Annotated in this window: 49 protein-coding genes, 3 tRNA genes, 2 rRNA genes, 1 pseudogene and 1 riboswitch (2 of these 56 only partly in view); of the genes and pseudogenes, 29 read left to right on the top strand and 26 right to left on the bottom strand. The window is 64.5% G+C overall.

Annotation, left to right across the window (positions count from 1 at the left end):
* From IEW58_RS01970 to IEW58_RS01980, 3 genes are all read left to right on the top strand, one after another.
* Window positions 1-2,473, top strand: a 23S ribosomal RNA gene (locus IEW58_RS01970); it begins 320 nt to the left of the window's first position.
* Window positions 2,474-2,586: 113 nt separating this feature from the next.
* Window positions 2,587-2,701, top strand: a 5S ribosomal RNA gene (gene rrf, locus IEW58_RS01975).
* A 111-nt stretch (window positions 2,702-2,812) separates the two neighbouring features.
* Window positions 2,813-2,889 (top strand) — tRNA-Met (locus tag IEW58_RS01980).
* Window positions 2,890-3,206: 317 nt separating this feature from the next.
* Here the strand turns inward: IEW58_RS01980 and IEW58_RS01985 are convergent.
* Window positions 3,207-4,970 carry a DEAD/DEAH box helicase gene (locus IEW58_RS01985; RefSeq protein WP_188643588.1) on the bottom strand — a complete coding sequence of 588 codons (1,764 nt, stop codon included), beginning with the start codon at window positions 4,968-4,970 and terminating at the stop codon, window positions 3,207-3,209.
* A 180-nt stretch (window positions 4,971-5,150) separates the two neighbouring features.
* Between IEW58_RS01985 and IEW58_RS01990 the strand changes: the two genes are divergently transcribed.
* A complete protein-coding gene (locus IEW58_RS01990) occupies window positions 5,151-5,504 on the top strand; it encodes a response regulator (RefSeq protein WP_229658389.1) in 354 nt (117 codons plus the stop codon).
* Window positions 5,505-5,546: 42 nt separating this feature from the next.
* On the opposite strand, the gene IEW58_RS01995 is transcribed toward IEW58_RS01990, so the two are convergent.
* Both IEW58_RS01995 and IEW58_RS02000 read right to left on the bottom strand, forming a co-directional pair.
* On the bottom strand, window positions 5,547-6,746 hold the full coding sequence (locus tag IEW58_RS01995) for a CaiB/BaiF CoA transferase family protein (protein WP_188643590.1): 1,200 nt from the start codon (window positions 6,744-6,746) through the stop codon (window positions 5,547-5,549).
* Complete coding sequence (locus IEW58_RS02000) at window positions 6,743-7,543, bottom strand: crotonase/enoyl-CoA hydratase family protein (protein ID WP_188643591.1); 801 nt, start codon at window positions 7,541-7,543, stop codon at window positions 6,743-6,745. The genes IEW58_RS01995 and IEW58_RS02000 overlap by 4 nt, the downstream gene beginning before the upstream one ends.
* A gap of 109 nt (window positions 7,544-7,652) precedes the next feature.
* Here IEW58_RS02000 and IEW58_RS02005 point away from each other — a divergent pair, with 109 nt between their 5' ends.
* Genes IEW58_RS02005 through IEW58_RS02015 form a run of 3 tightly spaced genes read left to right on the top strand, consistent with a single transcriptional unit; the run spans window position 7,653 to window position 10,432 of the window.
* Window positions 7,653-8,801, top strand: a complete 1,149-nt coding sequence (locus IEW58_RS02005) for an acyl-CoA dehydrogenase family protein (RefSeq protein WP_229658390.1) — start codon at window positions 7,653-7,655, stop codon at window positions 8,799-8,801.
* Window positions 8,802-8,817: 16 nt separating this feature from the next.
* On the top strand, window positions 8,818-9,573 hold the full coding sequence (locus tag IEW58_RS02010; protein ID WP_188643592.1) for an acyl-CoA dehydrogenase family protein: 756 nt from the start codon (window positions 8,818-8,820) through the stop codon (window positions 9,571-9,573).
* A gap of 55 nt (window positions 9,574-9,628) precedes the next feature.
* Window positions 9,629-10,432, top strand: a complete 804-nt coding sequence (locus IEW58_RS02015; protein WP_188643593.1) for a crotonase/enoyl-CoA hydratase family protein — start codon at window positions 9,629-9,631, stop codon at window positions 10,430-10,432.
* Here IEW58_RS02015 and IEW58_RS02020 read toward each other — a convergent pair whose 3' ends face one another.
* Window positions 10,433-11,209 carry an acyl-CoA thioesterase gene (locus IEW58_RS02020; RefSeq protein WP_188643594.1) on the bottom strand — a complete coding sequence of 259 codons (777 nt, stop codon included), beginning with the start codon at window positions 11,207-11,209 and terminating at the stop codon, window positions 10,433-10,435.
* A 132-nt stretch (window positions 11,210-11,341) separates the two neighbouring features.
* Here IEW58_RS02020 and IEW58_RS02025 point away from each other — a divergent pair.
* Together IEW58_RS02025 and IEW58_RS02030 are read left to right on the top strand one after the other, a co-directional pair.
* A tRNA-Cys gene (locus IEW58_RS02025) sits at window positions 11,342-11,415 on the top strand.
* A gap of 62 nt (window positions 11,416-11,477) precedes the next feature.
* Window positions 11,478-11,553, top strand: a tRNA-Thr gene (locus IEW58_RS02030).
* 197 nt (window positions 11,554-11,750) lie between these two features.
* Here the strand turns inward: IEW58_RS02030 and IEW58_RS02035 are convergent.
* A complete protein-coding gene (locus IEW58_RS02035) occupies window positions 11,751-13,040 on the bottom strand; it encodes a recombinase family protein (protein WP_188643595.1) in 1,290 nt (429 codons plus the stop codon).
* Window positions 13,041-13,050: 10 nt separating this feature from the next.
* On the opposite strand from IEW58_RS02035, the gene IEW58_RS02040 reads away from it, so the two are divergent.
* Window positions 13,051-13,392 carry a NifU family protein gene (locus IEW58_RS02040; protein WP_188643596.1) on the top strand — a complete coding sequence of 114 codons (342 nt, stop codon included), beginning with the start codon at window positions 13,051-13,053 and terminating at the stop codon, window positions 13,390-13,392.
* A 127-nt stretch (window positions 13,393-13,519) separates the two neighbouring features.
* Window positions 13,520-13,858 (top strand): hypothetical protein, encoded by a 339-nt coding sequence (locus IEW58_RS02045; RefSeq protein ID WP_188643597.1) that lies wholly within the window; start codon window positions 13,520-13,522, stop codon window positions 13,856-13,858.
* Between the two features lie 419 nt (window positions 13,859-14,277).
* Here the strand turns inward: IEW58_RS02045 and IEW58_RS02050 are convergent, their stop codons facing one another.
* The 4 genes from IEW58_RS02050 to IEW58_RS02065 are packed head-to-tail and all read right to left on the bottom strand — an operon-like array spanning window position 14,278 to window position 18,430.
* Window positions 14,278-14,568, bottom strand: a complete 291-nt coding sequence (locus tag IEW58_RS02050; protein WP_188643598.1) for a hypothetical protein — start codon at window positions 14,566-14,568, stop codon at window positions 14,278-14,280.
* The gene (locus IEW58_RS02055; RefSeq protein WP_188643599.1) at window positions 14,565-17,105 is read right to left on the bottom strand and encodes a cbb3-type cytochrome c oxidase subunit I; all 2,541 of its coding nucleotides are present in this window, start codon (window positions 17,103-17,105) and stop codon (window positions 14,565-14,567) included. Before IEW58_RS02055 ends, IEW58_RS02050 begins: the two co-directional genes overlap by 4 nt.
* Window positions 17,102-18,040, bottom strand: a complete 939-nt coding sequence (gene coxB / locus IEW58_RS02060; protein ID WP_188643600.1) for a cytochrome c oxidase subunit II — start codon at window positions 18,038-18,040, stop codon at window positions 17,102-17,104. Before coxB ends, IEW58_RS02055 begins: the two co-directional genes overlap by 4 nt.
* Complete coding sequence (locus IEW58_RS02065) at window positions 18,041-18,430, bottom strand: c-type cytochrome (protein ID WP_229658391.1); 390 nt, start codon at window positions 18,428-18,430, stop codon at window positions 18,041-18,043.
* A gap of 3 nt (window positions 18,431-18,433) precedes the next feature.
* Here IEW58_RS02065 and IEW58_RS14060 point away from each other — a divergent pair.
* Window positions 18,434-18,997: pseudogene (locus IEW58_RS14060) on the top strand (c-type cytochrome); the annotation flags it as partial.
* 13 nt (window positions 18,998-19,010) lie between these two features.
* Here IEW58_RS14060 and IEW58_RS13790 read toward each other — a convergent pair.
* The 6 genes from IEW58_RS13790 to IEW58_RS02095 all read right to left on the bottom strand — a co-directional run bounded on the left by IEW58_RS13790 (window position 19,011) and on the right by IEW58_RS02095 (window position 24,601).
* A complete protein-coding gene (locus tag IEW58_RS13790) occupies window positions 19,011-19,682 on the bottom strand; it encodes a cytochrome b (protein WP_229658392.1) in 672 nt (223 codons plus the stop codon).
* Window positions 19,679-20,416 (bottom strand): cytochrome c oxidase assembly protein, encoded by a 738-nt coding sequence (locus tag IEW58_RS02075; protein ID WP_229658393.1) that lies wholly within the window; start codon window positions 20,414-20,416, stop codon window positions 19,679-19,681. Before IEW58_RS02075 ends, IEW58_RS13790 begins: the two co-directional genes overlap by 4 nt.
* Window positions 20,417-20,997: 581 nt before the next feature.
* Window positions 20,998-21,630, bottom strand: coding sequence for a tyrosine-type recombinase/integrase (locus IEW58_RS02080; protein ID WP_188643602.1), 633 nt, complete (start codon window positions 21,628-21,630; stop codon window positions 20,998-21,000).
* Window positions 21,631-21,903: 273 nt separating this feature from the next.
* Window positions 21,904-22,488, bottom strand: coding sequence for an FMN-binding negative transcriptional regulator (locus IEW58_RS02085; protein ID WP_188643603.1), 585 nt, complete (start codon window positions 22,486-22,488; stop codon window positions 21,904-21,906).
* Entirely contained in the window at window positions 22,485-23,423 is a 939-nt protein-coding gene (locus IEW58_RS02090) for an alpha/beta hydrolase (RefSeq protein WP_229658394.1), read from the bottom strand. The genes IEW58_RS02085 and IEW58_RS02090 overlap by 4 nt, the downstream gene beginning before the upstream one ends.
* Window positions 23,420-24,601, bottom strand: coding sequence for a PepSY-associated TM helix domain-containing protein (locus IEW58_RS02095; protein ID WP_188643604.1), 1,182 nt, complete (start codon window positions 24,599-24,601; stop codon window positions 23,420-23,422). The genes IEW58_RS02090 and IEW58_RS02095 overlap by 4 nt, the downstream gene beginning before the upstream one ends.
* A 264-nt stretch (window positions 24,602-24,865) precedes the next feature.
* On the opposite strand from IEW58_RS02095, the gene IEW58_RS02100 reads away from it, so the two are divergent.
* Window positions 24,866-27,055, top strand: a complete 2,190-nt coding sequence (locus IEW58_RS02100) for a TonB-dependent siderophore receptor (RefSeq protein ID WP_229658395.1) — start codon at window positions 24,866-24,868, stop codon at window positions 27,053-27,055.
* A 14-nt stretch (window positions 27,056-27,069) separates the two neighbouring features.
* Entirely contained in the window at window positions 27,070-30,342 is a 3,273-nt protein-coding gene (locus IEW58_RS02105; protein WP_188643605.1) for an amidohydrolase family protein, read from the top strand.
* Here the strand turns inward: IEW58_RS02105 and IEW58_RS02110 are convergent.
* From IEW58_RS02110 to IEW58_RS02125, 4 genes are all read right to left on the bottom strand, one after another.
* Complete coding sequence (locus IEW58_RS02110) at window positions 30,308-31,087, bottom strand: AraC family transcriptional regulator (RefSeq protein ID WP_188643606.1); 780 nt, start codon at window positions 31,085-31,087, stop codon at window positions 30,308-30,310. The genes IEW58_RS02105 and IEW58_RS02110 overlap by 35 nt on opposite strands.
* Before the next feature lie 173 nt (window positions 31,088-31,260).
* A complete protein-coding gene (locus IEW58_RS02115; RefSeq protein ID WP_188643607.1) occupies window positions 31,261-31,581 on the bottom strand; it encodes a hypothetical protein in 321 nt (106 codons plus the stop codon).
* On the bottom strand, window positions 31,550-32,131 hold the full coding sequence (locus IEW58_RS02120; protein ID WP_188643608.1) for a DUF5681 domain-containing protein: 582 nt from the start codon (window positions 32,129-32,131) through the stop codon (window positions 31,550-31,552). The genes IEW58_RS02115 and IEW58_RS02120 overlap by 32 nt, the downstream gene beginning before the upstream one ends.
* Window positions 32,131-33,465: a site-specific DNA-methyltransferase gene (locus IEW58_RS02125; protein WP_188643609.1), complete on the bottom strand. Its 1,335-nt coding sequence runs from the start codon at window positions 33,463-33,465 to the stop codon at window positions 32,131-32,133. The genes IEW58_RS02120 and IEW58_RS02125 overlap by 1 nt, the downstream gene beginning before the upstream one ends.
* Before the next feature lie 833 nt (window positions 33,466-34,298).
* Between IEW58_RS02125 and IEW58_RS02130 the strand changes: the two genes are divergently transcribed.
* Window positions 34,299-37,292 carry a TonB-dependent receptor gene (locus tag IEW58_RS02130; protein ID WP_188643610.1) on the top strand — a complete coding sequence of 998 codons (2,994 nt, stop codon included), beginning with the start codon at window positions 34,299-34,301 and terminating at the stop codon, window positions 37,290-37,292.
* A gap of 104 nt (window positions 37,293-37,396) precedes the next feature.
* Here the strand turns inward: IEW58_RS02130 and IEW58_RS02135 are convergent, their stop codons facing one another.
* Window positions 37,397-38,206, bottom strand: coding sequence for a cysteine hydrolase family protein (locus tag IEW58_RS02135; protein ID WP_188643611.1), 810 nt, complete (start codon window positions 38,204-38,206; stop codon window positions 37,397-37,399).
* Between the two features lie 80 nt (window positions 38,207-38,286).
* On the bottom strand, window positions 38,287-38,544 hold the full coding sequence (locus IEW58_RS02140) for a hypothetical protein (RefSeq protein ID WP_188643612.1): 258 nt from the start codon (window positions 38,542-38,544) through the stop codon (window positions 38,287-38,289).
* A gap of 109 nt (window positions 38,545-38,653) precedes the next feature.
* Here IEW58_RS02140 and IEW58_RS02145 point away from each other — a divergent pair, with 109 nt between their 5' ends.
* On the top strand, window positions 38,654-39,850 hold the full coding sequence (locus IEW58_RS02145) for an MFS transporter (RefSeq protein ID WP_188643613.1): 1,197 nt from the start codon (window positions 38,654-38,656) through the stop codon (window positions 39,848-39,850).
* Window positions 39,851-40,074: 224 nt separating this feature from the next.
* Entirely contained in the window at window positions 40,075-40,509 is a 435-nt protein-coding gene (locus tag IEW58_RS02150; protein WP_188643614.1) for a hypothetical protein, read from the top strand.
* A 43-nt stretch (window positions 40,510-40,552) separates the two neighbouring features.
* On the opposite strand, the gene fixJ is transcribed toward IEW58_RS02150, so the two are convergent.
* Both fixJ and IEW58_RS02160 read right to left on the bottom strand, forming a co-directional pair.
* Complete coding sequence (gene fixJ, locus IEW58_RS02155; RefSeq protein WP_188643615.1) at window positions 40,553-41,176, bottom strand: response regulator FixJ; 624 nt, start codon at window positions 41,174-41,176, stop codon at window positions 40,553-40,555.
* The gene (locus tag IEW58_RS02160) at window positions 41,166-42,695 is read right to left on the bottom strand and encodes a sensor histidine kinase (RefSeq protein WP_229658396.1); all 1,530 of its coding nucleotides are present in this window, start codon (window positions 42,693-42,695) and stop codon (window positions 41,166-41,168) included. Before IEW58_RS02160 ends, fixJ begins: the two co-directional genes overlap by 11 nt.
* A gap of 170 nt (window positions 42,696-42,865) precedes the next feature.
* Here IEW58_RS02160 and IEW58_RS02165 point away from each other — a divergent pair, with 170 nt between their 5' ends.
* The 11 genes from IEW58_RS02165 to IEW58_RS02215 all read left to right on the top strand — a co-directional run bounded on the left by IEW58_RS02165 (window position 42,866) and on the right by IEW58_RS02215 (window position 54,649).
* Window positions 42,866-43,225 (top strand): response regulator transcription factor, encoded by a 360-nt coding sequence (locus IEW58_RS02165; protein ID WP_188643616.1) that lies wholly within the window; start codon window positions 42,866-42,868, stop codon window positions 43,223-43,225.
* Between the two features lie 4 nt (window positions 43,226-43,229).
* Complete coding sequence (locus IEW58_RS02170) at window positions 43,230-43,616, top strand: group III truncated hemoglobin (protein ID WP_188643617.1); 387 nt, start codon at window positions 43,230-43,232, stop codon at window positions 43,614-43,616.
* Between the two features lie 83 nt (window positions 43,617-43,699).
* Window positions 43,700-44,710, top strand: a complete 1,011-nt coding sequence (locus IEW58_RS02175) for an ArsR/SmtB family transcription factor (protein ID WP_188643618.1) — start codon at window positions 43,700-43,702, stop codon at window positions 44,708-44,710.
* Window positions 44,707-45,612: a methylenetetrahydrofolate reductase [NAD(P)H] gene (gene metF, locus IEW58_RS02180; protein ID WP_188643619.1), complete on the top strand. Its 906-nt coding sequence runs from the start codon at window positions 44,707-44,709 to the stop codon at window positions 45,610-45,612. The genes IEW58_RS02175 and metF overlap by 4 nt, the downstream gene beginning before the upstream one ends.
* On the top strand, window positions 45,609-46,658 hold the full coding sequence (locus IEW58_RS02185; protein WP_188643620.1) for a homocysteine S-methyltransferase family protein: 1,050 nt from the start codon (window positions 45,609-45,611) through the stop codon (window positions 46,656-46,658). The genes metF and IEW58_RS02185 overlap by 4 nt, the downstream gene beginning before the upstream one ends.
* A 25-nt stretch (window positions 46,659-46,683) precedes the next feature.
* Window positions 46,684-49,329 carry a methionine synthase gene (metH, locus tag IEW58_RS02190; RefSeq protein WP_188643621.1) on the top strand — a complete coding sequence of 882 codons (2,646 nt, stop codon included), beginning with the start codon at window positions 46,684-46,686 and terminating at the stop codon, window positions 49,327-49,329.
* Window positions 49,330-49,397: 68 nt separating this feature from the next.
* Window positions 49,398-49,490: riboswitch (glycine riboswitch) on the top strand.
* Window positions 49,491-49,657: 167 nt separating this feature from the next.
* Window positions 49,658-50,803 (top strand): glycine cleavage system aminomethyltransferase GcvT, encoded by a 1,146-nt coding sequence (gcvT, locus tag IEW58_RS02195; protein ID WP_373284698.1) that lies wholly within the window; start codon window positions 49,658-49,660, stop codon window positions 50,801-50,803.
* Window positions 50,800-51,171, top strand: coding sequence for a glycine cleavage system protein GcvH (gene gcvH / locus IEW58_RS02200; protein WP_188643623.1), 372 nt, complete (start codon window positions 50,800-50,802; stop codon window positions 51,169-51,171). The genes gcvT and gcvH overlap by 4 nt, the downstream gene beginning before the upstream one ends.
* A gap of 13 nt (window positions 51,172-51,184) precedes the next feature.
* Entirely contained in the window at window positions 51,185-52,546 is a 1,362-nt protein-coding gene (gcvPA, locus tag IEW58_RS02205; protein ID WP_188643624.1) for an aminomethyl-transferring glycine dehydrogenase subunit GcvPA, read from the top strand.
* A 32-nt stretch (window positions 52,547-52,578) separates the two neighbouring features.
* The gene (gene gcvPB / locus IEW58_RS02210) at window positions 52,579-54,150 is read left to right on the top strand and encodes an aminomethyl-transferring glycine dehydrogenase subunit GcvPB (protein ID WP_229658611.1); all 1,572 of its coding nucleotides are present in this window, start codon (window positions 52,579-52,581) and stop codon (window positions 54,148-54,150) included.
* Window positions 54,151-54,163: 13 nt separating this feature from the next.
* Entirely contained in the window at window positions 54,164-54,649 is a 486-nt protein-coding gene (locus IEW58_RS02215; RefSeq protein ID WP_188643626.1) for an ABA4-like family protein, read from the top strand.
* 57 nt (window positions 54,650-54,706) lie between these two features.
* On the opposite strand, the gene IEW58_RS02220 is transcribed toward IEW58_RS02215, so the two are convergent.
* Window positions 54,707-54,835, bottom strand: coding sequence for an entericidin A/B family lipoprotein (locus IEW58_RS02220; protein WP_188643627.1), 129 nt, complete (start codon window positions 54,833-54,835; stop codon window positions 54,707-54,709).
* A gap of 67 nt (window positions 54,836-54,902) precedes the next feature.
* Entirely contained in the window at window positions 54,903-55,811 is a 909-nt protein-coding gene (locus IEW58_RS02225) for a DMT family transporter (RefSeq protein WP_229658397.1), read from the bottom strand.
* Window positions 55,812-55,870: 59 nt separating this feature from the next.
* Here IEW58_RS02225 and IEW58_RS02230 point away from each other — a divergent pair, with 59 nt between their 5' ends.
* A complete protein-coding gene (locus IEW58_RS02230) occupies window positions 55,871-56,107 on the top strand; it encodes a hypothetical protein (RefSeq protein WP_188643629.1) in 237 nt (78 codons plus the stop codon).
* Window positions 56,108-56,119: 12 nt separating this feature from the next.
* Here the strand turns inward: IEW58_RS02230 and IEW58_RS02235 are convergent, their stop codons facing one another.
* Window positions 56,120-57,072: the 3' portion of a TadA family conjugal transfer-associated ATPase gene (locus tag IEW58_RS02235; RefSeq protein ID WP_188643630.1), read on the bottom strand. It continues 556 nt past the right edge of the window; only the last 953 of its 1,509 coding nucleotides appear in the window; its start codon lies off the right edge, out of view; the stop codon is at window positions 56,120-56,122.

Here is a 57,072-nt window from a genome sequence, read left to right on the forward strand (position 1 = left end):
TTTCAACTAGCAGAACACTTTGGAAAGAGTGGCCATAGCGGGTGACAGCCCCGTATGCGAAAGTGATGATGAAGGACTCGAGTAGGGCGGGACACGTGAAATCCTGTCTGAACATGGGGGGACCACCCTCCAAGCCTAAATACTCGTATGTGACCGATAGTGTACTAGTACCGTGAGGGAAAGGTGAAAAGCACCCCGATTAGGGGAGTGAAACAGTTCCTGAAACCGAATGCTTACAATCAGTGGGAGCTCCATCGGGAGTGACCGCGTACCTCTTGCATAATGGGTCAGTGACTTAGTGTATCATGCAAGCTTAAGCCGTTAGGTGTAGGCGCAGCGAAAGCGAGTCTGAATAGGGCGACAGAGTATGATGCATTAGACCCGAAACCCGGCGATCTAGGCATGACCAGGCTGAAGGTGCGGTAACACGCACTGGAGGGCCGAACCGTTGCATGTTGAAAAATGCTCGGATGAGTTGTGTTTAGGGGTGAAAGGCCAATCAAGCCGGGAAATAGCTGGTTCTCCGCGAAATCTATTGAGGTAGAGCGTCGGACGTATGCCGATGGGGGTAGAGCACTGGATGGGCTAGGGCTGCGCGAGCGGTACCAAACCTAACCAAACTCCGAATACCATCGAGTCTTATCCGGCAGACAGACGGCGGGTGCTAAGGTCCGTCGTCAAAAGGGAAACAGCCCTAACCTACAGCTAAGGTCCCCAAGTCATCACTAAGTGGGAAAGCATGTGGGATTTCCAAAACAACCAGGAGGTTGGCTTAGAAGCAGCCATCCTTTAAAGAAAGCGTAACAGCTCACTGGTCTAAATAAGAGATCCTGCGGCGAAGATGTAACGGGGCTAAAGTGATGCACCGAAGCTTAGGGTTCAGATCTTTGATCTGAGCGGTAGCGGAGCGTTCCGTAAGCGAGTGAAGCGGGAGGGTAACCGACCGTGGACGTATCGGAAGTGCGAATGCTGACATGAGTAGCGACAAAGAGGGTGAGATGCCCTCTCGCCGAAAGACCAAGGGTTCCTGCGCAACGCTAATCGGCGCAGGGTGAGCCGGCCCCTAAGACGAGCCCGAAGGGGGTAGTCGATGGGAACCACGTTAATATTCGTGGGCCTGGAGATGTGTGACGGATCGTGGACGTTGTTCTTCCTTATTGGATTGGAAGGGCGGCCAAGCGGTTCCAGGAAATAGCCTCTCCGTATAGACCGTACCCGAAACCGACACAGGTGGTCAGGTAGAGTATACCAAGGCGCTTGAGAGAAGTATCCTGAAGGAACTCGGCAAATTGCCTCCGTACCTTCGGAAGAAGGAGGCCCTCTTTCTGCGCAAGCAGTTGGAGGGGGCACAGGCCAGGGGGTAGCGACTGTTTAGCAAAAACACAGGACTCTGCTAAGTCGGCTTCAAGACGACGTATAGGGTCTGACGCCTGCCCGGTGCTGGAAGGTTAAGAGGAGGAGTGAAAGCTCCGAATTGAAGCCCCAGTAAACGGCGGCCGTAACTATAACGGTCCTAAGGTAGCGAAATTCCTTGTCGGGTAAGTTCCGACCTGCACGAATGGCGTAACGACTTCCCCACTGTCTCCAGGATATGCTCAGCGAAATTGAATTCTCCGTGAAGATGCGGAGTACCCGCGGTTAGACGGAAAGACCCCGTGCACCTTTACTGCAGCTTCAGAGTGGCTGTGGGAAACAACTGTGTAGAATAGGTGGGAGGCTTTGAAGCTCCGGCGCCAGCTGGAGTGGAGCCAACCTGTGAAATACCACCCTGTTGTTTTCTACAGTCTAACCACGCACCGTTAGCCGGTGTTGGGACCCTCTGTGGCGGGTAGTTTGACTGGGGCGGTCGCCTCCTAAAGAGTAACGGAGGCGCGCGATGGTAGGCTCAGGACGGTTGGAAACCGTCTGCAAGAGTGCAATGGCATAAGCCTGCCTGACTGCGAGACTGACGAGTCGAGCAGAGACGAAAGTCGGTCATAGTGATCCGGTGGTCCCTCGTGGAAGGGCCATCGCTCAACGGATAAAAGGTACGCCGGGGATAACAGGCTGATGATTCCCAAGAGCTCATATCGACGGAATCGTTTGGCACCTCGATGTCGGCTCATCACATCCTGGGGCTGGAGCAGGTCCCAAGGGTTTGGCTGTTCGCCAATTAAAGTGGTACGTGAGCTGGGTTCAGAACGTCGCGAGACAGTTTGGTCCCTATCTGCCGTGGGCGTCGATTGTTGAGAGGAGTTGCCCCTAGTACGAGAGGACCGGGGTGAACATACCTCTGGTGTACCTGTCATTCCGCCAGGAGTGCAGCAGGGTAGCTATGTATGGACGGGATAACCGCTGAAAGCATCTAAGCGGGAAGCCTCCCTCAAGATAAGCAATCATCGAACCGTCGTAGACCACGACGTTGATAGGCCGGGTGTGGAAGTGCAGTAATGCATGGAGCTAACCGGTCCTAATAGTTCTGTTCGCGCTTGATGAATCTGCACCATCAACGTCAGTCCTGTGACTAGCGTTGGAGGAAGATCGTCCGGCCAGACGCTCATCAAAGAATAACGCATCGATTAAAAACCCAATTCGCTGGCTCCATTGCTTGGTGGCCATAGCGTCCGTGACCCACCCGATCCCATCTCGAACTCGGCCGTGAAACCGGACAGCGCCGATGGTACTAACGCTCAAGCGTTGGAAGAGTAGGTCGTCGCCAGGCATTGCAGCCAGCGAGTTGGGGGTTAACCCATTCACATGTCAGAGGGCTTCGGCCCTTCAAGAGGGCCTTTCGAGGCCCTCTTCGCGTCTCCGGCAGGCGCGTAAACGGTGCCGCGGGGTGGAGCAGTCCGGTAGCTCGTCAGGCTCATAACCTGAAGGTCGTTGGTTCAAATCCAACCCCCGCAACCATCGAAGCATTTTGCAACCCGCCTGGCCACGCGCCGAGCGGGTTTTTTTGCGTGCTAGCCCGGGGGCTGTTCTGGAAGGTGGTCGCTTCACCGATCGCCGGGTTTCGTGCGCAATATGCACAACATGCGGATCGCTGCGGTGCCAAGGTACCGGTTTGCAGGTGGGCGTGCACCACCTGTGGTGTCTCTACATCGGAATGCGAATGATCGGCGGCACCGGCGTCCGGGTAACGCTGGGCGGTGTGGCTGCGACCAGCTCTTGTGCCTCACCCGAAGGGCAGGACAGTAGCCGAGTTCGAAAGCCAACTTTGGCCAAGGTTAGGTCGGCCGGCGCCCTTTGTCCGGGGTTCCCTTTCGGTGCGGCTTCCGTGGCCAGATTTTTTTCCCCGGCGCTCCGGTGTTGGACGGCCGAGCGCGTTTCGGCGCGGATCGGTCGGGCGATCCCGCCTTGCGATGATGGCGCGCGGCGTCGCGCGGACTTTCGGCAGCAAGTTCAATCTGAACTTCGCCCGCATCCGGAGAATCCGCCGTGCGCATCACTGCGCGGGCGAACTTGTCGGAAATCGCGCGCGGGACCTGGAAGTGCGTTTCGTTCGGCCCGATGCGAATGGCGCCGATCTCGTTGCGAGTGATATGCCCGCGCCGGCAGAGCAGCGGCAGGATCCACCGCGGGTCGGCGTTCTGCCGCCGCCCGATGTCCATACGAAACCAAACGATATCCTCGAAACCGTCGCGGTGGCGCTGTTCGCGGTCGGCCGTTTCGGATTCCCTGGTATGTTCCACCAACTCCTCGGCGCGGGGCAGAGCTGAGCGGTGCGATCGCACCAACGAAGCGGCGATGTCTTCGGCGCTCAGTTTTCCCATCAATTCCGCGGCAAGTTCCCGGTCTTCCTCGTCGATCTCCGCCGGTTCGAGCAGCGCCTGCAACAGTCGCTGGCGATCGTTTGCCCGGATCGCCTCCGCAGTCGGCGCGGGGATCCATTCGGCCTGAATCTTCGCGCCGCGGAGCATTGATTCCACGCGCTTGCGCCGCGGATAGGGGACAATAAGGACCGCAGTGCCTTTCTTGCCCGCCCGGCCCGTCCGGCCCGAGCGGTGCTGCAGCGTCTCGGCATCCCTTGGGATTTCCACGTGTATGACGAGGCTGAGCGTCGGCAGGTCGATCCCCCGCGCAGCCACGTCGGTAGCGACGCAAACGCGTGCCCGGCGATCACGCAGGGCCTGCAGCGCGTGATTGCGTTCCGATTGCGAATGCTCGCCCGACAGCGCGACAACCGCGAAGCCGCGCTCCTGCAGGGTGGCGTGAAGTCGGCGGACGTTCTCGCGGGTCGCGCAAAACAGCATCGCGGTCTCCGCCTCGTAGAAGCGCAACAGGTTGACTACCGCGCTCTCGATTTCGGCCGGACTCACGGTGACCGCCTGGTAAGTGATGTCGCCGTGACCACGGTCGTCGCCGACGGTCGAGATACGCAGCGCGTTATCCTGGTACCGGCGCGCCAGGTTGGTGATCGCGGAGGGCATGGTCGCCGAAAACAGCAGTGTCCGACGTCCATCGGGCGTTGCGTCGAGGATTTCTTCCAGATCCTCGCGGAATCCCATGTCGAGCATCTCGTCAGCCTCGTCGAGGACGACCGTGCGCAAGGCCGAAAGATCGAGCGCGCCGCGTTCGAGATGATCGCGCAGCCGGCCAGGCGTGCCGACGACGATTTGCGGGCCGTCTCTCAGCGCGCGCCGCTCCTTCGAAGGGTCCATTCCTCCGACGCAGGTTGCGACCCGGCCACCGGCCTTGCCATATAGCCACACAATCTCGCGGCTAACCTGCAGCGCCAGTTCCCGCGTCGGCGCGATCACCAGCGCCAGGGGGCGGTCCGATTTTTCGGCCCGGCCATCGGGGTCCAGAAGTTCAGGACCCATGGCAAGTCCGAAAGCGACGGTCTTGCCTGAACCGGTCTGGGCCGAGACGATCAGGTCTCTGCCAGCCGCCCCTGGTTCGAGCACTGCGGCCTGGACCGGGGTGGGTTCGGCGTATCCCCGCGCGGATAGGGCATCGGCAAGGACGGCAGGGAGGTTCTGGAAGGACATCGGGCGTAGATAGGCCTTTTCACGCTCCGCGCACCCCCTAGATCGCCACCGGCGAAAGGTTCGTCGTTATTGTCCGAAATGGGCGCCCGGTGGAGTCGTTCAGGTTGCCCGGGTCGCTGCGGCCTTGCCAACGGGCCCTCTTTTGCGCACCAGAGAGGGCGACCGGAAAAGGGGGTGGCAATGGCCAGAATTCTCTTGGCTGAGGATGAGCCGCTGCTGCGCGAGCTCGCCATCGAAGACCTCACCGATGCGGGGCACGAAGTTGTCGCTGCCCGGAACGGAGACAGCGCGCTCGAAGTGCTGCATGGCGACCGCGGCTTCGACATTCTTTTTACCGATATCCGCATGCCGGGGCAGCTGGATGGCTGGGCACTGGCAACCGAAGCGAGGCGACTCGTTCCCGCGCTGAAGGTGATTTACTCGAGCGGTCTCGACGAATCGAGCGAGGAGCTCGGCCCGGACGATCGGATAATCCAGAAGCCTTACCGGCTCGACGCGCTGCTGGCCTTGCTGGGCGAGTTCCAGGTGGGTTGAGGCGGTTCGCGTCAAGCGGACCGCGCCTGAGCATCGCCAGGCTCAGCCAATTGCGCCCGATGTGATCAACCGGTCAATCTCGTCCTCGGCCAGGCCAATGACATCGCGCAACACCTCGCGCGTGTCTTCTCCCGCGCGCGGCGGGGCGCGGCGGTAGCTCGCTGGAGTTGCGGAAAGCTGCGCTGGAAAACCGAGGAACCGCACCTCGCTGCCGTCGCGGCGCGCGATCGAGTTCACCATGCCCCGGGCGACGACTTGCGGATCGGCCAGCGCCTCGGGGACGGTGTTCGCACGCCCGCTCGGCACGCCGGCCTCATTGAGCGCTGCGACGAGATCCGCCGACTGCCAGCGGCGAACCGCCGGATCGAGCAGTGCCAGAAGCGCGTCCTTGTTGGCGCTCCGCCCACTCATCGTGGCGAAGCGAGGATCTTCGGCCAGATCGCCCAGGCCGAGCACCCGCACCAGCTTGCCATACTGGCGGTCGTTGGCCGTGGCGATGAGGATGTCCCCGTCGGCGCAGGCGAACACCTGATAGGGCACGATGTTGGGATGCTGGTTGCCGAGCCGACGCGGCGGACTCCCGCCATTGAGCCAATTGGCCGCCTGGTTGCTCATCACCGCGAGTTGAGCGTCGAGCAGCGACAGGTCGATCCGCTGGCCTTCGCCGGTGGCATCCCGGTGGCGCAGTGCGGCGAGGATCGAGATCGCTGCGTAAAGCCCGGTCGTCAGGTCGCTGATGGGCACGCCCACCTTCGTCGGCGGGCCATCGGCGCTGCCGGTGACGCTCATCAGCCCGGAGATACCCTGGATCAGGAAATCGTAGCCGCCCCGGTCCTTGTCTGGCCCGGTCTGCCCGAAGCCGGTGATCGAGCACCAGACGAGGTCGGGCTTGATCTTTCTAAGCGTCTCGTAGTCGAGACCGTACTTCGCCAGCCCGCCGACGCGGAAGTTCTCGACGACCACGTCGGCGGCTGCGGCCATCCGCCGGATCAATTCTGCACCCTCGGAAGACGCGATATCGACCGCGATCGATCGCTTGTTGCGGTTGGCGCACGAGAAATAGGCGGAATCCGATGAGCCAGGGAGATTGGGAGGACCCCACGCGCGCGTATCGTCGCCCGCTCCCGGCTGCTCGACCTTGATGACCTCGGCCCCCAGATCGCCGAGAATTTGCGTCGACCAAGGCCCCGCGAGCACGCGCGACAGGTCGAGCACGCGAATCCCGTCGAGCGCGCCCTTCATCGGTCGGAGTATTCCGGCGCTCGCTTGTCGAGGAATGCCTCGATCGCTTCGGCGTGATCGGCGGTGTGGTGCGAAAGAGCCTGGTACGCGGCTGCCATTTCCAGGTGAGTGGGAAGCTTCTGGTCCATGCCTTCGCGCATGAGCCGCTTGGCCATTCGCGTCGCATGTCCCGGACTGGCCGCGATCGAGTGGGCGATCTCCCGCGCCCGCTCCAGAAGGCGGTCGGCCGGGAGGACCTCGCTAACCAAGCCCCATTGCAGCGCGGTCGCGGCATCAACCGGATCGCCCGTCAGCGTCATCTGGCTCGCTCGCGCGTAGCCGACGACCCGGGGCAACAACCACGCGCCCCCGCCGCCGGGAATGATGCCTAGCTTGACGTAGCTTTCCGCCACGACCGCGTTTTCGGCCATCACCCGCAAGTCGCACATCAACGTGATGTCGAAGCCCAGCCCGATCGCATGCCCGTTGATCGCGGCGATGACCGGCACCTCCAGTTCCCACAGCGTCTTGCCGATCGTCTGTACCGTGGTGCGGTAGAAGGTGCGCTGGTCGTAGGGCGATCCGGCGAACATGCCTTGCTTCTCGCGCATCGACTTGACGTTGCCGCCAGAGCAGAACGATTTGCCGGCACCGGTCAGCACCAGCGCCCGCACGGAGCGGTCCCGGGCAAGCTGCTCGCCAAGTGCGACGAATTCCGCGCTCTGCGCTGGTTCGGTGATGGCGTTGCGGTCGTCCGGCCGGTCCATCGTGACCGTCATCACCGCCCCGTCGCGTTCGATCCGCAGGAAATCACCCATTTGCAGCTACCTTTTCGCTTTGCTGCGGCTCTAGGAGGCCAGGGGCGCACGCGCCAAGTGCAAATCTCCGGTTGCCGCGCGCCGCCCGCTCGCGCAGACATTGCTGCAAGTGTTCGACAACCTCACTCTCGCCGCGATCCCGCCCGAAGACGAGGCGCTGCGCCCGCAGGTCCGGGCGCTGGCACGCGAAGCGGTGGCTGGGATGTCGCTCGAGCAGCGCGCCCGTTCGTGGATGGGCAGCGACGCGGAATTCAGCCGGACGCTCGGGGCGGCGGGTCTCCTCGGCCTGACCCTGCCGAAGGAGTACGGAGGTGGCGGCCGGGGGCCGTTCGCGCGCTTCGTCGTGGTCGAGGAACTGCTCGCCGCCGGAGCACCCGTGGGTGCACACTGGATCGCCGACCGGCAGAGCGCGCCGCTCATCCTGAACTACGGCACGGAGGATCAGCGCCGCTTTTACATTCCGCGCATCTGCCGGGGAGAATCGCTGTTCTGCATCGGCATGAGCGAGCCCGGAGCGGGGAGCGACCTGGCCGCGGTCCGCACCCGGGCCGAGCGGACGGATAAGGGGTGGCGGCTCACCGGCCAGAAAATCTGGACCACCGGTGCGCAAGCCGCCGACTACATGATCGCGCTGGTGCGCACCTCGGGCGGGCCCGAAGACCGGCACGCGGGGCTCTCCCAGGTGATCGTCGACCTCAAACTCCCCGGCATCACCGTGCGCCCCATCGAAGACATTGCGGGCGACGAGCACTTCAACGAAGTGTTTTTCGACGGCGTCGAACTGGACGAGGACGCGCTGATCGGGGCGGAGGGGCAGGGCTGGAGCCAGGTCACCGCCGAGCTCGCCTTCGAGCGCAGCGGGCCCGAGCGGATTTATTCGAGCCTCGTCCTGCTCGATGGCTGGATCGCGCACTTGCGACGCACTGGCCGCGCCGATGACGCCGTCACGGCGCTGGTCGGAGATTTCGTCGCCCGGCTCGCCGCGCTCAGGGCGATGTCGCTGGCATGCACCGCGCGGCTCGCGGCCGGCGAGAGCCCGGTCGTCGAGGCTTCGCTGGTCAAGGACCTCGGCACCAGCTTCGAACAGGAACTGCCGATCGCGATAGCGGACGATCTTGCCTCGCACGATAATCCGGTCGACCCGGACCTGATGCGCGCGCTGCGTTATGTCACGCGCGTCGCCCCGAGCTTCTCGCTCCGCGGGGGAACCCGCGAGATCCTGCGGGGAATCATCGCCCGCGGCCTGGGCCTTCGGTGATGAGGAGGGCGCGCCGATGAGCGGGACCGAGTTTCTCGAACCGTTCGAACGGATGGTCGGCCAGCTCTTCCCGCCCGCAAGGGTCCGGGAGATCGATGGCGGATCGGCTTGGGATCGAGAGCGCCAGGAAATCGAGGAGTCCGGCTTCATCGATTCCATGGTCGCGGAACACGACGGCGGGGCGGGCCTTTCGCTGTCCGATACCGTTGCTCTGTGGCGAGTTCTGGGACGGCACGCCGCGCCGCTTGCCATCGGAGAGGCAATGATCGACCGCGCCTCGCCGTCCGCCGTCCAGCATGAGGCGGCGCGGCTGCTTTTGACATCGGCCGCGATATCGGGAGCAGCCGACCACGTGCTTGTCGCCACGGTCGACTACGCGGGCACCCGCGTGCAGTTCGGCAAGCCGATCGGCCGCCAACAGGCTTTGCAGCAGCAGTTGGCGCTCATGGCCGAGGACTGCCTCGCCGTGCGGCTGTCGGTCGAACTCGCGGCCATGGGAGAAGCGCGCTGGCCCGCCACGCTGAGGACAGCGGCCGCCAAGACGGTTGCCTCTAGCGCGGCGCCGCGTATCGCAAGCGTGGCCCATGCCATCCACGGGGCGATCGGGATCAGCGAGGAATACGATCTCCAGCTTCACACCGGCCGCCTGCATCAGTGGCGCCTGGCGCTCGGCTCGGAAGGGCGCTGGAGCCGCCAGCTCGGCAGCGCGGTGCTGGCGTCGAACCTGACCGCGCTCGACTGGACCCGCGCCGAGCTCTTCGGCGAGGTCTAGACAGCGCGTCCCCCTTGCGCGACGGTGCGCCAAACAGGCGAGAGGGAACTTGGCGATGGAATTTCGGGCAAACGACCGCGTGTCGATCGAGCTGGGTGACGACGGCGTAGCGCAAGTCCGCCTGACCCGCGCCGACAAGATGAACGCGCTCGACGGCGCGATGTTCGATCGGCTGATCGAAGCGGGCCAATTCCTGCAGAACCTGAAAGGCCTGCGCGCCGTGGTGCTCTCCGGGGAGGGGCGGGCATTCTGCGCCGGGCTCGACCTGTCGAGCTTCGGACGCGAACGGCGCGACGAGCCGCCCCTGACCGAACGCACCTTCGGCAATGCGAACCGGGCGCAGCAGGTCGCGATGCAGTGGCGCAAGCTGCCCGTGCCGGTGATCGCGGCCGTGCACGGGGTCTGCTTCGGCGGCGGTCTTCAAATCGCGAGCGGCGCCGATATCCGCGTGGTGGCGCCCGATACGCGGATGGCGATCATGGAGATGCGCTGGGGGCTGGTGCCCGACATGGGTGGAATCGCGCTGTGGCGCGGCCTGATCCGGGACGACGTGCTGCGCGAACTCACGTTCACGAATCGCGAATTCACCGGGGCCGAGGCGCAGGCGATCGGCCTTGCCACTTACGTCGAGGAAGACCCGCTCTCACGCGCCGCCCATATCGCCGCCACCATCGCGGACAGGAATCCCCATGCGATGCGTGGTGCCAAGCGGCTGATCAATTCGATGGCCGACAAGAACACTGCCGATCTCTTGATGGAAGAGAGCCTCGAGCAGCATCCCCTGCTCGGCTCGCGCAACCAGATGGAGGCGGTGATGGCCGGGATGGAGAAGCGCAAGGCGCGTTTCGAGGACGTTTGATCAGCCGAAGATCGCGGCAGCCTGCATCCCGGCGAGGATCTGCTCACCCTCCGCGTTCCACAGCCTGAGGCGCTCGCTCGAATACCCGTGATCGGCGTGGTCGCTGGCCGCTTCGGCAAGGAACCAGCCATCGCGGGTGCGCGCTTCGGGATCGAGCAGGTTGAAGCTCCAGTTGATCGACGAGAGCGGCCCCTGCCGTTGCATCGCCCGCATGGACCCCGGCGGAAGCGCGTCGCCCAGCACGATCGCCTGGATGACGGGATCGAGACCCTCGCGGTCCTTCAGCCGTACCCACCGGCGAACGAGTGGCGGACCTTTTCCACGCTCGTCCTGGGCACGGCGTATCTCGAGGTTCTGGGTAAAGAAATTCGTCGGGCCCTGGCCCACGTCTTCGCAGTCCTCCGGCGCGCCCGGCCAGGGATCGGCCTTGCCAGCCGGATGGAGCGCGTTGGGCTCGCGCTCCTCCCCGAACAGCATGAGCGCGGTAAGCGCGAGCTTGCCGTCGCTCGCGATATCGCTGCGCACCTGCGTGACGTTGCGGCCCTGGCGCACCATCTCCACGCTGAAGGCGAGATTCGCCCCGACAGGAGCGACGAACCCGACCTGCGCTGCGCGAAACGGCGGCAGATCGGGCATGGCCCTGCGCACCGCCTGCAGCGCCAGGGCGGCCGAGGCTCCACCGAACAGGGTGCGTCCCTGCATCCAGTTTTCCGCCCCCGGCAGCGTGACGGGGCGAGTGTCGGCGGGAACCGCGTCGATCAGGTTGGCAAATCTCATAGGGGCGTTGAATAGCGAAACGAAACGCATTCGCCAGCCCTCTCGCACACGCCTCCCACAGGCGATTGCGTTGTGCCCGCCAAGCCGCTAGGGCGCCGCTTCCTCCGCGAGAGCGGGGGCCGTTGTGGGTTGGGCCCGATGGCGGAGTGGTTACGCAGAGGACTGCAAATCCTTGCACGCCGGTTCGATTCCGGCTCGGGCCTCCAATCCTTGCGATCCCATCGTGCATTGCGGGCTTCCGCAGTCGTCGTTATGGGGCCGCCGAAGTGCCGCTTTAGCTCAGTTGGTAGAGCACATCATTCGTAATGATGGGGTCACAGGTTCGAGTCCTGTAAGCGGCACCACCCAGTCCACGGCATTCGGGCCCACGAGAGCTCCGCCTACCAAGGGCCGGATTACCTCCGCACTTTCGGCCACTTATCGCAGACGCCAAGAAACTGATTGGTCCCAGAGACGCTTCGGAAGCGGTGTCAACCCGCCTTTCCTGGCCGAGTTCTCTCCTCGCCATTTGCCGGATACCATTTTGGATGGTGGGGGAGGTTCAGGCGAACCCGAACATCGCGCGCTGACCGTTCCAGTCGAGAGGGATGGTGGATGCACGCATGAGCCGGCGAGCAGTCAGCTCGACGGGCTGCCGGCCCTCAACGATTGCGGTGATGATATCCGGCGCAAGCCAGCTGATGCGCATGAGCCGTTCAATGTGCCGCCTGCCGAAGTGAGCAACAGCAGGATGGGGCTCGCCGCTGAGCGCCATCTGTTGGGCAGCATTCGCGTGCGCTACGAGTCTCAAGAGGATAGGGTCGGGGTCGCCGCTGCTTTCAACATCGTCGGGAGGCAAGGCGAGGCGTAGCTCATAGCCGCGTCGCGTGAGCTGCGCATCGAGAGTAGCCTCCAAAGCAGCGCCCTTAGTGGATGCTACGGTGATCGAGGTTTCAGTCAGCCGAACCGCGAGTCCGACTTCGAGTGCAACCTGCCGCTGCTCGGGGACCGACATCGAAGGCAGGGCCGCCGCCAGGTCGATGGCAAGCTCAAGCGCATCAAGATCGCCGGCATCGGTCGTCACAATATGCTCGCCGCGCTTGCGCAGGAGCGTGGCCATCGCACCGACCACCAGCTTGTCGAGGTCGCCCGCCGGTAGCCGCCACGGCTTGGAGGACGTGTCTCCGGATGCTTCCCTGGTGATGTAGTAGCGGTAGCGCTTTGAGCCCTTGCAGGCGTGCGTGGGTGTCATCTCCCGTCCATCGGGATCGATAATCATGCCTGTGAGAAGGCTCGGTACCTTTAGCTTGTAGCCGAGCTTTCGCTCGCTGCCATTTGCCTGCATCACGCGCTGCGCCTCGGTCCACAGCGCCTCGTCGATGATTGCTTCGTGCTCGCCCTTGTAGAGCTCCGCGCGGTGCCGCACCTTGCCGAGATAGATCGGGTTCCTGAGCATGACCGCAAGTGGCCCGCGCCCGAAGTACGTCCCGCCGATCGGACCCGAGCGGGTCTGGCGGACCTTGGTCGTGAGGCCCCGCTCGCGTAGCTCCTCGACCAGCGCCCTGATGGACTGCAGGGCTACATAGCGCTCGAAGATGGTCCGCACGGTTGCCGCCTCGCCAGGCTCGATAAGCAGCCGCCGGTCCTCGAGCCGGTAGCCCAGCGGCACCGGTCCTCCCATCCACATGCCCTTCTTCTTCGAGGCGGCTATCTTGTCGCGGATGCGCTCACCTGTCACCTCGCGCTCGAACTGCGCGAACGACAGCAGCACGTTGAGAGTAAGCCTACCCATGCTGTTGGTGGTGTTGAATGCCTGGGTCACGCTTACGAACGAGGCATCGGCTTTGTCCATAATATCGACGATGCGCGCAAAGAGCGACCGGGAGGGTCCGCTCGGCGAGGTGGAGAGACATATCGAGGAGGTCCTCGACCGTTACGTCCGGCATCTCCTGGCAAAGGATGGGGGCGAGGCCGCCCTGGTCCGGTTCGACGCGGCCGAGGGCACCGCGTGGGTGCGGATGGGCGGCGCCTGCGGCGGCTGTCCTTCGGGCACCACAACCCTCAAGCGAACCATCGAGCAGACGGTCGTGCGCTGGGTCCCCGAGGTCAAACGAGTTCACGCTGTGGCCGATGCGGGCACTCCGATGGAAGATCCCAAGGCTCGCTTTCGCCGTTGGGTCGCGGCAAAGTGGGGCAAGTCATGAGCCGCCTGAACATGGCCCCCTGAGATCCGTTGAGGCCAGCAGCCGCGTTCGCCAGGCGAACAGGGCAAGCGCACCGTACCGACAAGGCCGTCAGTAGACCGGCCGCTACAAGAGAGAAGCGAGTTCCATGGTGAATCAACGCGAGAAGGCGAAAGCGGAATTTCGCAGGATGATGGTGGTGATCGTCATCATCGCCGTGGCGATGGTGATCGGCGCCTTGGCGTGGCTGCATTCGCAGAGCCAATTGACCCTGCACATGGTGATCGCCAGCGTTCTCGGGGTGTTCTTTTCCGTGGTGCTCGGCACGGGCTTGTTCGCGCTGGCGTTCTTCAGCGACAAGAGCGGTCACGATACCAACGTGACCAACGCTTCCCGGCGGCACAACGCCAGCGCTTCGCCGGATGCGGCAGGTCGGGCTCCCGATGGGCCTCGCTCAACCGAAGACCGGCACACACCTCCAGGGTGAGTTTCCCTTCATAGCGGCGCACCAAATAGCAGGACCATTGTCAGCGTCATTGCCGATGGACGGGTAGTCTCTGACGTCGTCTCAACCGAGGACTGTTCAACGGGAGGTCCTCAGAGGTTGTCTCAAGGACTTTAGAGCCGCTCTGTCGAGGAAACAGTCCGCCCTTCGATAGCTTGAAGACCATGCGCGCGAATGTCCGCATTGGGGTCGTTTGCTGAAGGTCCGCTTTGCGCATCCGGCCGCCTAAGAGCCGACAGTCCGGAACCGACCCCATTGCGGACATCGGCCCATGGCAGTCAGCGCCCCAATTTCCGGACGTTCAAGATGAGCTCTTCAGTCCCCTGAAGCGGTCGTACGGCGACGGGCATGAACGAGCGCTCTCATCTGGCATGACGATGAGGTATGCCAAGGGCTGCTCTTCAAGCGAGAAGTGCTGGCAAACCCTGATAGGTAATTGCCACGATCGCGAGCGCGCAACCTGAGCGAGAAAGCACCGACAACCAGCCACCCAACGCGTCGGGTGGAGCCTCTGTACGGCGCACGAGAAACAACAGGATCAATCCCACAACACCCACGCTGAGCAAGGTGATCCCAAGCACCAGCCAACGCGCCAGTTCAGTTCCTGGAAACAGGCTCCCGATGATGTAGACCCCGAAAAAGTGGGCAGCCCAGACGAGGAGGCCCGCCAGAAGAAACATCCAGTTTTTCAAGAGGCAACCGCCGGGAAAATGCGCATAAGAATCGCCGTGGCCGCTCCTTGCGCGGCGGTGTACCAGATGAAAAGGCACACCACGTCGAAGGTGGTGTTGGCCGGCCTGCTCACCAGATTACGGCTGGTTCTCGCTGCGAGGTAACCGGCCATCAGGATGACGACAAAGACGAGGAAGGCCTGAAGCGCTAAGAACGCATATGCGAACGCGGCTTGGGCGGTAAGTTCCGGGTCGAAACCCTGAGCCTGCCAGCTGAGCCAATCCATTGTTAGCCCGGCCGTGACCAACATCGCTGCGAACAGGACTGCTGCGGTAGGGCTCCATAGGGTCGTGCCCTCTCGCGGGAGCAGACGTCGGCCATAAAGCACGAGAATGGCTCCGGCCGCATACAGGCCCGCGATCGGCGCAGCCCACCACCGTTGCATGGGCGGCGACCAGAACGATGGGTGGATGCCATAGACGAATAGATAGCCGAAGACCGCCATCAAGAAGATCATAGCAGCGACCACCAGCACGCACATTGTGGCCCACCAGCCGTGGCTGCTTGACCCGGTCCGATACGTGGGCAGAATGATGCCAGCTCCCACATCGACTTCCTCTTGCTCGACCGGCCGATCGGTGTCCCACAACCACCGCAGGATGGAGAACGTCGCCAGCGGCAGGCAGATAAGCGCAGGAGTATAGGCCTGCACCGTCAGCAGCAGGAAAAAGCCGGCGGTGAATGCCGCGGCAGACAGGGGCCACACCGACGGTCCCATCATGATTTGGAGATACTGCGGCTCGGCGCGAATCGGACTGGTGATCAGCGTTTCACGGAGACCGGTCGCGGAGTTGGGGAGGAAATAGCGCCCCGCCCCGACGTCCTCGCAGAGCTTGGGATCGTCCCACAGTGGCGTGCGGCTCTTCACCACCGGGATGCTACGCGTGGAGTAAAGGCCAGTCGGTAGCCATTCGAGCGTACCGCCGCCATAGATATTGCCGGCATCGTCCTCGACCGTGAAGCGGAAGTTGCGGGCGAGATCGACGAGGAAGACGAGCACGCCCGCACCCAGAATGAATGCACCCGCAGTCGAAATGAGATTGGTCCACTCCCAGTCCATGCCGGGCAGATAGGTGTAGACCCGGCGCGGCATTCCCATCAGGCCGGTTAAATGCATGGGCAGGAAGGTGACCTGCATGCCGGTGAACATCAGCCAGAACACCCATTTGCCCAGTCGTTCCGACAGGGGGCGTTTGCTGGTCATCCCGAACCAGTAATAGAATGCGGCGAAGACGGGAAAGACCGCGCCTCCGATCAGAACATAATGAAGATGGGCGACGATGAAGTGAGTGTCGTGCGCCTGCCAGTCGAAAGGGACCATCGCCACCATCACCCCGGTTAGGCCGCCCATTACGAAGGTGATGATGCCGCCCACCAGGAAGAGGGTAGGGGTGTTGTGGACGGCACGGCCGATCGCCAGCGTCGCGATCCAGCTAAACACTTGAATGCCCGCCGGAAGGCTGACCGCCATGCTTGCGGCGGAGAAAAATCCGACCGAGAGGCTCGGCATGCCAGTCGCGAACATGTGGTGGGCCCACACGCCGAAGCTGATGAAGCCGGTCGACAGCAGCGCGAGAACGATAAGCTGATACCCCACCAGCTGGGTCTTGGCGAGATTGGCGACCATCATCGAGACGAGCCCCGCCGCGGGCAGGAAGATGATGTACACTTCGGGGTGGCCGAAGAACCAGAACAGGTGTTGCCACAGCATCGGATCGCCGCCGCGAGCCGCATCGAAGAACGGCCAGTTAAGTGCCCGTTCCATCTCCAGCAGCAGCGTGGCGAGGATGACCGCGGGAAACGCGATCAGGATCATGCCGGCGAAGACCAGCATCGCCCAGGCGAACAGCGGCATCCGCGCCAGCGTCATGCCCGGCGCGCGGGTTTTGAGCACACCGACCAAGATTTCGATCGCGCCCGCGATGGCCGAGATTTCGATAAACCCGATGCCCAGCAGCCAGAAATCCGCGTTGATGCCGGGCGAATAGGTCATGCTGGTGAGCGGCGGATACATGAACCAGCCGCCGTTCGGGGCGAGGCCGAAGAAGATCGAGGCGAAGAAGCACAGCCCGCCGATCAAATAAGCCCAGAAGGCGTAGGCCGACAGGCGCGGAAACGGCAGGTCCCGCGCTGCCAGCATTTGGGGCAGCAGCATGACCCCGATCGCCTCCATGATCGGTACAGCGAACAAGAACATCATCACCGTGCCGTGCATGGTGAAGAACTGGTTGTAGGTTTCCTGCGGCAGGATGCCGAAAAGCGGCAGCGCCAGTTGCGCCCGCATCACCAGCGCCAAAACACCCGCCAGCAGGAAGAACAGGAAGGCCGCCGACACATACCACAGGCCGACATAGTTGTTGTTGACGATCGTCAGGCGCGCCCATCCCTTTGGGGCGGCCCACACGCGTTTCAGTTCCTCCAGTTCGCCCTCGGGTCGCGGCTCCCTGGTGGGGAAACGGTCGTACAGCGCCGGGTCGAAGCCCGTTTCGGACTTCACTTCTGCGCCTCAAGATATGTGGCCAACGTCGTCAGTTCCTCGCTGGACAGCACTCTATAGGGCGGCATGCGGTTGTTCGGCTTGATCGCCTGGCTGTTGGCGATCCAGCCCATCAATGTGCCCCGGTTGTTGGGCATAATGCCTGCACCAATCGTGCGGCGCGCGCCCATGTAGGTAAGGTCCGGCCCCGCAAGTCCGTTGGCGCCGGTGCCTGCGATCCGGTGGCATGCCGAGCACCCTGCGGTGTCGAACAGACGCGCGCCTTCGCCGCCCGCGACCTGCGGCGTGGCCTCGCGCCGCAAGCGTGCTTGCATGACCTGGGCAAATCGCGCCGGCGTGTGGGCAATCACGGTAAAGCCCATCAACGCGTGCGGGCCGCCGCAGAACTCGGCGCATTGTCCACCGAACACGCCTGGCGCATCCGCCTGGATTCGCATCAGATTGCGCCGCCCAGGGATCATGTCGAGTTTGCCCGAAAGGCGCGGCACCCAGAAGCTGTGGATCACATCGCCCGACTCCAGTTCGAGCACCACGGGCTGCCCCGCGGGAATGTGCAGCTCGTTGGCGTCCTGGATCACCGCATTGCCGGCTTCGTCGAGATAGGCGACGCGCCACCACCACATCTCGCCGGTGATCCGCACGCGCATTTCGTCGCCAGCGATGTCATCCGAAAGATGCCGTGTGAGCGACAGGCCGTACACTAGCAATGCGGTGAGCACGATCAGCGGAAAGGCCAGGCCGCCGATCCAGATCACCTTCTTGCCGCCAAGCTTCTCCTGCAGCGCGCGGCGGCCAAACAGCGCGATCCACAGCGCCGCCAGCACCACCAGCAAAACGCCGGCCCCCATGGCAAACAGGATCCAACTAAGCAGGGTAACCGAGCTAGCATAGGGACCTGCAGGGTCCAGAACGGGAGGCGGCCAGCCTTCGAACATCTACTCCGCCCCTTTTTCATACAAATACGTGGCGATATCGCGCGCCTCAACCTCGCTCACCGGCATGGCCGGCATCGCCGATCCGGGCACCAGCGCCGGGGCGTTGCGAATATATGCGGCCAGGACATCGGGACGGTTGGGCAGCTTTCCGGCGATCAGCGCCCGTTCGGCCATACCGTTTAGGGCAGGCCCGACTGTCCCCTTCGGCCAGCGCAAACCAGGAATCGTATGACAGCTACCGCAGCCCACCCGCTCGATCGCCGCAAAGCCTTTTGCCGGATCGCCCAACGGCATTGATTGGCGATCTTCGGGCGGAGGCTTGCAGGCGGCGAGCGCCAGCGAAAGCACTAGGCACTGGAACCCCGCGTTGCGCCCGGCGGTTAACTTCACGGAATGCTGCGGCGCGCCCTTCTCCTTTGCCTGACCACGGCGGTGCTGCACGCCTGCAGCGCAGCTAAGACCACCTCGCTCGAGCGTTTCGGCGAAAACGGAAGGATCATTGCGTTCAGCGGAGCCGGGGCTACGGCCGCGAACGCCTGCTTCGCGTGTCATGGGCTGGAGGGGCAAGGCAATGGCGCGGGCGCTCCGCGGCTCGCGAACCTCGATGCCGGATACCTTGAGCGGCAACTCGAAGCCTACGCGGACGGACGGCGGTATCATCCGCAGATGGCGTGGATTGCGGGGCAACTGGATGCGCGCGAGCGGCTGGCGGTCTCGTTGCATTACGCGGCATTGCCCTTCGAGGCCGAAGCCGCCGCCACGCCTGCGCGGGAGACGTCCAGCCTCTACCACCTTGGCGATCCCGCGCGCGGTCTGCCGTCTTGTGCCGCTTGCCACGGCGCCGCGGCACAAGGCATCGGTCCGGCCAATCCGCCGCTCGCGGGTCAGCCTCCGGCATATCTCGCGGAGCAGATGGAGCAGTGGCGCAAGGGCCGCCGCCGCACTGATCCGGGCGATGTGATGATGCGGATCAGCCAGCTTCTGACTCCCGCGGAGATCCGATCGGTGACTGCCTACGCCGCCCGGCTACCCGGTCGTCCTCCCAGTCCGGAATCTCAGGCAGCATCCCGCGCAGGACATCGTGCCGATCCCAGAAATGATGCTTTAGGGCCGCCCCTACATGTGCCGGAATCAGCAAGAGCAGCAGAATGACCGAGGCAGTGTGTAAGTCTTCGGCGATGTCGAGGATGATGAAGGCGGTCTGCGGCTCGAGCTGCGAAAACGGCAGCTGAGGCCAAGGGACAAAGCCGGCCAGATAAAGCGGACCGGGCGCGGCCACCGCAGACCACATCGCCCAACCGGACAGCGGAAGGCTGAAGAACGCCACGTAGAACAGAAACGCGGTCCAATGCGCAATCTTAGTCTGCAGGCCCTGCGTGTCGGCATCGTTGTAAGGGTCAGTGATTAGCACGCGCCAGATGATCCGCCCCATCGCAAGAAGCAGAACCGGCAAACCCGCGGCACTGTGAATTTGATACGCGGCAACTTTGTCGCCACCTGGCATCATCCAGTCGGTCCAGAACCCCCAGCCGATCTGGAACAACACCAGCGCCGCCATGATCCAGTGGAATGCAATGCCCACCGGGGAATAGCGGCCGCGCTCGGTGTAGCTGTTGCCCCACTCCCGCAGCCGCTCGATCATGCAATTGCTTCGCGATCTTCGCCGGTGAGCCACCGCCCGGCAACCAGCAGCGCCGCGGCTAGGTAAAGCGCGGCAGACGGCGCCCACATGATTAGGCCGGCGAGTTGCTGGTCCTCCAGCGGACTGTAGCCCCACGCCATGGTCGTGAAATAGTGCGGCACGTAAAGCGGTGCCCCGGCGAAAGTGATGAGCGCGCCGAGCAGGCCCATCTGGACGGTGCTGAAAAGCAGCGCCGCGACCGCGGACGGCGCGCTGGCGCGTCGCACGGCTCCCCAGAAACCCATCGCCGTGCTCAGAAGGGTGAGCTGCATCGTCCAATACACCAGGTCGCTGGATAGGGCCGCAGCGTACACAGTTGGCGCATGCCAAGCCCAGAATGTCAGTGTCTGGAGCCCCGTCCACATCAACAGCGAGCCTGGCCAGCGCAGCTTTTCCAGCGGCAAGGCATAGACCACCAGCGGCGCGACGACGGCGGCCAGCACCACATGATGCGCCACCCGGGCAGAGAATAGCGCCGAGCTCAGCGCACAGAACGGCGACACGAACAGCAGCAGCGCGATTGCGATGACAGCCGCGCTTAGCACCGGGCGCCGGCTCGTGCGCGACAGCACGACCGCTGCGCCTGCCAGTGCCAGCAGCAGAAGCGAATCGAGGTTCCACCGCGCGAAAAGTTCGTCAGGAACTGGCGCAGCGCCGCAATAGGGAGCCCACGCCCGAGGCACGGCCGGGATCACTGTGGCGGCGCCGCCGTGCGAGCTCCCGCTTGGCGCGCCGGCGTCACCCGCCACAAGGTGTTGGACAGATCGTCGGCGACAAGCAACGCGCCGCGTAGCAGCGTGCCCAGAAATAGCGGGACGCTCGTCGCAAACAGAACTGAATGACCGGGCCGCGCCGGTATAGGGCCAGATGGCGTGATCAATTTAAATCCCCTTCATCCCCTGTGATCCGGCGCACGCCTCGACCGTGGTTGCTGACGTTGGCAGAGATCAGTCTCTCACGTCGCTCGCGCGAGTCATTTCATTAATGCACAAAAACGGATTTCGTTCTCGACCCTGGCCGATGCAGTCGATACGGTGGCACATGCGACGCTGACGGCACAATGATTGGCGCCACAGGTCAAACGATGAGCGGTGCCCGGGAAACGTTCACTATATCGCTCTTCAGCCCCAACCTGCCAGTCCGCAAGCAGCCCAGATACTGCTGCTTCATTGCTTCGCCGCCAATGTCCGCTTTCCACCCAGAGGTGGTCATTCGTCGAAACTTGGCGCTCGCTTGAAAGCGGTCGACCGCAGTGGACGGCCGACCGCAGCTTAGGTTAGATTTCGGTGCGCTCCGCCAGCAGCAGGGCGTCTTCAACGTCGACCCCGAGATAGCGAACCGTATTCTCGATCTTGGTGTGACCCAGCAGTATCTGGATTGCGCGGATGTTGCCCGTGGCGCGGTAGATCATTGCGGCTTTCGTCCGGCGGAGCGAGTGCGTGCCGTACTCGGATTTCCGCAGGCCGATTGCTGTCACCCACTCATCGACCAAACGAGCGTACTGGCGCGTGCTCATGTGACCGGCGTGATCGATCCTGCTTGGAAAGAGATAGTCGGTGATCGAACCGCAGCGTCGCTCCAACCATGAAAGCAGCGTTGCACGAACATCCGAGGTCAATTCGAACTGGACCGGGCGGCTGGTCTTTTGCTGAATGACGATTGCCCGGGTGCGGACGTCGGTCCCAGCTACGACGTCGCCAATCTTGATCTTGACCAGGTCGCAGCCGCGCAGCTTGCTGTCGATTGCGAGATCGAATAATGCCTTATCTCGCAGTCGGCCCTCTCGATCGAGGTGGAAGCGGATCGCCCAAATCTGCTTCTGCGTCAGGGGTCGCTTCGTACCAACGGTCTTGCCAGCGTTCCATGCTACACGGGCCTGCATGCTTGGGTCGAATCTCGAATATCCCATTGTCGTTCTCCTCGGCCTTGATTGGCCATGAGGAAAACGGTCGCAGCTCGGCGGCTAGTGGGCCGATAGCGGACAGGCAGCTTCGAGGCGAAATCTCGTCCAACCGGCCCTTCCCATGACGCCGGGTTTCGGCAGCTGGCTATACTATAATTCTCCTGCAAGATTCCCTTGGCCACCACCTAACAAGGAGCGTCGATCAGTTCGCAAGCGCCAGACACGAGATTTTGAAGCCAAAAAGCAAGCCCAAGGACTTCCAGTTCCGTGGCCAACAAATCAATAGTCTCGTCCGTACCGGGTCATCCATTCGCCTAAGTTAGTCCCCTCCAGCGCTTTCGCGATGCTTGCAAAGTCATCCGGCTTTTCATCCTGCCCCAATTTCAGGCGAAGCGAGGTATCACACGCGACTGCGCGAAACCCGATGATTTGCGCAATCAGATCGTCCGCCCGCGGTCCGAGCTCTTCAATGCGCCAACCGGCCCTGCCTTCCATATGCGCGACGACGGCCTCAACGCTGGGCCGGGTCAATGCATCGTCGAGGGCCACGGGGCCCGTCAGCTTTGCCGAGGCGAAATTCCAAGTAGGAGCCCAATCGCGCCTGCCCGCCATCGCAGGCGAAACGTATGCATTCGGCCCAAGAAAGAGAAAGCTCGCCGCCGGCTCAAGCCCTAGCACATCTGTGGCAGGCGCACGCCGCGGCAGGTGGCCCAGGAGTGAAACGGTACGAACTTCACGTTCCAGAACCACCGGCATCAGTATCGCCGCGTCTGGCGCGGCGTGTGGAACGATCCAGCATATCGGGTTCTGGCCGATCAGGGCATCCAGTCGGTCGTCGGGTAAGGTGGAAAACGGATCGCTCACGGAGCCAGAACAGCCTTCAGCCAAGCTGACGCGTCTCCCAGTGCGCGGTCGGCAAGTTCCGAGATGCTGACCGCCTCGAGAAAGCTGTGAGTGGCGCCGGGGTAGATCTCCGATGTCACGTCCACACCGGCGGCTGCCAGGCGGCGCGCCATCTCTCGGTTTTCGTCAGACAGAATGTCGCACTCTGCGATGCACAAGAAAGTTGGCGGCAATCCGGTCAAGTCCGCGAGTAAGGGGCGTGCGAGGGGGTCCGGTGAGCGATCCTCGCCGCGGTAGTTGCGCCAGAACGCGTCCATCTCGGCCGGGTCGAGCATGTATGCTTCGTGCGAAAATCTTGCGTGACTGTCGCGCTGCTCCTCGTCGAATGCGCCGTAATTGAGCAATATTCCCCGCACCATCGGCTCGCCGCGGTCGCGCGCGCGGATCATGCTCGAGATCGAGAGATTGGCACCCGCGCTGTCCCCGCCGATCGCCAGCCGATCCCTATCGAGCCCCGCCTCGTTCCCCTCGCTCGCGAGCCAGCCGAGCACTTCGGCGATCTCGTCGAGTGCCAGCGGGAAGCGGGCCTCTGGTGAGAGGCTGTAGTCGATCCCTACAACCGCGCATCCCGCACGACCCGCGTATTCACGCATAAGCCGGTCATGAGTGTCGAGGCTGAAAGTCGTCCAGCCGCCGCCGTGCAGGTAAACCAAGGCCGGCAGCATAGTATCCTGAACCGGACGATGTATCCGAACCCGCACGCCGGACGCACCGATGTGCCGCTCCTCGGTCGCTGCCATCGTGGGCCCGCCCTCGCGCCATGGGGCCCGCACCACTTCTGCGGCCGCGCGCCGCTGCGCGAGGTCGAAGTCTCCAGCGCCGAGCACTTCCATGTAGCCCGCGCCTACGCGGCGGACGAACTCGCGAACCTGCGGGTCGATGTCATTCCCGTTCACGCCGTGACCTTTCGTTGCTTCGCGCGCCGGGCCGCGACCCGAGACTTGCGCTTTTTCCACCAGATGTAGAGTCCGGTCAGCGCTTGCAGCAGCGTGACCAGGCCGAGGACGAACACCAGCGCGATCGTGGTCACGCCGAAGATCTCGCCGCTGTGCAGCGGGTAGATTACCCGGATCGCCTTCAGTCCCATGCTGTCGTTGTAGGGATCAACCTGATGGCGATAGGCGCCGGTGTCGGCATCGACGTAATAGTCGACGGGACCGAGGTTCGAATAGTCGAGCACCCCATCGGGCGAGAACTTGACCCCGTAGAAGTTCCAGTCCGGCAGGTAGAGCATCGTGGCGGGCTGCCATGCGAGGCCGGTGCGCCCGGCGTGGGCGCGCGCGGCTTGCAGGCCTTGTGCGAATCCCAGCCGCGGTTCGGCCGGTTCCCGCTCCGGAGGATCATTGTCGAACAGGTCGTGCTTGAGCGGCCAGAGCTTGGTGACCGTGGGCGCGTAGGCCTCCCCGAAGAAGTTCATAGCCGCCGAGGTTGCGGCGAGCAGCAGGATCAATGGGAACAGCCAAAGCGCTGTCGAGCGGTGCAGGTCGAGCAGCAGGCGCGGCATCGGGCTCGACCGGCGGAATTGCCAGGTCCGCTTCCAATTGCCCCAGAACGGCTTCCGCTCGGGCAGGGTCAGGTAGAAGCCTGCCAGCGAGGACAGGAGCCAGCCAAGCGCAACGACCCCGAGGAACCAGCGGCCAGGGATGCCCGCGACGAGATCGAAGTGAAGGTCTGCCACGCCCTTGACAAAGTGCCGTCGCCCAATCCCCGGCTCGGTGGTGCGCGCGCCGATCGTGGCGCCGGTAACGGGGTCGATAAAAACTTCGTCGAAGCCCGGGGTGGGCTGGCCGGCCTTCGGCGCGACAGACACCTGGATCGCGCGGCGCTCCCCAGGGTGCAGCGGGAAGCTTAGGGCCTGGAGAGTGGGATGCGCCGCTGACCAGCGGGTGACTGCTGCAACGCTCGCTTCCGCCGAGACCGCAGAAGTTGGCGCGTCGAACAGGTCGCGGTTGAGGGCGTGGTCGATCGGCCCGCGGAACACGAGGATGCAGCCGGTGATCGATGCGACGGCCAGGAAGGTAAGCGTGACCAACCCGGTATACCTGTGAACTTGCAGCAGGACGCCACGTAACATTATCGTACCTCTATCCCGAGTACCGATGTAGCGGCGACTGGCTCACCCGTCATCGCACGGCGGGCCATTCACCATCGCGTAAGGGACACTGTATGCTATTGCAATTGGCTCGCAATAGCATACAGTCCGTGCGAATACGCGGCCGGGGTGAATAAGCCGCCCCTGTGGCCGATTCGGAATGATGTTCGGCCCTAACTCGCAAACATCGTGCGCGAAGGTAGGGTATCTCCGAATACTTAGGGCAGCAGGCTTAGGGGGCTTACCATGCGCAGTTTCTCCACACTTCGCTCGAGCACGACACTTGCAGCGATCGCTTCGTCGATGCTGTTCGCCGGCTCCCCGGCGTTCGCGCAAGATACAGGGGTAGCCGATCCAAGCACCGGCGAGGGGGTGGAGACGGTCGCGACAACCAACGAGTCCGGCGACCGCGTGATCGTCGTCACTGCCAAGAACTATGTCCCGCAGGGCGCCTCCACCGCGACCAAGAGCGACATCCCGCTGGTCGAAACGCCGCAGTCGGTAAGCGTCGTAAGCCGGGACCAGATCGATCTTCTCAGCTTCACCGATGCCCAGCAAGCCGTGCGCTATGTTGCTGGCGCCACGGGCGAGAACTACGGCGCCGACCTGAGGTTCGATTTCATCCAGGTGCGCGGTTTCCCCCCCAAGCAGTTCGTCGACGGACTAGCGACCCCGGTCACCTCCACGATCTTCTCGAACGGGCTCGATCTGTACGCTTTCGAGAGCCTCGACATCCTCAAGGGCCCGGCTTCTGTGCTCTATGGCAGCGCACCGCCGGGAGGCATCTACAACCAGACCAGCCGGCGTCCTTCGAGCGACTTCGGCGGCGAGGTGTCGCTCAAGTACGGCGAGGACGACTACAAGCAACTCGGCATGACCGCCACCGGGGCTGCGACGGACTGGCTCGACCTGCGCGGCACGGTGATGATCCGCGACCGCGATGCCGAGCGCGATTTCGTCCACGCCCGGCGCATATATGCGGCTCCGGCGGCCACGATCCATCTCGGTCCAGATACGCGGCTAACCGGCCTTGCATATTACCAGTATGACGAGGTCAACGGCGACACCAACGGTTTCCTGCCGGTGCAGGGGACGCTCCTGCCCAATCCCAACGGCCCGATCCGTCGGGACGTGAACCTGGGTGAGCCCGACTACAACCGCTACGAGCGTACCCAGTGGGGCGCAGGCTTCGAGTTGGCGCACGATTTCGCGGGTAGCTGGAACGCCACCATCAACGCGCGCTGGTCGGACTATTCCGAAGCGCAGGACGTGATTTTCAACTCCTTTCTCAACGCCGACAACCGGACCATCACGCGGTCGATTTTCCCGTATGCCGAGGACGTGAAATCGTTCGCCATCGACGGGCGGGTTGCGGGCAAGTTCGGCACCGGCGCGATCGAGCACAACGTGCTGGCGGGCATCGACCACCGGAGTGCCGACAATAAGGCATTCTTCGGATTCCTGTTCGGCGCGGGCGGCACGATCGACATCTACCACCCGGTTTACAATGTCGGGCAGCCGTTCCCCCGGCCGGCAGCCGACATCGCCTTCGCAGACCAGAATCTGAACCAGACCGGCGCCTATCTGCAGGACCAGATGGCGATCGGCGGGTTCAGGCTCCTGCTGTCGGGCAGGTACGACTGGGTCGACCTCGTGTCTTTCGGCGCCAACTCCGACCAGCACAAGTTTACCTGGCGCGCCGGCGCGAGCTACGTGACCGAGTTCGGCCTGGTGCCCTATGTGTCTTACGCCACCTCCTTCGAGCCCACTCTCGGCGTCGACGCTGCTGGCGACCCGTTCCGTCCGACATCGGGCGAACAATTCGAAGGCGGTATCAAATACGACGGACGCGGCCTCGGTCCCGACGTCGACCTGCTCGCCACGGCGGCGCTGTTCAAGATCAAGCAGAAGAACGTGACGAGTGCTTCGTACGGCCCGGTCACCGCGCCACCGATCGGCTCGACGCAGAGCGGCGAAGTCGAGGTACAGGGCGGGGAGATCGAGTTCGTCGCGCGCATCCGCAACCAGCTCGCGATCAACGGCTCGTATTCGTACAACGACAGCGAGGTCACCGCGAGTGAGATCGCTGTCGAGATCGGCTCGCCGCTACCTGTCACTCCCAAGCACAAGGCTTCGCTGTTCGCCGACTACACCTTCCAGCGTGGCGGATTCGCCGGCTTCGGCTTCGGTGCGGGCGTTCGTCACGTCAGCAAGAGTGCCGGCAGCCTGCCGGGACCGTTCAACCCGGTCGTCTACTTCAGCGACAGCGCAACGCTGTTCGATGCGATCCTGCACTACGATACGCCGGAGTGGCGTTTCGCGATCAACGGCTCCAATGTGTTCGACAAGCGTTACGTCGGGCGCTGCGCCGGGCCCAACAACTGCTCGTTCGGCTCGGGTCGGCAGGTGATCGGAACCGCGACTTTCAAGTTCTGAAGGTGCACGAGGGAATGGTGAAGAAGGGCCGGCGACTGAGGCAATCGGTTGCCGGCCCTTTGCTTGCACTGGCCCTTGCCGGAACCGCTTCGGCGCAAACGCCGCCCCCCAATGAGACCGCGCCGCCGGCCCGGGTCAGCGATCAGCCCACTCCACTGGAGCCCGCCCCATCCGGACTCCCGCCCACGCCGCCCGCGCGGCCGAGCCAGACGCTGCCCCTCGTGCCGGCGCGCACTGCCGAGTTCACGGTCGAGGAAGTCACCGGCCTTCAGCCAGACATCGCGCCCGACGGCCGCACGATCGTGTTCGCGATTTTGGGCGATATCTATTTACTCGATGCCAGCGGCGGCGAGGCGAAGGCCATCACCCGCGGCCTGGCGGTCGATACCCAGCCGGCCTTTTCGCCTGATGGCCGCTGGATCGCCTTTCTGTCCGACCGATCCGGGGCGGAGAACCTGTGGGTCATGCGGCCCGACGGTTCGGAGGCGCGGCAGGTGACCTTGCGCGACGACGACCCGATCTTCGCTTCACCTGCGTGGAGCGCGGACGGACGGACTCTGCTCGTCTCCCGCTACCGCCCCGACCGCAATGCCTATGAGCTGTGGCGGTACCGGGTAGAAGGCGGCGCGGGCGAGGTAGTCGTGGCCAATCGCCCTGACGGGGCGGACGGACCGCTCCGGCACGCGCTGGGTGCGGTCGCCACGGCCGACGGCCAGTGGATCTACTTTGCGGCTCGCGAGGGCGACCTCGACCTCGCCGAGCCGGTCGAATGGCGTATCGCGCGCATGCCGGCAGGCGGCGGCGCGAGCGAGACCGTGGTCAGCGCCGTGGGCGATATCCGGCTCGGCAAGGTCCAGTCGAGCGCCTTTCGCCCGGCGCTGTCGCACGATGGACATCTGCTCGCTTACGTCCAGCGGCGGGTCGGCAAGACGTGGTTGCGGCTGCGCAACCTTGGCAGCGGCGAAGAGCGGGACCTTACAGAACTCGACCCGGATTCGTTGCAAGCTTCGTACTGGAGCGACGTTGCGCCGCATGTCGCTTTCGCGCCCGATGATGGATCGTTGATCTTCGCGCGCGCCGGCAAGCTTGCGCGCTTCAAACTCGCGGACGGAGCGATCATCGAGATTCCGTTCACCGCGAAGGTCGAACAACAGCTCGGTCCGCTCACGCGCGCGCCGGTGCGGGTGGAGACCGGGCCCGTCCGCGCACGGATAGTGCAGGCTCCGGCATTGTCGCCCGATGGCCGCACGTTCGCCTTTTCTGCGCTGGGCAAAGTGTACACGATGCCGGCCGCTGGCGGACCGCCGACCGCCATCGCGCCAGACCTGCCGCCGCAATTCCATCCCGCCTGGTCCGCAGATTCGAAGCGGCTGCTGTTCGTAACCTGGACCGGTCCGGCAGGCGGCCATGTCTGGGAAACGAGGATCGGGGCAGGAAAGCCCAGCCGGCTGACCGAGCGCGACGCATTCTACACCCACCCGGTCTATGCGCCCGACGGGAGCGTGATCGTAGTCCGCTCGCCGAGTGCAGAGCGGCGCGCGCATTATGTGGAATTCGGCCAGATCCGCGATGCCGAACTGGTCTCCCTCAAGAGCGGGGCGGTGCTTTCGCGAGGATTAATGGGAGGCACGCCGCATTTCCTTGGCGATGATACGCTGTTGATCAACCGGTCCGACGGGGTCCATCGCGCGGACGACGACGCGCGCATCGCCAGCGTTGTCGGACCGAACTGGTATTTCGCCGAAGGTTCGGCCCAAGCCGACGACTTGCGCGTCAGCCCGGATGGTCGCCACGCTCTGGCCCAAATCGCGCAGCAACTGTTTCTCGTCAGCCTGCCCAATGATGCCGCTCCGGTAGACCTGTCGGACGGCGGAGCGGGACATGAGAAGCTGACTGACGTCGGTGCCGACTACTTCGGCTGGAGCGCCGACGGCCGGGAGATGTTCTGGTCGGTGGGCTCGACTCTCGCGCGGCGCGAGCTGGCGGGCGGAGGAGTCTCTTCCGTCGAGGCGGTAGTGACCGCTCCGCGCGACATGCCGGCGGGTCACCTGCTGCTGCGCGGCGCGACAGTGCTGAGCATGGGTCCGGCGGGTGCCATGGAAGACGCCGACCTGCTTGTGGACGGCAACCGCATCGCGGCGATCGGTCCGCGCGGATCGCTGGCGGTGCCGGAGGGCACGTCCGTCCGCGACGTCTCCGGCAGCTTCGTCATCCCGGGCCTCGTCGACGTACACGATCACGTCGCCGACATCCGCCGCGATGTACTCGATTTCGCAGCGTGGGGCCCGGCGGCCAATCTGGCCTATGGAGTGACGACCGCATTCGATCCCTCGACACTGACGATCGACATGCTCGCTTACCAGGATGCGCTCGACGCAGGCCTGACGACCGGTTCGCGCATCTTCTCGACGGGCACCGCGATCTTCGCGTTCAACGACTTCCGCTCGCCCGAGCAGGTCGATGCCGTGCTGCGCCGCTACCGCGACCGTTACCGGCTGAGCAACGTCAAGATGTACCGCTCGGGCAACCGCCGGGTGCGCGAATGGATCGCGCAGAGCGCGCTCACGCTAGGCATCCAGCCGACGACCGAGGGCGCGCTCGCCGCCAAGCTCGACCTAAGTCACATTCTCGATGGATATTCGGGCAACGAGCACGCGATCCCGCCGCCGGTTCTGCACGACGACATGGTCCAGCTCCTGGCGCGGAGCGGCACCAGCTACGACCTGACGCTACAAATCACGCACGGCGGTTACCCTGCGCAGGATTTCTTCATCGCCCGCGATGCGCCTCATGATGACCCGAAGTACGCCCGCTTCGCCCCGCCGTGGTTTCGCGACCAGAAGTTCTGGCAGCGGGAGTGGCGCGATCCTTCGGGTTATCTGTTCCCCCGCATCGCCGCCAGCGCGCTGGCCGTAAAGCGCGCAGGCGGCCTAGTCTCGATCGGTGCGCACGGCGAGGTTCCGGGGCTGGGCACGCACTGGGAGATGGAGGCCCACCAGATGGGCGGCTGGACTCCGGTGGAGGTTCTCGAGGCCGCCACGATCCAAGGCGCGCGCACAATCGGCCGCGATGCCGACCTCGGCTCGCTGGAGCCCGGCAAGGTGGCCGACCTGGTGGTGCTCGACAAGGACCCCCGGCTCGACATCGCCAACACCCGCGCCATCGCCTGGGTGATGAAGAACGGGCGGCTTTATGCGGGCGACGACCTCGCCCAAGTCTGGCCGGTCGCCGCGCCCCCGCCGGAGTTCTGGTTCAGTCCTCCCGCTCCTCACGCGGACGCGCGATGAACGCACTGGGCGCGAGGCCGAACACCCGGTGGAACGTGGCGGTGAAGGCGCTCGCGCTCTCGTAGCCGACATCGTAGGCTACTGTGGTCACCGACTGGCCGGCCTCAAGTTTGGGGATCGAAGTCATCAACCGCATACGCTGGCGCCAGGTCGCGAGGCCCGCGCCCGTTTCCCGCCGAAAAGCCCGAGTGAACGTGCGACGGCCCATCGCCGCGAGCGATGCCCATTCGTCGAGGTCGCGGTCGTCGGTGGGATCCTCGATCAGCGCGTGGCAGACGCGCATGAGGCGTGCATCCTGCGGCATCGGCATATCTGTTGGCGTGGCGGGCATGCGGCGGACTTCGGATAACAGCAGGCGCGCGATTTCACCTTCCCGCCCGTCGAGATCATAGTCCGGCTCGAATCCACCGACCTCCATGATCAGCGCGCGCACGAGATCGGACACCTCGATCACCCGCGCCGCCTGCGCCGAGCGATCGAGTGCGGGATCGATATAGAGAGTGTGGGACGACACCGGGCCGCGGCAACGCACCTCGTGCTCGGTTCCCGCGGGTATCCAGATCGCCCGCCGTGGGGGAAGCATGAACACCGCATTGGAAATGACCACCAGCATGACACCCGCGGTACAGTAGGTGAGCTGGGATCGCGGGTGGCTGTGCGGCGGGTCGAGCATTCCCGCCGGGTACTCGTCAGCGAAGCCCATTATGGGCCGGCTTGCGAGCGGATAGTCGATCGAGTGTTTCATCGGACCGTGGCAGTCTCACCCGCGCCATCGACTTCGTCAACGTAGTGCTCGACGCAATAGGCTCGGCCACGATAGAGGGGCGCCGCGATGTTGCGTACCTCGACTGCTTTTGCGAGGCGGTAGAGGCGGCTCGAATGGCGGGAAATGAGGGCGCGAAGCGGACCTCATAGAGCTCAGTCGTCGACGTAATCCCCCCACTTCCTTTTGCCCTTGGACCGCTTCCGGTCCTGGATGAACGCCTCGAGGGTCTTGCCCTCGCGCGAGGCGCCCTCCCGGTACGAGCGGTTCTGGAGTTTTGCCTTGTATCGCGGCGGGAAGCTGTCGTTGATGATGTCGAAGATGCGCTGTTCGAAGTGCCATTCCTCGAGGCAGCGCGCCTTGTGTTCATCTGAGCGCGATCGCCGATACCTCTCGGCGAACGAGTTCACCTCTGCCTGGGCCTCGTCACGCCGGGCAATGCGCTCATCCCACGACCGTTTCTCCCGCTCGTCCATCGGGCCTTCGGTGCGTACGTGGCCGGTACGCATGTCGATGATGACGTCCTCGGGGTGCGGAATGGGATCTGTCAATGCCGAGCCTGCGACGACGCTCGAGTTCGTCGGTCCAGCGCTGCTTGTATTCGAAAGCGTTCTCGAGCGCACTGTAGTGGTCGTTCGCGCGCCGCCCCTCGACCTCGCGCACCAGTTCCGCAAGCGCGCGCTGCGACAGGCGACTTCCCTTCATGGCCGAGATCGCCAGCGAACGCATCGCCGCCTGGATGGCGGGCAGCTCGATGACCCTGTCGCCCTCCCTGATCGTCACCGGGCGATAAGCTTCCTCGAGAATGAGGCTGTCGGTCGGCTTGGTCGCCGGATCGTATGGCTTGGGCCTGTTCTTCGCTCCCCGCGGGCGACCACCGGGATTACCCGACCTGCCCTTCTGGAACCGGTGCTGGGTAGGGGGCTTGCCGTACCCGACATCGTACGGGACCGGCAGTTTGCTATTGCCCGCCGGCTTGCCGTCTCGCTCGTCGCCTTCGTCCGCGGCGATTGCCTTGCTCGCCATCAGGCGGCCTCGCGGCCGAGGTCAGGACCAAGGCGGGCCTCGGTCACGGCTTCGAAGGTCTCTCCCGTCACGGTTAGTGTGGCGCGCTTGCCGGTGTAGGCTTCCCAGCGCCTGACGATGGTGTCGCAATAGAGCGGGTCGTACTCGATCAGGCGCGCCGAGCGCCCGGTCTTCTCGGCCGCGATCAGCGTACTGCCCGACCCACCGAACGCATCGAGCACGATCTCGCCGCGCTTCGAGCAGTCGCGGATGGCGTCAGCGATAAGCGCGACCGGCTTTACGGTCGGATGCATCGCCAGCTCGTCCGAGCGGTTGGCGCCGATCGAACTGATCCCGGCGTAATCCCACACGTTAGTGCGGTAGCGCCCGGTCTGGCCGAGGCCGAAGCTGTTGGTGTGCTCGGCCGTTCCCTGCTTGAACACGAAGACGAGCTCATGCTTTGAACGGTAGAACGCGCCCATCCCGCCGTTGGTCTTGTTCCACACGACGAGGTTCTTGAACTCGGTGAAGGCTTCCTCGCCGGCGGCGAGCAGCTCGCCCATGTGGCGCCAGTCCATGCAGACGTAGGCGATAGCCCCGTCGCGCATGACCGAGGCGATGTTGCCGAGAGTCTCAGAGAGGAACCCGGTGAACTGCGTCCGGCTCATCTCGCCCGAAGCAAAGGCGAACTCGCGGTGTTTGACCGTGCCGAGACCGCAGACGTTGCCGTCGATCTTCACGTTGTACGGCGGATCGGTGAACACGAGGTCAGCCTCGTCGCCGCCCATCAACGCCTCGAAGTCGACCGCGCTCTTTGCATCGCCGCAGAGCAACCTGTGTCGTCCGAGGTGCCAGAGGTCGCCGCGGCGCGAGACCGCGGGACCGCTGGCGATGACGACCGCATCGTCGGCCGCATCGCGGCCATCGGGATCCGCCTCCCCGGCTTCCTCGATCACGAAGTCGACCTCGGCGAGGCTGAACCCGGTGAGCTCGACATCGAACTCGAGATCGACCAGCGCCTGGAGCTCGATCGCGAGGATCTCCTTGTCCCATCCGGCATTGAGCGCCAGCTTGTTGTCGGCCAGCACGTAGGCGCGCCGCTCGGTCTCGGAGAGATGCGAGAGCGCGATGGTGGGCACGGTCCTACGCCCGAGCAGCCTGGTCGCTTCAACCCTGCCATGGCCGGCAATGATCTCGCCCTCGTCCGACACGAGCACCGGGTTGGTGAACCCGAATCGCTCGATCGACGCGGCGATCTGCTTCACCTGCTTCTTCGAATGCGTCCGCGCATTGCGCGCGTACGGACGGAGCGAGGTGATCGCCCGCTCGACAATTGCCTGTGTAAGTCCCGTCATCAGTGCCCCCTGTGCGAACCCCGCGCGCAGCAAAGCGCGCCAGTTTCCACGAGCACAGGAAGCGAGATATAACTAGACCAGAAGGGGAACATACACCGTACAAAAAGCACGGTCAATCGCATTTTTGTGGCTGACAGCGCCTCGCTGAGGCACGACGCTGACACAGCTGCGCCTGATCTTGGCGCCAGGCCGGCGATGATTCGCTTCGATCGCCCCTTCCCAAAGACCAAGCGCTGGTTCGCTGTTCCGAGCGATGCGATTCGCTGTTACCCCAGAGACAGTTCCCTGATTGGGTGCTCGAAATTCCCTGTTCTACGCGCAGGGAAATTGCCTCAGGAAATGGCGGAATTCCGCCGTTTCCAAGGCCTCGAATGCCGTCGAAGCGGCCTCAAAAATCGTGTTTTCCCTGTAAATTCCCTGTAAAGCAGGGAAAACAGGGAAGAGACCGGTTCGCTCAGGACTGCGTCGCGCACCACCCTCGCATATCGCTGACGTCAGTCGCTCAACACTTCGAGTGCGCCATTTGCCCACTTGAACTCGCCCGCGGCGCCAGAAAAAGCCGGGTCACCTAATCGATCCAGTCCCGTCTCGAGCGAAGCTAGAGAGGTGAAGACCCTTTCGGATAGTTGGCGCGCCAGCGACATGGCAGGACCATTGTAACAGAAAGGGTGACTAACTTTCGCTAGGTGTGGCGACCGCGCAACTAAGCTTCAATTTTGCGTGCTCCATCTTTACGGAAAGTCCGTTTGGGAAGAAAAGCGCGCCCATTGAGGGGAGGGGGCGGTCAATTTGGCCGTCATCGCTGCGCGCGCGACCCCGGCGCGGAGGAAACTATGACAAATCAAACATTAGCACCGCGGCTGCTGACCGGCGCCGCCATGATCGCTCTCGCTGCCGTCGCTTCGCCCGTGCTGGCGCAGGATTCCAATGTTCCGGACGCCACCACCCAGACCGCCGAAGAGCCGGAGATCGTGGTCACCGGCACCTTGCTGCGCCGTGGGAACGTCGAGACCGCGCTTCCTGTTACCGTCATTACCGATGAATCGCTGCAGCGCGCGGGCATCACCAACACTGCCGACGCCGTCCGTCAGGCCGCTGCCGACGGCGCGGGATCGATCGGCATCGGCTTCACCAGCGGCTTCTCGGCTGGCGGTTCGGCCGTTTCGCTTCGCAACCTCGGCGTGTCGTCGACCCTCTTGCTGGTAAACGGCCTCCGCTCGGCCAATTACCCGCTCAGCGACGATGGTCACAACTCCTACGCGGACCTGAACAGCATTCCGCAGGTCAACGTCGAGCGGATCGAAGTGCTGAAGGATGGCGCTTCGTCTCTTTACGGCGCGGACGCGATCGGCGGCGTCGTCAACATCATCACGCGCCGGCAGTTCAACGGGATCGAAGGCGGCGCCGAGGGCGGCGTGACCGAGAAGGGCGACGGTCACAAGTACCGCGTGCGCCTGCTCGGCGGCATCGGCGACTACGAAGGCCAGGGCTGGAACTTCTACGTCGGCGGCGAATACGAAGAGAACGGCAAGATCACCGCGGACTCGCGCGGTTTCCCGTTCAACACGCTCGACCTGAGCTCGATCGGCGGCCGGGACAACAACCGCGCCGACGATACCCTTACCACCCCGACCACAAATGCCGTCGTCACCCGCGTGACCCAGACGGACCTCAACAACCCGCTGGCAGGCACTGTCGCAAACGCGACCACGCCCGCCATTTTCACCTCGCTCACGCCGTTGGCGAATTGCCCGTTCGGGACGTTCTCGGAGAACACTTCGGCTCGCGTTGGAACGGCGTGCGCGCACGACCTCACCAAGGAATACGTCCAGATCCTGCCTCCGCAGGAACGGTATGCGGGCGTCGCCCGGTTCAGCTATCGCGTCTCGGACACGATCGAGGGCTATCTCGAAGGCAGCTATTCCCACAACAAGGTGGACATCACGCTGCTTCCGCGCGGCATCCGGCAGAACCAGGCGTTCGGCGGTTCGCCGAGCACCTCGACCAGCAATCCGGGCATCGTGCTGCCCGTGTACATCTGCTCGTCAGGCGTCAACTGTGCGACCGCGGCCGACCGCCAGCTCAACCCCAACAACCCCTATGCGGCCGCTTACGCCAATGATCCGGCACACGGCGCCGCGCGCATCTACTATGCGTTCGGCGACGTGAAGGCGGGCTCGGTCCGCATCAACGAACTGTACCGCATCACTGGCGGGCTTCGCGGCTCGATCGCGGATAGCTGGGACTGGCGTCTCGACGCGGCATACTCGCGCGACAACCTCAACCTGACCCAGACCGGGTTCGCCAACCTGAACGGGCTGATCAAGGCGATCAACACGGGATCGTACAACTTCCGCGATCCCAGCCAGAACTCGCAGGCGGTCCGCGATTCGGTGCTTCCGCCGATCACGTCGCTGTCCAACTCGAGCGAGTTCACGGTCGACGGTTCGATCAGCCACGCTCTGTTCGAGCTTCCGGGCGGTCCTGTGCAGCTGGCCGTCGGCGGTCAGTATCGGAAGGAGAAGCTGACCAACCGTAGCGCCAATCCGAACCTCGACGTGCCGGGTCTCTCGACCGCGCAAGCATACGGCGACCGCGACGTCTGGGCAGGGTTCTTCGAAGTGAACGCGCCAATCCTGGAGAACCTGGAAGTCACCGGATCGGGCCGCTACGACCACTATTCGGAAGGCTTCAGCCACTTCTCGCCCAAGGTCAGCTTCAAGTATCAGCCGATCCGGGCGGTTTCCTTCCGCGGCTCGTACTCGGAGGGCTTCCGGGCGCCGACATTTGCCGAATCGAACCCGCTCAGCTCGTTCTCGGGCTTTGTCGGTTTCAATCCCGGCAACAACGCTGCGTTCAAGGCTGCGCACGCTGCCAACGCCGCCTACTACGCGAACTACTCGATCGGCCGCGGCTATGTCGGCAACCCGGACATCGAGCCTGAAACCGCCCGCAGCTATTCGCTCGGGGCCGTGTTCGAGCCGACGCGCTGGTTCACCTTCACCGCGGACTACTTCTACGTGAAGAAGTCGAACCTGATCGTGACCGGGCCGCTCTCGGGCAAGGCGATCGACGCGTACTATTCGGTGTCGGGCCAGACGTTCGCCTCGGCTGCTGCCGCGTCGGCGGCTGGTTGCGCCGCGGTCGCTGCGGTCGCTCCGGGCTACTCGTGCAACGTCATCGATGGCGCCGATCCCTTCGCCCTCAACGCGCTGCCGCGCCTGCTGGTTCTGAACGCACCGTACGTCAATGCGAACTACGACGTCGTCTCGGGCCTCCAGTTCACGGCCAACGCGGACGTGCCGGTCACCGACGGAATTCGTTGGCAGAGCCGCCTCGACCTTCAGGAAACGCTGAAGTTCGACCGTCACCTCGACACCGGGGAAGTGCAGAAGTTCACTGGCTCGGTCGGTCCGGCGGACCTCTCGTCCGGTGGTGGCACCCCCAGGTGGCGCGGCAACTGGCAGAACACCCTCGACTTCGGGGATTTCTCGCTGACCGCGACGACGTACTACGTCGGCGCCATGAAGGGCATCGCGACGGACCAGGGCAACCTGGACACGTCGTGCGACGCGACGCTCTACAAGGATTCAGCCGGTGGGAACAGCTTCTGCAAGATCAAGAGCTTCGTTTACACAGATCTGAATGCGACGTTCGAAGTGAACGACGACTTCAGCTTCTACCTGATGGTCGGCAACGTCACGAACGCGCGGGCGCCGCTTTACGCGAACGTGCTCTATACCTCGCAGCCGAACTACCTGGCCTCGTGGCACATCCCCGGCCTGGTCGGCCGGACTTTCAAGGCTGGTGCCAACTTCCGCTTCTAATCAGCGGTAGAATGAAAAAGGGAGCAGGCGGTGCCGGCGGCGCTGCCTGCTCTTTTTCTTTGCACCCGCGGACAGATGCCTCGCGGTCGAGGCCGCCGGTTCGTTCAGTCTGCCCGATGCGGCCGAGGGTTGGCGAAGTCGGCCGTTGTCATCGCGAACCCCCAGCAGTTCTTCGCATTGAATTCGATTGCCTGACGGCAGTAATCGGGGCTCGAAGTCGCGCAGGCATCCTTCAAAAGCACGGCGTTGTAGTCGCGGAAGCAGGCATCCTCCATCGTGGTGCTGACGCACTGATCGATGTTCACTCCGGAAAAAAACAGCGTGTTGATGCCCTGGGTGCGCAGGACCTGGTCCAGGTGCGTCCCGTAAAAGCCGCTCATTCGCACCTTCTCGATGTAAACGTCGTCCTCGTCCATCAGGGGCTTGAGCTCATCGACCATCGATGCGCCCCATGAACCGCGGGTGAGCACGGGTCCGTTGGCGAGGTTTTCGCCGATCCCGGCCTGTTCGGTCTCATGCTTGAACGCGTACAGCGTCGGCGCCCCCAGGTTCCGCAGGTCGGGCCGGTTGTGCCAGTAAACCCAGACCACCCACATCCCGTGCTTGCGGGCGGCTTCGATCGCCCGCTTTACCCCCGGGATCGCCTCCCGGCAGCGCTTGAAATCCAGTCCCGAACTGTCGGTCCAGCCGCCGGGCGAGCAGAAATCGTTCTGCATGTCGATGATCACCAGGGCGCCGCGCTGCGTGCTGTCGACGAAAGGTTTCAGCTCGGCCTCGAAGCGGACGAGCGGGCCACGTGCATCGGGGGCGAGGTGGACGTAATCGTCATGTAGCTGCCAGCGGTCGTTTCCCGCCGCCAATTGGACGCCGCCGCCTTCGGTGGACGCGTAGATTCCTCGGTGTTTCGATGACATCTCGTTCTCCAGCGGCCCGTCCGCCTGAACCCAACGCGCGTGTCGGTTCGACGCTCCCGCGCTTGGTGTTGGGATGTCCGTTACGAGTGCGAAGCGTCGACCAGGTCCATGAAGTTGCGAGCAGCCTCGCGGTCAACCTCCTCCTTGAAGACCACGGCCAGTTCGGGCGCATCGCCCATCATGTAGAGAAGCGACCACAGCGCGAAGCGCCTGCCCCGGTCCGGTTCCAGGCCCAGGTCTACCCGCAGGCGGTCCACTCCTGCCTCGCGGGCAGCCGGCGACACGGCGAGCAGGTCGGATGTGCCAAAGTACCGGCAGAGCAGGTCGTCAAAGTCCATCGGCCGCTGCTAAAGCTTGTCGTCCTGACGTGTCGAGGGTGCAGTTTTCAACCTGGCGGAGTTGACGCGCGCTTGACCGGCTGGGCCGTGCCAACGAAGGCGCGATCCGATGACCACCCCGGCGCGCCTTTCGTCCACCCAGGAGTACCTGCTCGCGGTGACGGCCGCGGTAGTTACCGCAAATGCCTATTACATTCACCCCATCATCGGGGACGTCGCCCACCATTTCGGAGTTGGCACGGCACAAATTGGGCTGGTGCCAGCCCTCAACCAGCTCGCGGTCGCCTTGGGCATCCTGGTTCTCCTGCCGCTCGGGGACCGATATTCGAACCGATCGCTCACGATAGCGTTCACTGCCGGACAGTGCGCGGGACTGGTCGTCATGACCCTGGCGAAGGGCTTCGCGCTTTTCACCGCCGGATCGACCTTGCTGGGGTTTTTCACGATCGCGCCATACCTGCTGCCGGCCTACGCCTCGAAACGCGTCGCGCCCGAACGTCTGGGGCACGTGACCGCGATCATCACCGCAGGGGTGATCTTCGGCATCCTGGTGGCTCGGGTCGGCGCGGGGGTCGTTGCCGAATACTTCGGCTGGCGGACCGTTTACTGGATCGCGACAACGGCGATGATCGCGATCACGCTCATCCTGCCGCGCATCATGCGCAAGGAAACCGTTGCGAGGAAGACCACCGAACTCGGCTATCCCGAACTGATGGCGTCGCTGGTGACCTTGCTCCGCACGCACCGCGAAATAATTCTGTCCGGCGCGATCCAGGCAATCGGGTTCGGCCAGTTCATCGCGTTGTGGCTCGGGCTGGCCCTTCATCTGACGAGTCCCGCAATGGGCTACGGCACCGACATCGTGGGCTACCTCGCGGGGTTTGCTGCCATCAGTGTCTTCACGACTCCGTACTGGGGAAGGCTGGCCGACCGCATCGGGCCGAGAAAGGCCCGCGTCGGGTTCGCACTGGCGCAGACGGCCGGCATCGCTTTGCTGCTGCCGTTCGGGGACAGTCTATGGCTGTTGATGATCCCGATCCTGATCGGCAACATCGTCGGACCCGCCATAGATGTGACCAGCCGGATGACCTTCCTGGCGCTTCAGCCGGACCTGCGTACGCGTCTGACCACGATATACATCGTCATGATGTTTCTGGGTGGCAGTATCGGAAGCGTCGCGGGAACAGCCGTGTTCGATGCCTACGGCTGGCACGGGAGCGCGCTCTACGTGCTCGGATCCTGCATCGTCCTTACCGCTCTAACGATTATCGGATTTCGGCTCTACGGGAACCGCGATGCAGCGTAGATCCGTCGTAACTGGCGCGTATCGATCGGGAAGAACGCGCTGCTGCACCCCGTCATCGGCCTGGCCAGCCGCGCCCTGGTTAACGCGCCATAGACCTCCGGAAAGTCCCCTAGGGGCTCCCCGTTAAGGACTTCATCCGAATGTCCGCTCTCCCGTGACGGCCGTAGAGCGGAAGCATCGGGCCGGGCTGCCGTCCGGCCGTGCGCAAGTCACAGGAGGCACCCATGCGCTACGAACGGAACATCGCGGCCGACGCGCGGATCGTTTCCCCCGGCGAACTGGCTCAGATCGTCGATGCGGCAGCGCCGGTCTTGCCCGAGCACTCGGATTTCGAGCTGCCGGCGTGGATGTGGGGCACGATGCTGGGCGGATACGCCGTTTTCTTCGCGGGCTTGATCTCGGCGACCGCCGGAGAGGGAAAGGCCGCCTTCGCCATCGTCATCAGCATCTTCTACACGGCAATGTTCTTCGGCACCGCGCGCATCCTGGCCAACCTGGACGGGCGCCGGGTCGGCGCATTCACTCGCGGCGGTGGCGATTTGAAAACCTGGACCGGGCCCATGAGCATGGGTTCGGTCGCCGGCCAGATCCTGGCCATTCCGCTTCTTCTGGGCTTCTTCGGGATCGCGATCGCCATCATCACCGCCATCGTGAGGTGATCGCGCGCGCCGCGCTTGCTGCCAAAAGGCAGGAGCGCGGCGTTCAGCCGAGGCGGGCGAGGGTTATCATGCGGACGAGATCGGACAGCGTCCGGGCCTGCATCTTGACCATGACGTTGGCGCGGTAAACTTCCACCGTCCGCGCGCTGATTTGCAGGTCGTAGGCGATGGCCTTGTTGGCCTGCCCTGCCACGAGACCTTCCATTACCTCGCGCTCGCGCGGGGTAAGCGCCGCGATGCGATCGAGCACTTCCTGGCGTTCGGCCGCCGCGTGTTCGTCGTCCGCCCTGCGCGCCATCGCATCGCGGATTGCGCCGAGCATCACCTCGTCGTCGAACGGCTTTTCGATGAAGTCGGCAACGCCGGTCTTCATGGCCTGAACCGCGAGCGGCACGTCGGCGTGTCCGGTGATGACGATCACGGGCACTGTCGCCCCGCGCTGCCGCAACGCCTGGGCAAGCTGCAGGCCGCTGGTGCCCGGCATGCGGACGTCCGTCACCACGCAAGCGCCGGCCAGCGGAGGCGAAGCAGCCAGGAACGCATCTGCCGAACTGAAAGCCCGCACCCGGATCCCGGCGACGTCCAGCAGGAATTCGAGCGAATGGCGCGCGCTCTCATCGTCGTCGATCACATAGACGATCGCGTTGTCGGTAGCGCTATTCGCCATCGTATACTTCCTCGTTTGCGATGCTTTGCAGGGTGAATCCGAACTCCGCCCCACCCGCGGGCCGTGGGGCTGCCCAGATGCGGCCGCCATGCGCCTCGATGATCGTGCGCGAGATCGACAGCCCCACGCCCATGCCGGTGCGCTTCGTCGTAACGAAAGGCTGGAACAAACGCTCAGCCACCCGCGGCGCAATTCCGGGGCCGGTATCGGCGATCGTGACACGAGCCATCATTTCGGGGGACGGCTCGATCCCGATGGTCAGCTCGCGCCGGGGGGACGCCGCTTCGACCATTGCATCGACCGCGTTCCGCACGAGGTTGAGCACCACCTGCTGGACCTGCACCTTGTCCGCCAGAACCTTGTCGACCCCGGGGGCGAAATCGTACCAGACGCGAATGCCGTGCTCCTTGGCGCCGACCAGGGCGAGGGCGGTCGCTTCCTCTACCAGCTTGGGCAGGCTTTCCACCGTTCGCTCGGCTTCTCCGCGGGAGACGAAATCGCGCAGGCGGCGGATGATCTGACCCGCGCGCAGGGCCTCGTTCCCGGCCCGGTCCAGGGCATCGGCAACCTTCCGGTGCGGCACGTCGTCGCGGGTCAGCAGCGTGCGGCTGCCCTTGAGGTAGTTGGCGATCGCCGACAGAGGCTGGTTGAGCTCGTGAGCCAGGGCAGAGGCCATCTCCCCCAGCGCCGTCAGGCGAGAGACATGAACCAGTTCGTTCTGCAGTTCCTGCAGCCGCGCCTCGGTTTGCTGCCGATCGGTCAGGTCGCGGATAAAGCCGGTGAAAAAGCGTCCGTCGCCTGCCTCCATCTCGCCCACGGCCAGCTCGATCGGAAAGGTGGACCCGTTCTTGCGCTCGCCGACCACGACCCGCCCTTTGCCGATGATCCGCTTTTCCCCCGTGCGATAGTATCGCGCGAGATAATCATCGTGCGCGCTGCGGTAAGGCTCCGGCATCAGCATGTCGACGTTGCGGCCGATCACCTCGTCTGCCGGCCAACCGAACATCTGTTCCGCCGCCACGCTGAAGTCCCGGATGATGCCCCGTTCATCGATCACCACCATGGCATCGGGGACCGTGTCGAGGATTGACTGGAGGTGCGCCTCGCGCCGGGCGAGCGTGAGCGCGCCGCTCTCCATCTGTATTCGCGCCCGCTGGAACCACTCGCCGCCCAGCGCAATCGCGATGCCGATCGCCACGAATGAGGCTGCGGCGAGGAAGTCGCTGCCAGCGATAGGTGCCGCCCGGCTGTCGCACCACAGCCCCGCACCCGCGCCCGCGAGTGCAGCCAGGGAGCCGGCGCGGATACCCGACAGCGCACTGGCAATGACGACCGCCGGCATGAAGAAAATGAACGTCGATTGCCTCCCCAGCTCTTCGCCAAGCAGCAGGCGAGCGGCAATCGCGGCGACGATCGCCAACACGGCGAGCGTCAGAGCAGCAGTCAGCGAAAGGCGGGGGAGGAACCGGCTGGCAAAGTGGAAGCTGCCGATCTCCGGTGAGTTACCTAGGGAACGCACTGTAGGGACATCATCCAAATTATCCGTCTCCTCCGGAAGGCGTAGGCAAGTGCGCCTTGCGTCAACCCTGCCGTCCAGTCGAGCAATTCCGGAATGATCCACCCGTTCTTCAGTTCTCGCGATTGGCGCACCGGCCCAGGGACTGGCACGATCATCAGGACGTGCGGCTCATGATCCCGCAGCCGAGAATCCTGGTGTTCGTAAGCGACCGCGCGCTCCGGTCCTCGCTTTTGTTCTCGCTTACGATCGAGGGCTATCACGCGGTGGCGGGAGCACCGACTGGCAGCGGGCCAGCAGGTGCGACAGCGCTGCTCATCGACCAGGACTATTGCGGCGACGGCCTGGGCACGCTTGTCGCACTGCGCGCGAGAGGCTACTCCGCGCCCGCGATCTTCCTTGCCACCAATCCCGGCGCGTCCTTGCGCGCCCGCGCCACTTCTGCGGGGGCGGTGACGATCGAAAAGCCGCTCCTGGGAGACGAGCTGAGCGGCGCCATTCGCGCCGCAATCAATACGCAAGAGGCCGCCTGAAAAAATGACCGAAGCCGCCATTCATGAAGAAGACATCGCCCGCCTGGTGCCACGGTTCTATGACCGCGTGCGTGCCGACGAGGTCCTCGGACCGATTTTCAACGGCGCGATCGACGACTGGCCGCACCATCTCGAAAAGCTGAAGGCCTTCTGGTCATCCGTGATGCTCACGAGCGGGCGGTACAAGGGACAGCCGATGGTGGCGCACTTGCGGCACGGAGATCACATGACGCGAGAGAACTTCGCCCGCTGGCTTGGCTTGTGGAGCCAGGTAACGGAGGAAGTGCTGGGCAGCCAGGCCGCCGCTGCTTTCCAGGAGAAAGCTCGGCGGATCGCCGAAAGCCTGCAGCTTGGCGTACAATTCCATCGGGACAGGCACCGGGCTGCATAGGACCACGGTCCCGCGTCACAGGGAAATCGATCACAGCCAGTCGGTGCTTGACTTTCACATATAATGATATCTTTATATGCCGTATGGGTATCGAGACGACCATGCGGGCACTTGGCGACCTGACCCGCCTCAGGATCATGCGCCTCATCGCGACAATGGAGCTCGCGGTGGGAGAGCTCGCCCACGCACTCGGGCAAAGCCAGCCTCGCGTATCACGTCATGTGGCCATTCTGTGCGACGCTGGGCTGGCGGAGCGGCGGCGCGAGGGTAGCTGGGTTTTCCTGCGCCAATCGACCCATGGCGGCGAACAAACTGCACGCGCCGTCGCCCGGCTGCTTGCCACCGCGGAAGACGAAGATGCCGAGTTCGCACGCGTCTGCGCGGAAGACCGGCGCCACCTCGCCGCCATCCGTGACTCGCGCGAGCGGAGCGCGGCTGAATATTTCGCCCGCCACGCTGGCGAGTGGGACCGGTTGCGTGCCCTGCTAGCGCCGGCCGACAAGGTAGAGCAAGCCCTGATCGACAGCCTCGATAATGAGGTGCTCGGCGACGTGCTCGACATCGGCACGGGGACCGGACGCATTGCCGAACTGCTTGAGCCGGGTGCCCGCAAGGTCACGGCGCTCGACAAGAGCCCCGAGATGTTGCGCCTTGCCCGCGCGCGGTTGCAGGGGCTTCCCTCCGGCCGGGTCGAACTGGTGCAGGGCGATTTCGCCGCGCTCCCGTTTCCGCCTGCAACTTTCGATACAGTCGTGTTCCACCAGGTGCTGCACTACGCCACAGAGCCCGAATACGTTCTGGCAGAGGCTGCACGCATTTGCCGCGCCGGCGGCCGCATCGCGATTGTCGACCTGGCGACTCACGAGCGCGAAGAGATGCGCCGGACCCACGCCCATGCGCGCCTCGGCTTCGGGGATGAACAGATGAAGTCGATGCTGACCCGCCTCGGATTCGAGACGGATACCACGGAAACGATCGAGGGCGGCGAGCTGGCGGTCAAGGTGTGGACCGCGCGGCGACTGGATCCGCAAGTCCCCCGGATCGACACTCGCTCCGAAAGCGCGCGCCCTTCGCGCAAGGCGGCAGCGCGATGAACGCTGAAATCGCATCCGCCGCGCCCCTCTACGCCTCGCTTCCCGGGGATATCGGCATATCCTTCGAATTCTTCCCCCCGAAGACCGAAAAAATGGCCGAGACGCTGTGGGAGAGCGTGCGTACGCTCGAGCCACTAGCGCCCGATTTCGTCTCGGTGACTTACGGCGCGGGCGGATCGACGCGCGAACGGACCCATGCTGCCGTCCAGCGCATCGTGAACGAAACGGGCATACCCGCCGCTGCCCACCTGACCTGCGTTGATGCGACGCGCGAGGAAGTCGATGCGGTGGCGCGCGCATACTGGGACGCCGGCGTGCGCCATATCGTCGCCCTGCGGGGCGATGCGTCCGATCCCGCACAGGGCTACCGGCCGCACCCTGGCGGCTACGCCAACGCAGCCGAGTTGGTCGCCGGGTTGCGCAGGATCGCGCCATTCGAAATTTCGGTCGGCGCCTATCCTGAAAAACATCCCGATTCAGCCGACGAGGTGGCCGATCTCGACAACCTGAAGCGCAAGATCGACGCCGGGGCCACGCGCGCGATCACGCAGTTCTTTTTCGAACCCGAATGTTTTTTCCGTTTCCGCGACCGCGCTGCGGCGGCGGGGATCGAGGCCGAGATAGTTCCCGGCATCATGCCCATCCTGAGCTTCGCCAGCGTCCAGCGCATGAGCGGCCTGTGCGGCAACGCGATTCCGGGATGGCTCGCGACGCTGTTCGAGGGGCTCGACGAGCGGCCCGCCGCCCGCCAGCTCGTCGCCGCGACCGTCGCGGCGGAGCTGTGCCGGCGGCTGTATGCCGGCGACGTGCGCAAATTCCATTTCTACACACTCAACCGGGCCGAGCTGTCGTACGCGATCTGCCACCTGCTCGGCCGCCGTCCTACCGGAGATGCAGCATGACTTCTGCCCGCGAAGCCTTCCTGGCCGAAGCCGCCAGGCGCATCCTGATCACCGATGGCGCGTTCGGGACCGAGATCCAGGGCTGGAACCTGGCGGAAGCGGACTATGCCGGTTCGCTCGGCCTTGCGCGCGACCAGAAGGGCAACAACGACATCCTGGCGCTGACAAAGCCCGAGGTGCCCGAGGCGATCCACCGGGCCTATTTCGAGGCAGGCGCGGACATTGCCGAGACCAACACATTCTCCGCCAACCGGATAAGCCAGGCCGACTACGGCGCCGAACACCTGGTTCGGGAGATCAACCTGGAAAGCGCCAGGCTGGCACGCCGTCTGGCTGACGAGTACGCAGCGCGCGATGGCCGGCCCCGCTTCGTGGCGGGCGCGATCGGTCCGACCAACAAGACGTTGTCGCTTTCTCCAGACGTCAACGACCCCGGCTATCGCGAAATCGATTGGGACACTCTCGTCGATGTGTACCGCGAACAGGCCGAAGCGCTGGTCGAAGGCGGGGCCGACTTCATCCTGATCGAGACCGTCTTCGACACGCTGAACGCCAAGGCCGGCATCATGGCGGTGAAGCAGGTCGCGCAGGCGCTGGGCCGGGAAGTGCCGCTGATGCTTTCGATGACGTTGACCGACCTGTCGGGACGCAATCTGTCCGGACACACGGTCGAGGCATTCTGGTATGCGGTGCGCCATGCGCGTCCCCTGACGATAGGGCTGAACTGCTCATTCGGCGCCACCCAACTTCGTCCTCATGTGAAAGCGCTGTCCGAAATCGCCGATGCCCTGGTGATGGTCTATCCCAACGCCGGCCTGCCCAACGAACTGGGCGAGTACGACGAACAGCCCGCAGAGACCGCGGGATACGTGCGCGAATGGGCCGAGCACGGGCAGGTAAACGTCCTCGGCGGATGCTGCGGCTCCACGCCCGAGCACATAGCGGTCATGGCCCGGGCGGTGGAGGGGCTGGCCCCGCGCAAGCTGACCACGCCGGAGGTGGCGACGCGGCTCGCGGGGCTCGAACCGTTCACCATGGCGGCCTGAAAACACCTTTACGGAAGTACCCAGAGTGACCGAAATTGCATCCTCCCGCTTCGTCAACGTCGGCGAACGCACCAACGTCACCGGATCGGCAGCGTTCAAGAAGCTGATCATGGCCGGCGACTACACCGCGGCAGTCGAGGTCGCCCGCAGCCAGGTCGAGAACGGCGCGCAGGTGATCGATGTCAACATGGACGAAGGCCTGCTCGACGCGGTCGAGGCGATGACCACCTTCCTCAAGCTGATTGCCGCCGAGCCCGACATCGCGCGCGTGCCGGTGATGATCGACAGCTCCAAGTGGGAGGTGATCGAGGCCGGGCTCAAGTGCGTGTCCGGTAAGCCGATCGTCAATTCGATTTCTATGAAGGAAGGCGAGGCTGCGTTCCTCGAACAGGCGCGCAAGTGCATGGACTATGGCGCCGCCGCGGTGGTCATGGCCTTCGACGAGAAGGGCCAGGCCGATACGAAGGAGCGCAAGGTCGAGATCTGCTCCCGCGCCTACGACCTGCTCACCGGCATCGGCTTCCCACCCGAAGACATCATCTTCGATCCCAACGTGTTCGCGGTCGCGACGGGGATCGAGGAGCACGACCGCTACGGCCTCGACTTCATCGAGGCGGTGGCCGAGATCAAGACGCGCTGCCCGCATGTCCATTGCTCGGGCGGCCTGTCGAACCTGTCCTTCAGCTTCCGCGGCAACGAGACCGTGCGCCGGGCGATGCACTCGGTGTTCCTCTATCACGCGATCCCGGCCGGCCTCGACATGGCCATCGTCAACGCCGGGCAACTCGACATCTACGACCAGATCGATCCGACCCTGCGCGAGGCATGCGAGGACGTGATCCTGATGCGCGCGCCGCCCGAGGGCAGCGAGTTCGAAACCGCCACCGAGCGCCTCATCGCGCTCGCCGAAAGCTACAAGGGCAAGTCGAAGGAAGACGAAAAGGCCGCCGAGGAATGGCGCGGCTGGCCGGTCGAGCGCCGGATCGAGCACGCCCTGGTCAAGGGCATCGATGCCTATATCGTCGAGGATACCGAGGAAGCGCGGCAGCGGGTCGCCACCAGCGAAGGCCGTCCGATCGAAGTCATCGAAGGTCCCCTGATGGACGGCATGAACGTCGTCGGCGACTTGTTCGGATCGGGGAAGATGTTCCTGCCGCAGGTGGTCAAGTCGGCCCGCGTCATGAAGAAGGCCGTTGCCCACCTCATCCCTTACATCGAGGCCGAAAAGGAAGCCTCGGGCCTCGCCGATCAGTCCAAGGGACGGATCGTCATGGCCACCGTCAAGGGCGACGTTCACGACATCGGCAAGAACATCGTCGGCGTCGTCCTCCAGTGCAACGGCTACGAGGTGATCGATCTCGGCGTCATGGTGCCGTGGTCGCAGATCCTGCAGACCGCCATTGACGAGAAGGCGGACATGATCGGCCTGTCGGGCCTGATTACCCCTTCGCTCGACGAGATGGTGACCGTGGCGGAAGAGATGCAAAGGGCCGGCTTCACCATGCCGTTGCTGATCGGCGGGGCAACCACCAGCAAGGTCCACACGGCGCTTCGCATCGATCCTGCCTACGACGGGCCGGTCATACACGTACTCGACGCCAGTCGCGCGGTTGGGGTCGCCAGCCGGTTGCTGTCGGACACTCAGCGCGATGCCTTCGTACAGGATAGCGCCGCCGAGTACGCCAAGGTGCGGGAGGCGCGCGAGGGTAAGTCCAAGAGCGTGTTGCTCAGCCTCGAAGAGGCCAGGGCCAATTTCTACGATGCGTTCATGAGCGACAAGCCGGCGCCTCCCGCCCAGCCGGGGGTCCATGCGTTCGACGACTGGCCGCTCGCCAACTTGCGCGAGTTCATCGACTGGACGCCGTTCTTCCGCGCATGGGAGCTGCACGGGAACTACCCGGCAATCCTCGACGACCCGGTCGTGGGCGAGACCGCGCGCAGCCTCAAGGCCGACGCCGACGCGATGCTCGATCGGATCATCGGCGAAAAGTGGCTCACCGCGCGCGGTGTAGCCGGGCTTTGGCCCTGCGCCCGCCACGGCGACGACGTGGTGATCCATGTGGTCGAGGAAGAGCGGCACGTTCGCCTGCCGTTTCTTCGCCAGCAGGTGAAGAAAAGCCGTGACCGCGCCAACATGTGCCTGGCGGATTTCATCGATCCCGCAGGCGACTGGATTGGCGGCTTCGCAGTCGCGATCCACGGGGCCGAGCCTCATTCCGCCCGTTTCAAGGCCGAACGCGACGATTACTCCGATATCCTCCTGAAGGCGCTCTGCGACCGTTTCGCGGAAGCGTTCGCCGAGGCGCTGCACAAGTATGTGCGGACGGATCTGTGGGCCTATTCGCCAGGCGAACAGCTCACCAACGATGCCCTGATTTCCGAAGAATACCGCGGCATCCGCCCTGCGCCGGGCTATCCCGCGTGTCCCGATCACAGCCTCAAGCCGATCCTGTTCGACCTGCTCGATGCGCCGCGCCACACGGGCCTGGAGTTGACCGAGAACTTCGCGATGTATCCCACCGGGGCGGTAAGCGGCTTCTATTTCGCCCACCCGGAATCGCAGTACTTCGGCGTGGCCCGCATCGGGCGCGACCAGTTGGAGGAATACGCGGTGCGTCGCGGAGTGGATCTCGCCACCGCAGAACGCTGGCTCCGGCCCAATCTGGATTGACCGCGCGCGTTTGCTCGCGCAGGGCAAACGGGTCGCCGGAAGCGATTCCCAGCCGGGAGGGGCTTTCGACGTCCGCCATGGGAGAGCGTCCGGCAAGTTGCCGGTCCGCCGAAGGAGCAACCGCCCCGGAAACTCTCAGGCCAATGGACCGTGGCGGGCCGTGCGACACTCTGGAAAGCGCTCCGCCTCCAATGGCGGCGCCACCGACGGTGTAAGCTCGCGCTTTTCCTCACACGGGGGCGGGCCAAACTCTCAGGTTTCCCGACAGAGGGGGCAGCGGTTCGAAGGTGACCCTACCGGTCATCGGCCGCGCTGTCGGGGTATGCGCGTGAGCGAGAGCGAAGAGATCATCGAACCCGAAACACTGCCGCTGGACGGGTGGCACCGTGCGCGTGGCGCGCGGATGGTCCCCTTTGCCGGTTACGAGATGCCGATCCAGTATGAAGGCATTCTGGCAGAGCACGAGTGGACCCGCAGCCATGCCGGCCTGTTCGACGTCAGCCACATGGGTCAGCTCGAAGTTTCGGGCGAAGATGCGACGGAAGCGCTCGAAGCACTGCTGCCGATCGACCTTTCGACGCTCAAGCCGGGGCGCCAGCGGTATTCGCTGCTGCTCGATGAAAACGGCGGCGTGCTCGACGACCTGATGGTGACGAATGCGGGCGAGCGCTTTTACCTGGTGGTCAACGGCGCGACCAAGTGGGACGATATCGCGCACCTGCGCGAGCATCTGCCGGACGACATTACTCTCAACCACCTTGCCGACGACGCGCTTCTCGCGCTGCAGGGACCGGAAGCGGCCGAGGTGCTGGGGCAGCTTGGACTCGAACCGGCGAACAGCGGGCCGCGGGTTGCCGACATGGCCTTCATGGATGCCGTCGAGTTCGGGTGGAACGGGGTTCCCCTGCGCGTCAGCCGGTCGGGCTACACCGGAGAGGACGGCTTCGAGATTTCGGTTCCTGCCGATCAGGCCGAAGCACTGGCCGAAGCGCTCTGCGCGCAACCGGAGGTAAAGCCGATCGGGCTCGGCGCACGGGATTCCCTGCGGCTCGAGGCTGGCCTGCCCCTCTACGGCCACGATCTGTCTCCCGGCACCTCACCGGTCGAGGCGGGGCTGACTTTTGGCATCAACAAGCGTCGCCGGAGCGAAGGCGGCTTCCCCGGCGCCGAACGCATCCAGCGCGAGCTTGCCGAAGGGACCAAGCGCCACTGGGTCGGCCTCGCGCTCGAAGGCCGCATGGCCGCGCGCGAAGGCGCCGATGTTTACGCCGGCGATGACAAAGTCGGTACGGTGACCAGCGGTGGCTTCTCGCCCACGCTCGGTCATCCGATTGCCATGGCTTACGTCGATGCCGCACATGCCGGCGAGGGCACCGCGCTTGAGCTGGAAGTGCGCGGTAAGCGCCTTCCCGCACGCGTCGTACCCACCCCGTTCGTCCCCCACCGCTACCACCGCAAGGGAGCAGCCAAATGACCCGCTATTTCACTCAAGACCACGAATGGATCGAAGTCGATGGCGATACCGCCACCGTCGGCATCACCGATTACGCGCAGGGCCAGCTTGGCGACATCGTGTTCGTCGAAGTCCCCGATGCGGGTGCGTCCGTGACGAAGGGCGGGGATGCAGCGGTGGTGGAAAGCGTCAAGGCGGCCAGCGACGTCTATTCGCCCGTCACCGGCACCGTCACCGAGGGCAACCCCGCGCTGGCTGATGATCCCGCGCTGGTCAACACCGCGCCCGAAGGCGACGGATGGTTCTTCAAGCTGACGATCGCCGACAAGGGCGAACTCGACGGCCTGATGGACGAGGCGGCCTACAAGGCGTTCTGCGACACCCTCTGAAGGGCAATTCCTCATGCGATATCTTCCCCTGACCGAGGCCGATCGCTCGGCGATGCTAGAGGTGATCGGTGCGCCGTCGGTCGATGCGCTGTTTGCCGACGTTCCGGGTGGCTTGCACCTCGACGGTCCGATCGAGGGCCTGCCGATGCATGCCAGCGAGATGGCGGTCGAACGGCATATGCGGCGGCTTTCAAAGAAGAATCTCGCCGCGGCCGACGCGGCGTTCTTCATCGGGGCGGGGGCTTATCGCCACCATGTTCCAGCGAGCGTCGACCACATCATCCAGCGCGGCGAGTTCCTGACCGCCTACACGCCCTACCAGCCGGAAATCGCGCAGGGCACGTTGCAGATGCTGTTCGAATTCCAGAGCCAGGTCGCGCGCCTCTATGGCTGCGCGGTGGCCAATGCGTCGATGTACGATGGCTCGACCGCATGCTGGGAAGCGATCGCGATGGCCGGGCGGGTGACCCGCCGCAACAAGGCGCTGCTGTCGAGCGGGTTGCATCCGCACTATGTCTCGACCGCCAGGACCATGGCGAAGTTCACTGGCGACCGGCTGGCATGCGAGGCGCCGCAGCTTGATGCAGCCACGGACTATGCCGCGCTGGCGGATTCCATTGACGGCGAGACTTCCTGCGTCGTCGTGCAATACCCAGATATTCTCGGACGCATCGGCGACCTGACCGGCCTGGCGGATGCATGCCATGCGGCTGGAGCTTTGCTCATCGCGGTGAATACCGAACCGGTGGCGCTGGGCGGGATCAGGTCGCCCGGCGAGATGGGCGCGGACATCCTGGTGGGCGAAGGACAGTCGCTCGGTGTGGGCCTGCAGTTCGGCGGACCCTACCTCGGCCTGTTCGCCGTTCGCGATCCCAGGCACGTGCGGCAGATGCCGGGAAGGCTGTGCGGGGAGACGGTGGATGCCGAGGGCAAGCGCGGCTTCGTCCTCACCCTGTCAACCCGGGAGCAGCATATCCGCCGCGAGAAGGCGACCAGCAATATCTGCACCAATTCAGGGCTTTGCGCGCTGGCCTTTACAGCCCATCTGACCCTGCTCGGCGAAAAGGGCTTGCGGGCGCTGGCTGCGGAGAACCACCGGCTCGCCTGCCTTGCCGCCGACCGTCTGGCGAAGGTGCCCGGAGTGCGGGTCGTGAATGACACTTTCTTCAATGAATTCACCGTCGAACTGCCGGGCGACGCGCGCCAGATCGTGCGCGACCTGGCCGAGCGGCAGGTGCTCGCAGGGGTGTCGCTCGGGCGGCTCTATCCCGACCAGCAGGCATTGTCCGGCGGGCTCGTCGTCGCGGTGACGGAGACTACCAGCGAGGACGATATCGAAACCCTTGCCGCCGCGCTCGAGGAGGTCCTGCGATGAACGCGCCCAACCAGAGCGGCTGGAAGCCGACGATGCACGAAGGTGCGAATGAAGCGCTTGATTCGCACCGAACGGTGACCGGAAACAGGGCATTGATGCTCGAGGAGCGTCTGATCTTCGAGATCGGCTCGCACGAGACGACCGGGGTCGATCTTCCCGAGCCCCAGACCGGCGCCGCCAACCGGCTCGGCGGCCTCGCACGTTCCGAACCGATCGGCCTGCCGGGCCTGTCGGAACCGGAAGCGGTGCGTCACTACACGCGCCTCAGCCGGCAGAACTATGCCATCGACCTCGGGCTTTTCCCGCTCGGAAGCTGCACGATGAAGCACAACCCGCGGCTCAACGAGAAGGTGGCGCGGATGCCGGGGTTCGCCGACGTCCACCCGCTTCAGCCGGTCGATACCGTGCGCGGCGCGCTGGAGGTGATCGACGAGCTGGCCGACTGGCTGCTCAAGCTCACCGGGATGCACAGCGTGGCGATGACGCCCAAGGCGGGGGCGCATGGCGAGCTGTGCGGAATCCTGTGCATCCGCGCCGCGCTGGAGGCGCGGGGCGATCCGCGCGAGGTGATCCTGGTCCCCGAAAGCGCGCACGGCACCAATCCCGCCACTGCGGCTTTCGCCGGCTACCGGGTTGAGAATATTCCCGCCACGCCCGAAGGACGGGTGGACCTCGAAGCACTCAAGGCGCGGCTGGGGCCGGACGTGGCGGGCGTGATGATCACCAACCCCAACACCTGCGGCCTGTTCGAGCGCCAGATGAAGGCGATCTCCGACGCGGTCCACGCGGCCGGCGGGCTGGTCTATTGCGACGGGGCGAACTTCAACGCGATCGTCGGCCGGGTTCGTCCGGGCGATCTCGGCGTCGATGCGATGCACATCAACCTGCACAAGACCTTCTCCACCCCGCATGGCGGCGGCGGTCCGGGTTCGGGGCCGGTGGTGTTGTCCGAAGCGCTCGCGCCCTTTGCGCCGCTGCCCTTCGTAACCCGGCGAGCCGACGGCACCCTCGACCTGATCGAGGAGGAGAACGCGGGCGAGCACCATCCCCGCACTTTCGGCCGCATGACCGCGTTCCACGGGCAGATGGGCATGTTCACCCGCGCACTGGCCTACATCCTCAGCCATGGCGCCGACGGGCTGCGGCAGGCATCGGGCGATGCGGTGCTCAACGCCAATTACATCCTGCGCAGCCTCGACGACGTGCTCGACGCGCCGTTCGGTGACAGTGGCCCGTGCATGCACGAGGCGCTGTTCAGCGATAAGGGTTTCGCCGAGGGGCTGACCACGCTCGACCTCGCCAAGGGAATGATCGACGAGGGCTTCCACCCGATGACGATGTACTTCCCTCTGGTGGTCCACGGCGCGATGCTGGTCGAACCGACCGAGACCGAGAGCAAGGCGGGGCTCGACCAGCTCGTACTTGCCCTGCGAAGCCTGGCGCAGCGGGCCCGCGACGGGGACGAGACGCTCAAGACCGCGCCGCACTTCGCCCCGCGCCGCCGGCTCGACGAGACGCTCGCCGCGCGCAAGCCGGTGCTGGCGTGGAGCGGGCTGCCGGCACCCGGCGGAGTGCCGACGCTCAGCGAGCAGGGCGGCAGCTAGGATACCTCCGGCGATGTGGCAGGCGCTGTTCTCGCTCACCAACGCGGTCGCACTGGCCGCGTGGCTGGTGCTGATCGCAGCGCCCCGAAGGCCGCTCGCGCTGTCGTTCGTGCTCTATCTCGGGGTGGGGCTGCTGTGCCTCGCCTACGTCGCGATGGCGGCCGCCCTGCTGGCGGGATGGGCGGACCCGGTGCGCGATGCGGGCCTGCCGGCGATGAACCTTTCCGATTATTCGGTGGCGGGGCTGAAGGATGCCTTCCGTTCCGAAGGGGCGATCGTGGTCGGCTGGACCCACTACCTCGCGCTGGACCTGTTCACCGGCCTGTGGATCGCCCGCGACGCGGACGCCAAGGGGTTTACCCGCGCCGTGCAGGCGCTCGTCCTGCTGCTCACCTTCCTGGCCGGTCCGGCAGGGCTGTTCCTGTGGCTGTTCGTGCGGGAGCGGCGGGCGCGGGGGCCGGGCGGCTGGACCCGGAAAGGGAAAACGCCCGCCGGCTGAGCCGACGGGCGTTCCTGCGACCACGAAGGGCCCGAAAGCCCCCGGGTTCTATTTCACTCAGATGGCGTCGTCGCCGGCCTGGCCGACCGATTCGATGTCGCGGCCGACACCCTTGACGGTGTTGCAGGCGGTCGCGGTGAAGGTGATGGCGGCGACGCCGAGGGCGATGATGATTTTCCTGGCCATGTTGTCCTCTCTGGCTCTCGTACGTGAGTTGTTAAGCCGCTTAACGGCGGTTCCCGGCGCAGGTTCCCTACTCTCCGACCATCGCGCGCGCTTTTTGTAGCGATAGCCGATGCTCGCGCCAGGCGATCAGCAGCCCGGCGCCGACGATCAGCGGCGCGCCGAGCCAGGTGGAGGTCGGCGGCAGGCTGCCGAACACCCACCAGCCGAACAAGGTCGCCCAGATGAGCGAGGAATAGTCCATCACGATCACGCTCGCGACCGCGCCGAAGCGCAAGGCTGCCGTGAGCAGGAATTGCCCGAGCAGGCCGAACAGCGCGAGGCCGCCGAGCAGCGCCCACTGGTATGGCGTGTGGCTGGTGATGATGAACGGCAGCGCCGCCGCCAGCGGCACCACGCTGAAGGCGGCAAACCAGAACACGATGGTCAGCGGATGCTCGGTTTGCGCAAGGTCGCGGATCTGGATCGAGATCAGCGCGATCATGAAGGCCGCGCCCAGCGCCACCGCCGCGCCGAGAGGCGGTATATGCCCGCCGGCCGGTTGGGCGATCACCAGCACTCCCGCGAAGCCCAGCAGCACGGCGCCCCAGCGCCAGGGACCGATCTGTTCGCGCAGGACGAGGCCGGACAGAACCACCGCCCAGATCGCCGAGGTGAAGTTGAGGCTGGTGGCCTCGGCCAGCGGCAGCAGCGTGACCGCGCCGAAGTTGAGGAACATGCCCGCAAGGCCCGTCATCGCCCGGCGCGCGTGGGCAGGGAGGCGCAGGCTGCCGAGGGTCGAGAGCTGGCCGCGCGCCGCGAACCAGGCCAGCAGGATCGGGACGGTCGGCAACTGGCGCCAGAACAGCGTCTCGGTCAATGAGACGCCCGACTGGGTGACGAGCTTGACGAACACCAGCATGATCGAGAGCACGGCTGCCGCGCCCAGCCGGATGAGCAGCGCCATCTGCGGGCGGTGGTATCGGATCGGCTCGGCCACGGATTGCGCCATAGGGGGACTGGCCGCCGGCGCAACCGCTACCCATATGGCCCGCCGCCATGCACCCGCCCGAATTCCTCGTCTTCGCCAACGATGCACAGCTCGCCGCCATCTGGGCCGGGATGTTCCTGGCGCTGGCCGCGGTCGCGCGGGTGGCGGAGGCGCGCAGGGTCCGCCGCGCGCGCATCGATCACGTGGGCTGGGTGCCGTGGACCGGTCTGTTCCTGGTCTGCAGCGTGATCGGGATTACGCTGCTGGCGCTCGCGGCGAAGGGCTTGTTGGCGCCCGGCGCCTGAGGGCGCCTGTCTCTAGAGGCAGGCTTCCAGATAAGCCTGGTCGAAGCCGAACTGGCGCGCCTTTTCCAGCGTGTAGGGGCGCAGGCCCGAAGAGCGGAACTCGCCGAGGATCTTGCCGTCCTCGGTCTCGTCGAGATACTCGAACTTGAACAGCTCCTGGGTGACGATGACGTCGCCTTCCATGCCGATCACTTCGGTGACGTTGGTCGTGCGGCGCGAACCGTCGCGAAGGCGCTTGACCTGGACGATGAGGTCGACCGATTCCGCGATCTGGCGCGAGATGGCTTCCTTGGGGATCTTGATGTCGCCCATCAGGATCATGTTTTCCATACGGCCGAGGCATTCACGCGGGCTGTTGGCGTGAAGCGTGCACATCGAACCGTCGTGGCCGGTGTTCATTGCCGCCAGCAGGTCGAAGCACTCCGCGCCGCGGATTTCGCCGAGGATGATGCGGTCAGGGCGCATACGCAGGGCGTTCTTGACGAGGTCGCCGATGGTGATCGCGCCCTGGCCTTCGAGGTTCGGAGGGCGGGTTTCGAGCGGCAGCCAGTGCGGCTGCTGCAGGCGAAGCTCGGCCGCGTCCTCGATGGTCAGCACGCGCTCGCCCGGGTCGATCATCTTCGACAAGGCGTTGAGCATGGTCGTCTTACCGGAGCCGGTGCCGCCCGAGATGACGATGTTCATCCGGCACGCGCCGGCGATCTTGAGCGCGGTCGCCATCTTGTCGCTCATGCTGCCGAAGTCGCGCAGCATGTCGATGGTGATCGGCTTTTCGGAAAACTTGCGGATCGAGATCGCCGTGCCGCGCAAGGACAGCGGCGGGACGATCACGTTGACGCGGCTGCCGTCCTTGAGGCGGGCGTCGGCCAGCGGGGTGGTCTGGTCGACGCGGCGGCCGACCTGGTTGACGATGCGCTGGGCGATCTGGAACAGGTGCTGTTCGTCGCGGAAGCGGATCGGGGCGA

It is taken from the genome of Tsuneonella deserti (assembly GCF_014644315.1).
Lineage (GTDB): Bacteria > Pseudomonadota > Alphaproteobacteria > Sphingomonadales > Sphingomonadaceae > Tsuneonella > Tsuneonella deserti.

Excerpts from the sequence above, each read along its gene's own strand:
- IEW58_RS01985 (WP_188643588.1), bottom strand. The coding sequence starts at position 4,970 with ATGTCCTTCCAGAACCTCCCTGCCGTCCTTGCCGATGCCCTATCCGCG.
- IEW58_RS01990 (WP_229658389.1), top strand. The coding sequence starts at position 5,151 with ATGGCCAGAATTCTCTTGGCTGAGGATGAGCCGCTGCTGCGCGAGCTC.
- IEW58_RS01995 (WP_188643590.1), bottom strand. The coding sequence starts at position 6,746 with ATGAAGGGCGCGCTCGACGGGATTCGCGTGCTCGACCTGTCGCGCGTG.
- IEW58_RS02000 (WP_188643591.1), bottom strand. The coding sequence starts at position 7,543 with ATGGGTGATTTCCTGCGGATCGAACGCGACGGGGCGGTGATGACGGTC.
- IEW58_RS02010 (WP_188643592.1), top strand. The coding sequence starts at position 8,818 with ATGAGCGGGACCGAGTTTCTCGAACCGTTCGAACGGATGGTCGGCCAG.
- IEW58_RS02015 (WP_188643593.1), top strand. The coding sequence starts at position 9,629 with ATGGAATTTCGGGCAAACGACCGCGTGTCGATCGAGCTGGGTGACGAC.
- IEW58_RS02020 (WP_188643594.1), bottom strand. The coding sequence starts at position 11,209 with ATGAGATTTGCCAACCTGATCGACGCGGTTCCCGCCGACACTCGCCCC.
- IEW58_RS02035 (WP_188643595.1), bottom strand. The coding sequence starts at position 13,040 with ATGGACAAAGCCGATGCCTCGTTCGTAAGCGTGACCCAGGCATTCAAC.
- IEW58_RS02040 (WP_188643596.1), top strand. The coding sequence starts at position 13,051 with ATGCGCGCAAAGAGCGACCGGGAGGGTCCGCTCGGCGAGGTGGAGAGA.
- IEW58_RS02045 (WP_188643597.1), top strand. The coding sequence starts at position 13,520 with ATGGTGAATCAACGCGAGAAGGCGAAAGCGGAATTTCGCAGGATGATG.
- coxB (WP_188643600.1), bottom strand. The coding sequence starts at position 18,040 with ATGTTCGAAGGCTGGCCGCCTCCCGTTCTGGACCCTGCAGGTCCCTAT.
- IEW58_RS13790 (WP_229658392.1), bottom strand. The coding sequence starts at position 19,682 with ATGATCGAGCGGCTGCGGGAGTGGGGCAACAGCTACACCGAGCGCGGC.
- IEW58_RS02080 (WP_188643602.1), bottom strand. The coding sequence starts at position 21,630 with ATGGGATATTCGAGATTCGACCCAAGCATGCAGGCCCGTGTAGCATGG.
- IEW58_RS02095 (WP_188643604.1), bottom strand. The coding sequence starts at position 24,601 with ATGTTACGTGGCGTCCTGCTGCAAGTTCACAGGTATACCGGGTTGGTC.
- IEW58_RS02100 (WP_229658395.1), top strand. The coding sequence starts at position 24,866 with ATGCGCAGTTTCTCCACACTTCGCTCGAGCACGACACTTGCAGCGATC.
- IEW58_RS02105 (WP_188643605.1), top strand. The coding sequence starts at position 27,070 with ATGGTGAAGAAGGGCCGGCGACTGAGGCAATCGGTTGCCGGCCCTTTG.
- IEW58_RS02110 (WP_188643606.1), bottom strand. The coding sequence starts at position 31,087 with ATGAAACACTCGATCGACTATCCGCTCGCAAGCCGGCCCATAATGGGC.
- IEW58_RS02115 (WP_188643607.1), bottom strand. The coding sequence starts at position 31,581 with ATGGACGAGCGGGAGAAACGGTCGTGGGATGAGCGCATTGCCCGGCGT.
- IEW58_RS02120 (WP_188643608.1), bottom strand. The coding sequence starts at position 32,131 with ATGGCGAGCAAGGCAATCGCCGCGGACGAAGGCGACGAGCGAGACGGC.
- IEW58_RS02125 (WP_188643609.1), bottom strand. The coding sequence starts at position 33,465 with ATGACGGGACTTACACAGGCAATTGTCGAGCGGGCGATCACCTCGCTC.
- IEW58_RS02130 (WP_188643610.1), top strand. The coding sequence starts at position 34,299 with ATGACAAATCAAACATTAGCACCGCGGCTGCTGACCGGCGCCGCCATG.
- IEW58_RS02135 (WP_188643611.1), bottom strand. The coding sequence starts at position 38,206 with ATGTCATCGAAACACCGAGGAATCTACGCGTCCACCGAAGGCGGCGGC.
- IEW58_RS02140 (WP_188643612.1), bottom strand. The coding sequence starts at position 38,544 with ATGGACTTTGACGACCTGCTCTGCCGGTACTTTGGCACATCCGACCTG.
- IEW58_RS02145 (WP_188643613.1), top strand. The coding sequence starts at position 38,654 with ATGACCACCCCGGCGCGCCTTTCGTCCACCCAGGAGTACCTGCTCGCG.
- IEW58_RS02150 (WP_188643614.1), top strand. The coding sequence starts at position 40,075 with ATGCGCTACGAACGGAACATCGCGGCCGACGCGCGGATCGTTTCCCCC.
- fixJ (WP_188643615.1), bottom strand. The coding sequence starts at position 41,176 with ATGGCGAATAGCGCTACCGACAACGCGATCGTCTATGTGATCGACGAC.
- IEW58_RS02165 (WP_188643616.1), top strand. The coding sequence starts at position 42,866 with ATGATCCCGCAGCCGAGAATCCTGGTGTTCGTAAGCGACCGCGCGCTC.
- IEW58_RS02170 (WP_188643617.1), top strand. The coding sequence starts at position 43,230 with ATGACCGAAGCCGCCATTCATGAAGAAGACATCGCCCGCCTGGTGCCA.
- IEW58_RS02175 (WP_188643618.1), top strand. The coding sequence starts at position 43,700 with ATGGGTATCGAGACGACCATGCGGGCACTTGGCGACCTGACCCGCCTC.
- metF (WP_188643619.1), top strand. The coding sequence starts at position 44,707 with ATGAACGCTGAAATCGCATCCGCCGCGCCCCTCTACGCCTCGCTTCCC.
- IEW58_RS02185 (WP_188643620.1), top strand. The coding sequence starts at position 45,609 with ATGACTTCTGCCCGCGAAGCCTTCCTGGCCGAAGCCGCCAGGCGCATC.
- gcvH (WP_188643623.1), top strand. The coding sequence starts at position 50,800 with ATGACCCGCTATTTCACTCAAGACCACGAATGGATCGAAGTCGATGGC.
- gcvPA (WP_188643624.1), top strand. The coding sequence starts at position 51,185 with ATGCGATATCTTCCCCTGACCGAGGCCGATCGCTCGGCGATGCTAGAG.
- gcvPB (WP_229658611.1), top strand. The coding sequence starts at position 52,579 with ATGCACGAAGGTGCGAATGAAGCGCTTGATTCGCACCGAACGGTGACC.
- IEW58_RS02215 (WP_188643626.1), top strand. The coding sequence starts at position 54,164 with ATGTGGCAGGCGCTGTTCTCGCTCACCAACGCGGTCGCACTGGCCGCG.
- IEW58_RS02220 (WP_188643627.1), bottom strand. The coding sequence starts at position 54,835 with ATGGCCAGGAAAATCATCATCGCCCTCGGCGTCGCCGCCATCACCTTC.
- IEW58_RS02230 (WP_188643629.1), top strand. The coding sequence starts at position 55,871 with ATGCACCCGCCCGAATTCCTCGTCTTCGCCAACGATGCACAGCTCGCC.